Raw genomic sequence first — 57141 nt, 5'->3', positions numbered from 1 at the left:
GCAGGACCTCGCGGAGTCGTTCGACGAGAAACGAATCGAAGAGGCCCGCAACGAGAAGCAGCGCGCGAAAAAGTACATCGAGCAGGCCGAGGAGGCGCTGGCGGAGAAACGCGAACAGCGCGATGAACTGCAAAACGCCATCGGCGGCGTCACGAACGAAATCGAGGAGCTGGAATCGCTGCGGGACCGGCGTGAAGATCTCGAAGCGACCCTCGAAAAGCTCGAAACGCTGTACGACGAGACCGAAGAGCTACAGGAGATGTACGGGACGCTTCGGGCGGAGCTACGACAGCGCAACGTCGAGACGCTCGAACGGATGCTCAATCAGACGTTCGACCTGGTGTACCAGAACGACTCGTACTCCCACATCGAATTAGATGGCCAGTACCAGCTGACGGTGTACCAGAAGGACGGCGAACCGCTGGAGCCCGAACAGCTCTCCGGCGGCGAGCGCGCGCTGTTCAACCTCAGTCTGCGGTGTGCCATCTATCGCCTGCTCGCGGAGGGCATCGAGGGTGCCGCACCGATGCCGCCGCTCATCCTCGACGAACCGACGGTGTTCCTCGACTCAGGTCACGTCACCCAACTGCTGGATCTCGTGGAGTATATGCGCGACGAGGTCGGCGTCGAGCAGATTCTCGTTGTCAGCCACGACGAGGAACTGGTCGGCGCGGCCGACGACCTCGTCCGTGTGGAAAAGGACGCTACGACAAACCGCTCGCGGGTCGAGCAGGTCGAAGCGACGGTCGCGGAACTGGCCTGACCGCAGTAACGACGGTGGACAGACCTCAGCGGTACAGATGCGCCAGCCCATCGCTGGCCGTTTCGGTCGTGTCGTAGCCCCGCTGGCCGTGGACTGTGGCCTCGGTAAGCAGGCCGGCGGCGCGGAACTCGGCCAGCAGGCCGTGCAGGTCGCTCTCACAGAGGTCGTACGCAGAGAGCAGTTCCGCCACGGAGAGCGGCCCGCGCTTGTCGAGTTCCACGAGCAAGCCCAGCGCACGGTCATCGTGGGCCGCAGTAACGACTTGACGGGCGGCGTCGGGAACGGCTCCGGCAGCGGTGGTCAGCGGTGACTCGCCGTCGATTGGTTCGAGGTCGGCCTTCGGGACGTGGCGCTGCTCGCCGGTTTCGGGGTCCCGGACCAGACTCGATTCGGTAGACTCCTTCAGCAGTAAGTACCGCGTGCCGTCGTCATCCCGCACAGTACGCATATGGCCGTTTGTAGCAGACCGGGCCGGTTAGCCGTTGTGGTCGTTCGACTCCGTGGCGTCGGGCTGATTCGCCGCTGTTTCGGCCGCCTCGGTCCCGCCGTCGTCTGATTTTCGCTCCCGTTCGAACTGGATGTACCGAAACGTCCCGTAGCCGAAGGCGATGACGCCGACGAGGAATATCCTGACCCCGAGGTCGACCTGCCCCTCGAAGTAGGCCAGCATCGGCCCGAGCGAGAGCGCGAGCAGTGCGACGTTGAACACGATGACGAGCCTGACGAACAGCCCCGTGGCATCGCCGCTGTAACCGCCGTCCGATGGTGACGGAACGTCCGGGCCGAGGCTCTCCGGGTCGAACTCATCTGGCTCGTACTTGCTCTTTTCCGAGAGGACGCTGCTGCTCTCGTTCGGGTCGTCCTCGCCGGGGATGTCCATCACACTAGCTACGACGCGTGGACACTAAAAGTACTTCCTGTCAGGCGATCTCCTGTAGGGTCAGCGCCGTATCAGTCTGTAGCCACGCGAGCGGGTTCTCTGCATCGTAAAACACTGTTCCCTCCTCGGTCTCGTAGGTCTCGGTCGTCTGGATGGCGTCCGGGAGCGCCGGCTCCGACCGCAGTTCTTCGGACCTATCCGCCTCGCCGTGGGGGGATGCGTGGTGCGACATTGGCCGTCAAACTTGGGTATGTTACTTGATGGCATATACTTTCTGCCTGTGGCAATACCCCGTCGACCGCCGGTGTTTTTATGCGGCATCTCGAAACAAGGCCAAGAATGAGTGACGGGACCCAGGGCACGCTGGGGGACTTTGAGCAAGATGCGGAGGAGGACCGCCCGGTCGCCGACGAAGCGGCAGCCATCGCGGGCAACGGCGGGAGCGATACCGGCGGGACGAGCGTCGTTGACCTCGACAAGCGCCAGTTCCCGCCGGTCGAGGAGACCGTCGAGTTCGTCGTCACGCAGGTCGACTACACCATCGAGGGGCAGGGCGACGACGAGTTCCCGGTCGTCCACGTCTTCGGGCGCACTGACGACAACGAGCCGGTTCACGCGCGGGTCTTCGAGTTCAAACCCTACTTTTATGCGCCGACCGACAGCGTCACCGAGGACGCGCTTCGCCAGTACGACAGTATTACCGGGTGGAAAGAAGCCGACGAGGACGGCGAGCCCTACGAGTCCATTCGGGGCGAGCGCCTGACGAAGATATTCGGCCAGACACCCCGTGACGTGGGCCAGATTCGTGATGACTTCGACCACTACGAGGCCGATATTCTCTTCCCCAACCGCCTGCTCATCGACAAAGACATCACGAGTGGCGTACGCATCCCCGCCCGCGAACTCGACGACGGCAGCCTGAAGGTCCACCACGAGGAGGTTCAGCCGGTCGAGGCTCACGCCGAGCCGCGGGTCAACACTTTCGACATCGAGGTCGATGACAGACAGGGGTTCCCCGAGGACGGCGAGGAGCCGATCATCTGTCTCACCTCCCACGACTCCTACCGCGACGAGTACGTCGTCTGGCTGTACGAGTCCCCCGACGGCATCGACGGCCCCGAAGCGCTGGCCGGCTACGATCCGATTCGGGAGGATTTCGAGGCGGACGTGCGTGTCTTCGACGAGGAGGAGGCCATGCTGGAGGCCTTCGTCGACTACATCGTCGACACCGACCCGGACGTGCTGACGGGCTGGAACTTCGACGACTTCGACGCGCCGTACTTCCTCGACCGGCTGGAGGAACTCCAGAGCTACAACCACGACTTCGACCTCGAGATAGACCGCCTCTCGCGGGTCGACGAGGTCTGGCGCTCGGGCTGGGGCGGCCCGGACATCAAGGGCCGTGTCGTCTTCGACCTCCTCTATGCCTACAAGCGCACCCAGTTCACCGAACTCGAATCCTACCGGCTCGACGCCGTCGGCGAGCAGGAACTCGGCGTCGGCAAGGAGCGCTACACCGGTGACATCGGCGATCTCTGGGAACAGGACCCCGAGCAGCTACTGGAGTACAACCTCCGGGACGTGGAGCTGTGTGTCGAACTCGACCGCGAGCAGGACATCATCGACTTCTGGGACGAAGTCCGCACCTTCGTCGGTTGCAAGCTGGAAGACGCGACGACGCCGGGCGACGCCGTCGACATGTACGTCCTCCACAAGCTCCACGGCGAGTTCGCACTGCCGTCGAAGGGCCAACAGGAGAGCGAGGACTACGAGGGCGGGGCCGTCTTCGACCCCATCACCGGCGTCCGCGAGAACGTCACCGTGCTGGACCTGAAGTCGCTGTATCCGATGTGCATGGTGACGACCAACGCCAGCCCGGAGACCAAAGTCGACCCCGAGCAGTACGACGGCGACACCTACCGCGCGCCCAACGGCACCCACTTCCGGAAAGAACCGGACGGCGTCATCCGGGAGATGGTCGACGAACTGCTGACCGAGCGAGAGGAAAAGAAGGAACAGCGGAATGAATTCGATCCCGAAAACCCAGAGTATGGGCGCTTAGACCGCCAGCAAGCGGCGGTTAAGGTGATAATGAACAGTTTATACGGCGTTTTGGGATGGGACCGCTTCCGCCTCTACGACAAGGAGATGGGAGCCGCCGTTACCGCCACCGGGCGGGAGGTCATCGACTACACTGACGAGGTCGTCGCGAACGAGGGGTACGAGGTCGTCTACGGCGACACCGACTCCGTCATGCTCCAACTCGGTGATGTCGGACCCGACGACGTTGAGGGCGATGTTGAAATCACCGACGAGATGCGCGAGAAGCATCCCGAGATGGGCGACGACGAACTCGAACTTATCGCCACGACCATCCAGAAAGGGTTCGAACTGGAAGAGACCATCAACGCCTCTTACGACGAGTTCGCGATGGAGGAGCTCAACGCGAGCGAGCATCGTTTCCAGATCGAGTTCGAGAAGCTCTACCGTCGATTCTTCCAGGCGGGGAAAAAGAAGCGCTACGCGGGCAACATCGTCTGGAAGGAGGGGAAACACGTCGACGACATCGATATCACGGGCTTCGAGTACCAGCGCTCGGACATCGCCCCCATCACGAAGCGGGTCCAGAAGGAAGTCATCGACCGCATCGTTCGCGGGGAGGACGCCGAGTCCATCAAGCAGTACGTCAGCGATGTCATCGAGGATTATCAGGACGGCAACGTCAACTACGACGACGTGGGTATCCCCGGCGGTATCGGGAAGAAGCTGGACAACTACGATACCGACACCGCACAGGTGCGTGGCGCGAAGTACGCCAACCTCCTGCTGGGAACGAATTTCCAGAGCGGGTCCAAGCCAAAGCGGCTGTACCTCGACCGAGTTCACTCCGACTTCTTCCAGCGCATTGAGGAAGAGGAAGGGCTGGACCCCCAGCGTGACCCGCTGTACGGCGAGTTCCGCCGGGACCCAGACGTAATCTGCTTCGAGTACGCAGACCAGATTCCCGAGGAGTTCGAAATCGACTGGGACAAGATGCTCGATAAGACGCTGAAAGGCCCGATTGCCCGGATTCTGGAGGCGATGGACATCTCCTGGGAGGAGGTCAAGTCCGGGCAGGAACAGACGGGACTCGGGAGCTTCATGTAACTCACCGACGGCGGGCGCTTGCTGCTGTGGGAAATATTGTTTCTATATACTGAAGTTGAGTTCACGGCAATGCGAAAGCTTCATGGGTGAAACGTACCTTCTTTCGGTTGACCTAAGAGATACCTATGGCTAAACTCGAAATCAACAATCTCCACGCAGAAGTCGCAGAAGAGGACGGTGAGACGATTCTTCGCGGTGTCGACCTCGAAGTCGAGTCCGGCGAGATCCACGCGCTGATGGGTCCCAACGGCTCGGGGAAGTCGACGACGGCGAAGATCATCGCCGGCCATCCCGCCTACGAGGTAACCGACGGCGAAGTACTCATCCACCTCGAAGAAGATGAATTCGGCGAGGACGAGGAGATTCCGGAAGACCTCCGCACCTGGAACCTGCTCGACCTCGAACCAAACGAGCGCGCCGCGCTCGGCATCTTCCTCGGCTTCCAGTACCCGGCCGAGATTGAGGGCGTCACGATGGTGAACTTCCTCCGCACGGCCCTCAACGCCAAGCTCGAAGAGCGCGAAGAGCTGTTCGAAGACGACGACGAAGAAGAAGCCGAATCCGAAGGTGGCGACACCAACGAGGACGCCGCCGGCTACGACACCTCCCCGATGGAGGGTGACGTCGAAGAAGGCGAAATCGGCGTCGCCGAGTTCCAGGAAATCCTCCAGGAGAAGATGGAGCAGCTAGATATGGACGAGAAGTTCGCGTCCCGGTATCTCAACGCCGGCTTCTCGGGCGGCGAGAAGAAGCAAAACGAAGTCCTCCAGGCCGCGATCCTCGAGCCCTCGGTCGCCGTGCTCGACGAGATTGACTCCGGGCTGGACATCGACCGACTGCAGGATGTCTCCAACGGTATCAACGCGCTCCGTGACGAGCAGGGCGCGGGCATCCTCCAGATCACTCACTACCAGCGTATCCTCGACTACGTCGAACCCGACCACGTCCACGTGATGCTCGACGGCCAGATCGCCACCTCCGGCGGTGCCGAACTCGCCGAAAAGCTCGAAGACGAGGGGTACGACTGGGTCCGAGAGGAAGCCTACGAGGCCGCGTAACGCCCTTCCGTACACAGCGATAACACTACACACACTATGAGTTCAGATCAAGACCACCTCAAAGAGACCGACACCGAGAAGCGCTTCGAGTTCAAGAAGGAGGAAAAGTCCGCCTTCGAAGCCGAAAAGGGCCTCACGGAGGAGACCATCCGGGTCATCTCCGAAGACAAGGACGAGCCCGAATGGATGCTCGAACGCCGCCTGCGCGCGCTCGAGCAGTACAAGGAAATGCCGATGCCGGACGGCTGGCCAGGCGCGCCCGACCTCTCCGAAGTCGATGTCGACGAGATCGTCCCGTACATCCGTCCCGACATCGAGACACGCGGCGGGGTCGACGACTGGAACGACCTCCCCGAAGAGATTCAGGACACCTTCGACAAACTGGGCATCCCGGAAGCCGAGAAGAACGCCCTCTCGGGCGTCGGCGCGCAGTACGAGTCCGAGATTGTCTACCAGAACATGCAGGAACGCTGGGAGGAGAAGGGTGTCATCTTCTGTGACATGGACAAGGCCGTCCAGGAACACGAAGATATCCTCAAAGAGTACTTCATGACCAAGGCCGTGCCGCCGAGCGACAACAAGTTCGCAGCGCTGCACGGCGCTATCTGGTCCGGCGGGTCGTTCGTCTACGTCCCCGAGGACACCACGGTCGACATGCCGGTCCAGGCGTACTTCCGCATGAACTCCGACGGCATGGGCCAGTTCGAGCACACGCTCATCATCGCCGAGGAGAACTCCGAGGTTCACTACATCGAGGGCTGTTCCGCCCCGAAGTACTCCGAGTTCAATCTCCACTCCGGCGGCGTCGAAGTGTTCGTCAAGGAGAACGCACACGTTCAGTACTCGACCGTCCAGAACTGGTCGAAGAACACGTACAACCTCAACACCAAGCGCGCCATCTGCGAGGCCGACGGCACGATGGAGTGGGTCTCCGGCAGCATGGGCTCGAAGGCCACGATGCTGTACCCCTCCACCGTTCTCAAGGGCCCCGGCGCGACGGACAACCACATCACCATCGCCTTCGCCGGCGAGGGCCAGGACATCGACACGGGCGCGAAGGTCTACCACAACGCCCCCGAGACGAAGTCCACCATCGAGTCCAAGTCCATCAGCAAGGACGGCGGCCGCACGAACTACCGCGGCCTCGTCCACATTGCCGACGGTGCTGAAGACTCCTCGACCTCCGTTGAATGTGACGCGCTGATGTTCGACAACGAGTCCACGTCGGACACGATGCCGTACATGGAGATTCAGGAGTCCAAAGTCGATGTCGCCCACGAGGCGACCGTCGGCAAGATCGGCGACGAGGACGTCTTCTACCTCCAGTCCCGCGGACTGGACGACGACGACGCAAAGCAGATGATCGTCGCCGGCTTCATCGAGCCGATCACGGAAGAACTGCCGATTGAGTACGCCGTTGAGCTGAACCGCCTCATTGAGCTTGAGATGGAGGGGTCGCTCGGATAACCATGAGTACGCAGGTACACGCCAATCTCACAGAGGCCCAGGTAGAACAGATTTCAGACGATCTCGGCGAGCCCGAGTGGCTGCTGGAGACACGCAAGGACGCACTCGCAGCGCTCGAAGAGCTGGACATGCCGGACGTCATCCGGACGCCGGGTCGAACCTGGACCAACCTCGACGCGCTCGAATACGAGTCGCTGGTCGATCCGCTCGACTACGCACAGGACAAGGACCGCGTCGACGCAGCGGGCGTCGAGGTGCTGTCCTGGAGCGAGGCGCTTGCGGACCACGAGGACCTCGTCAAGGAGCACTTCGGCAGTACCGTCGACCCGCAGCGGGACTACCTCACTGCGCTGTCGACGGCCCTGTTCTCGGCCGGAACGGTCGTCTACGTCCCCGAGGGCGTCGACGCCGAGGACGTGAAGATTCGGACGACGATGAACAGCCAGTCGCTGTTCAACTACACGCTCGTCCTCGCCGAGGAGTCCTCCTCGGTCACGATTCTGGAGCGCCAGCAGACGGGCGAGACGACCGACGCCGACCAGTACTACTCCGGTATCGTCGAGGTCGTCGCCGAGGAGAACGCCTACGTCCAGTACGGCGCGCTCCAGAACCTCTCGGAGGAGACCTACAACTTCCAGGTCAAGCGCGGCCACGCCGACACCTACGCCACGGTCAACTGGATCGACGGCAACATCGGCTCCCGCCTGACCAAGTCCAACGTCGAGACCCGACTGCTGGGCGACTCTTCCGAATCCCAGATTCTGGGTGCGTTCTTCGGCCACGAGGACCAGCACTTCGACATCGCCAGCCGCGTCTGGCACGAGGCCGAACACACCATCGCCGATCTCGTCACACGCGGCGTTCTCGACGATGACGCCCGCTCGGTGTACGAGGGCGTGCAGGACGTCGGTCGCGAGGCATGGGACACGTCATCCTACCAGCGTGAGAACACGCTCATGCTCTCCGATGACTCCGAAGCCGACGCGTCGCCGAAGCTCATCATCAACAACCACGACACCGAGGCCTCCCACTCCGCGACGGTTGGGCAGGTCGACGAAGAGGACATGTTCTACATGACCTCCCGCGGTGTCGACCCGGAGCGAGCGAAGAACATGCTCGTCGAAGGGTTCTACGTCCCGGTGCTCGAAGAAGTGCAGGTCGACGAACTCCGCGAGGACCTCGACCAGCTGATCTACGAGCGTCTTCGTGAGTAGCCGGTAGGCTACGAACGAAGGCTCGAGAGAGCTTGCTCTCTCGGTGTCTGCGCGAGTGGCGAGGTCGCTGAGCGACCTCGGTTTAGCGAGCGGGGAACGCAGTGACCCGCGAGCAGCGAGACGGCGTTGCCGTCTCGGAAACGAACAGGCGGACCCCGCGAGCAAGCGTTCTATTTTGCAGTTTCCTTGGGACGCCTACCAGTCGCTCTTATCGCCGCGAAGCCAGACGTAGTCACACGGGTCCAGCAGGAAGGTGACGCCGCCGTCCGCGATGTGATAGCCGCCGTCACCGAGCTCCCGCGAGGTGTCGGCGTCGGGGACTTCCCACTGGAGGACGGATTCGCGGTACTCGTCGGCGAAGTTGTGGGCGAACATGAACGCGGTGTCGTCGGTGTCGACGCGGTGGACGAGCACATCTTTGTGGCCCGATTCGGCCAGATGGAGGTCGCCATCGCTTAGTTCGGTGTTGCGTGTCCGGGCGTCGACGATGTCGCTAACGCGTGATAGCAGCGAGTCGGAGTCGTCGCGCTGGTCGGCGACGTTGATTTTGTCGAAGCTGTACTCGGTTCCAACGATGGGTGGGTTGTAGCAGTCCTCGCGGTCGGCCGTCGAGAAGCCGCCGTTCTCGCTGTCGTCCCACTGCATCGGCGTGCGAACCGATTCCCGCTCGTCGAGCCAGAGGTCCGAGCCCATGCCGATTTCGTCACCGGAGAGGACCACCGGCGTCCCCGGATACGCGAAGAGGAGGCTGTGAGCCATCGCGATGCGGTCGTGGTCATGACCGAAGAGATCCGCGAGTCGGAGTCGGTGACCCCGACCGAAAATCCAGGAGGAGCCGTCGTCGGGCCCGAAGTACTCACGGGCGTGCTCCAGCGCTTCGTGGGGGAGTTTCAGGAGGTTCCACTCGTCGTGGTTCCGGAGGAAGTTCGCCCACTGGCCGACCCCGGAGATGTCCGGCAAGACCTCGTTCGCGCGGTGGAGCGGCCAGGTGTCTCTGACGCCGACGCCGTACACCATGTGGGCGTTCAAGACAAAGTTGAACATGAGATCGAACGCCTCGCCGTCACCGAAGTAGTAGTCGAGATGCTCGGGCTGGTCGTCGGCCTCGGCGATTAGCACGGCGTGGTCTTTCGCCGCCGTGACGACGCGTTTCAGCTCTTTGAACAACTCAATGTCCTCGGTCGTTCCGTTGTGGCCCTTGGGAAGGAGCATCGGGTGGGCAGCGTCGATGCGGAAGCCGTCGGCCCCCTGGTCCAGCCAGAAGCGCATCACGTCGTGGATTTCGTCGCGGACAGTCGGGTTGGCGACGTTGAGGTCCGGCTGATGGTGGTAGAACTGATGGAAGTAGTGCTTCCCGGCGGCCTCGTCGTAGCTCCAGACGCCGTCCTCGCGGTCGGGGAAGATATTGCTGGTCTTGTACGCGTCATCGAGATGGCTGGTCCACAGATAGTAGTCGTGGTACTTCGAGTCGGGGTCCTCTCGGGCACGCTGGAACCACTCGTGGTCGGTCGAGGTATGGTTGAACACGAGGTCGGTGAGGATGCGGATACCGCGGTCGTGGGCGCGGTCGGTGAGTTCCCGGAAGTCCGCCAGCGTCCCCATCCGGTCGTGGACGCTGTAGTAGTCGGCGACGTCGTAACCGTTGTCCCGGAGCGGGCTCGGATAGAACGGGCGGAGCCAAAGACAGGTCGCGCCGAGGTCGTCGATGTAATCGAGCTTCTCGATGAGGCCCTGGAAATCACCCCAGCCGTCGCCGTCGCTGTCGTTGAACGTCTTTACATCCAGTGTGTAGATGACCGCGTCCTCGTGCCAGCCGTGTTCTACCATCGCTTGTGTGTGCTATCGAGTCCCAGCCTCTGGTAGTTTCGGGTCCATCTGAGAACCGAGCCTGAAAGCTGTGGACGCGTCCGGCAGTTTCGGCCCCAGACAGCTATCGACTACGGGGCTCATCAAAAGCAGACCTGACCGGTTGCAGCTTGACGACAGGGAACCGCTTAAGTCCGGCCCTCCCCGAACTACGTGTATGACTGCAGTACAACGCCAAGTGGGGGTGTTGCCGTGAGTCTTACACAGCCGGTGGCGTCCGATCATCAGCTGGCCCGGCTGCTACAGATCGGCATCGTCCTCGAAGAGGTCGTCGAGGCACGGTCGGCCAAGCACGCTGAGGAAACGAGTGGAGCGCACGAGCAGGCGGTTCTTGACCTCCTCGCACACGCCGAGACGGAGTCAGCCGAGCACCGCCGGCAACTGGAGGCACTCATCGACGACCTCGAAGCGGATACCGTCCCGTTCGAGGAAATCGAGATGCTAGTCGAGGCCCAGTACGAGGCCGACAAGGACTTCGACGGCGTGTTGTACGACCAGCTCTGTAACGAGGAGACGGCGTACAAGTTCTACGACGACCTCATCGAAGCAATCGAGGCGTCCGACGTGACGTTCACGATCGACCGCGAGCGGCTGCTTGCTGTGCTGTCGGATATCCGTGAGGACGAGGCAGACGGTGTCGAAGACGTGACCGACCTGATGGAGGATTATCAATGAACACGCAGGCCCAGTATCTGAAAGCAATCTATCTCACCCAACAGCAGGAAGACGGTCCAGCATCTACCGGCGACGTGGCCGATATGCTTGATGTCAGCCCGGCGAGCGCAAACGAGATGATCGGCAAACTGGAGAACCGAGGGCTGCTGAACCACGAGAAGTACAAAGGCGTCGACCTCACCGACGACGGCATCGCACAGGCTCGCGAGGCGCTTCAGAACTACTGTATCATCGAGCGGTTCCTTATCGAGGTCCTAGAGGTCGAGGAGTTCCGGGCCGAAGCAAAGCAACTGGAGGGCGTCATCGACGAAACGGTCGCTGACCGTCTCGATACGATTATCGACCGTAAGCCGCAGTGCCCCGACTGTTTCGACCCCGAGGGCGATGTCTGTGGCCTGCTCGAAGTCGAGGCCGAAATCACCAGCGACTGACCGACTGCTCTCGAAGCGTTCAAGTGCGTTCCGTCGATTATCCTGAATACGGATAACTCATAGTGAGTGGAGTCCCGTGGTGGTGAGCAGAACTGGACGGTTCTGCGAGGTACACGGGACGAGCGAACGTAGTGAGTGAAGTCCCGTGGTGTAGTGGCCAATCATAAGGGCCTTTGGAGCCCTTGACGGCGGTTCGAATCCGCCCGGGACTACTTTTGTCGAACAAACTCGTAAACAGCAGCCAGCCTCGGCGATTCGAGCACAGAGGACAAGAGAATTTGACCGAGGGATTCGATATCCGAGCACAAACGGCGGCCACATTTCTGTGGCGTGGCAACGATAGCAGCGCTAGCAGGCCAACACGTTCGAGTCGTGACCACAAATCGTCGCGTTCGCATGAATAGCCCAACGAGTGTCCCAAATTCTGACATCGAACTGTAGATTTATGATGTTCCGTGCCAACTAGTGGCATATGCAAATCAGGGAGGCAGTGTCGTCGGACCGGCCGGCTATCCGTGACGTGGCGCGCCGCTCGTTAGCGGCGTCGTATTCGCTGGGGCCGAAGGCGATTACAAGCGCTATCGAGGAGTGGTACGACGAAGAGCGTATCAACGAAATACTCACAGAAGAGAGTAACCGGTTGCTTCTCGTCGCCGAGCGAGATGGGCAGGTGGTCGGTCTCTCCGAGAGCACCCTCTCGGGGGATAGCATCGGAACGATACTCTGGCTACACGTCGACCCAGCGTACCGTGGCGAGGGGATTGGGTCAGCATTGTTTGACGAGACCCACGGAGAGCTCCATGAACGCGGAGCCGAGACGCTCCACGGGCGCGTGTTGGCCGACAACGTCGAAGGAAATAGCTTCTACGAGGAGCGTGGCTTCGAACGCGCTGGCACGGGCGAAGTCGACATCGCTGGGCGGACCTACGTCGAGAACCTCTACACCGACGCCGAAGAGCTCGGGCGTGAGCCGATAAGCGACGACGGTCGGACGGTCTACGTCGACCACAACAACCACGAGTCCGGGTCGATAGCGCCGTTCCACGTGGTCCACGTCACCGAGGAGGGAAGCGACCGCTATGGCTACTTCTGTAGTAACTGTGAGACGCTGGCGAACGCGATGGATTCGATGGGCCGTATCGAATGTAACAGCTGTGGGAACGTCCGCAAGCCGATGCGATGGGACGCCGCCTACCTGTAATTAGGGCGGCGACTGGTCTCCCGTGCGCTGTGACGAGTCCTGTCGGTTCGCCGGGAGCAGTACCAGCTTGTAGTACAGGCCGAACAGGCACAGGGCGATACCGACGCCGACGACCACGTCAGTCGCCACGTGTTCGTTCGCTGCGTGGGTCACAATCGACACATCGCCGACGGGCAGATGGAGTGGCTGGAGTGGCATATATGCTGATTTATCTATTAGGTGTAAAAATCCGGACTGATGTTCCCAGCCGCTGAGAACCAGTCGCCGGCTGTCCCAAAGTACTGACCCCACCTGACGCAGAGGCAGAGACAGCGACGAGTAGATTCAAGAGACTGCGCCGATGGCCGCTCTGGGCCGGCGTCCGCGTCGGAAATTGCCGGGTGTGGCAGCCGTTCTCCCTGTCGTAACGCTAAAGAGTCGAACGTACGTCTATATGTGTAAGATGACTATCGAAATCTGTTTGCGGAGGTGGTGCTGTGGGCGTCGAGATTAGGGAGTCACCTGTCTCAGCCGACGCGTTCGAGGAAATGAAGGAGTTCGTCCACGACTACCTCGCGGCGAGCGTCGAAAACGAAGAAGAGGGCGGCCGTATGCGCTGGTATCCGTGGCACTCCGCGGAGTACCGCTTCAACCACATCCTCAACGTCGTCGACATCGCGACAAAAATCGCCCGCAAAGAAGGGGCGAACGTGGACGTGACTCGCGTCGCAGCGTTGTTTCACGACATCGCAAAACTGGAAGCCGAGCAGGACCTCCACGCGGAAGCCGGCGCTCGGATCGCACGCGAGTATCTGCGAGCACACGGTGACTACCCCGAGTCGTTTATCGAACAGGTCTGTGCCGCCGTCGAGGCCCACTCGTATCAGGGGCCACTGGATGACCTGCCGCTAGAAGTCCAGTGTCTCATCGAAGCGGACATCCTCGATAAGGTCGGCGCGAACGGGACCGCCCTGATGCTGTTGCGCATGGGCTATGAGTCCCGGACACACATGGACGCGGCCGAGATGGTCGACCGTGTCATCGAGCGCGGCGAGGACGCACGCGAGCGTGTGCAGAGCGATACCGCCGAGTCTATCGTCCACCAGCGGCTCAAGCGGACCCGTTGGTTCCAGGAGTGGCTAACGATGGAAGTCGCCGACATGGCCGTCGAAGACGACCTCGACGACGTGGCGACTGGGATGGGCGATTCATAGCGCCCGCAGCAGAAACAGAACGCCGGTCCCGGCGAGAACAGCGGCGCTAACCCACGCAATTAGTGGTGCAAGCCGTTCGATGCGCGTTCTCGCGGCGACAATCGCCGCCGGAAACCCGGTAATCCAGAGTCCGATTCCCCCGAAAAACCCACCCAGTAGCACCGGGTGGCCAGTTTGTACGGTCAGCGCGTCAGTCCTGACTGCGGGCACGTACGACGCCACGTCGACAACGCCCGGTTCGAGGAGACCCACGCCAACGGTGAGCCAGAAGGCGACCTGATAGGGGTTTGTCAGTGCCAGCACGAGCGCCTTGCGAAAGCCCCGGCTGTCCCCCGACGTGACTGACGAGTCGCCTTCGGTAACTACTGTATTGGCTTCCTGAACTGCACCGTAGGCGAACCAGAGCATCAACAGCCCGCCGGCACCGACCATCACTCGTCGCAGTCCCGGCGTCTCGGTGATGACTGTCGCGGCGCCGAGCACGGCGAGCACGAGGAAACAGGCGTCAGCAGTCATCGCGCCGAGGCCGGCGAAGAAGCCGGCCCGCCAGCCACGGAGCGCGCTCTCCTCGGCGATAACGGCGTTCATCGGACCCGGCGGCGCGGCGAGCGCAAGGCCGAACAGGACCCCACCGAGAGCTGTCGGGACGAGAGAGAGCGCACCGAGCTGTAGCAGGCCGAGTGAGTGATGCATCTATAGTCTGTGAAAACAGAGAGAAAATCCCGCAGACTTACAGCTTGCCGGCCTTCTGGAGCTTCATTAGGTCCTCGGTGTCGAGGGTCTCGCCTTCCTTGAACTTCTGATAAATCTCCTCGGCTTCCTCGCGAGCGGCTTCCTGCTTCTCCTCGCGCTGGGAGCGCTCCTGCTCTTCTTCCTTCTTGTCGAGTTCGCGGAGGCGCTTCTGGACGCGGACGAAGTCCTCGTGGTGCTGGTCGGCCGCTTCCTGGGCTTCGACGAACTCCTCGTGCTTCTCGTCGGCCTCGTCACGGATCTCGTCGGCCTCGCGGTAGGCCTCGATCATCTCGTTGTGGTGCTTCTGAGCCTCGTCGGCCAGTTCCGTGACCTTCTGGTGGTGCTTTGAGGCTTCCGAGCGGACCTCTTCTGCTTCCTCTTTGAGCTCTTCGAGGTCGCCGCCCTGATCGAGCTTCTCCTGTTTCTCTTGGAGCTTCTCGCGTTTGGTCTCGATTTTCTCGATGAGCTCTTTCTCGTCCTCAGAGGAGAGCACTTCTGTCTGTTGCTTGAATTCGAGGTCCTCGATCTCCTCTTTGAGTTGTTCGACCGACGTGCCCTCGTCGAGTTCGAGGTCGTTTTTCACGTTGTCGACCTTGTCGAACAACTCGTTTGCTTCCGCATTGAGCTCGTTGCGCTGGTCCTTGTGTTCCTGAACCTGCTCGTTGAGCTCGTCGCGCTTCTCGCGGTGTTCCTGAGCTTCGTCGACCTTCTCACGAGTTTTCGCGTTCAGGTCGTCGCGGGCGGAGGCCCGCTCGGACGCCATCTGGTTCAGCTCGTTCCGTCGGTCGCGGAGCTGGCCGGCGAGTTTGATGAGCTCGCCTTTCGATTTGTTTTCGAGATCCTCTTCGGTTACTGTAACGTTCTTTGATTCGTCTATCGAGTCTGCCATTGTTGAATCCTCTATGCCATCACCGCTTCAGCACAGACAGTCGGCCCACTACTGAGGGGCTGACACCAATAACAAGGGTTCCCTCTCATGTTGGGCTGAAAGCGATACTGCCTGAACGCGGAAGCGTTCTGGTGTCTACAAATAGAGGTGGATATTGTTTAAACATTCCGGTGCATCGAATACCGCGTCAACGTCTCACACGCCACATTTCGGGGGCGAGACGGTCAACGTCGCACGGTGGTTCCCTTGTATATCACGGGAATATATTACTGATTAATACAGTACTCGTTCTTGACCACCGTCTGACCGTCAGTGGCGGCGAGCGTCACGTCGTCACCGGCCGACAGAACGAGTGTGTCGACGGTAACGCGGGCAAACGGACCGACAGTGTGTTCGGCCTGTTCGCGATTCCCGTTGCAATCCCATTCCACCGTGAGATCCGCCTTTTCTGGACGGTCGTGGATGACAACGATATCCCGCTCACCGGGTGACGGGTCCGAGAGGACGACCTGTGTGGGCTCGTAGCTGTCGGTGAGGACACCGAATGCCGTTTTTTCGGTCCCATCAGCGGCGAGAACGCCCATACCCGCGTCACCAACATCTCGAAGGCTGTCTACAATCATGAGCGGCGCGGCGCGTTGCCGGAGCGTCTCGGCGACCTCGCGGACGACGCTAGCCTGATACGCCTGTGACGCATCGAGGCCGCCGTCGACGTGGCGGTCGTGGCAGGCGCTATCGAACCCGGAGCTGTCGTCCGGGGTCGGCGTCCCAAGCGAACCAGCGCCGAAGCCGGCGACGACGTCGCCCACATCGAACTGCGAACAGAGCCACGGGAGGTCGGCCGTGTCGCCGTATCGCCACCCCGGGTACAGCGTGGCCGCGTCGGGATCGATGCCGGGCGGGCCGACAACGGGAAACGTCGGAACCTCGTTGACGGTCGCTGCCACCGACTCGGCGTCCGCGTCGTCGTAGCTGGCCCGCCAAGCACGCCATCGGAAGCGGAGGCGGTCGAGGAAGCCGGACCCGAGTCCGTCGGCGTACGACGACACCGGTTCGTCGTGAACGCCCACGGCCGCGAAACTGGGATGTTGTGCGTAGGTCGTATTGAGTCGCGTTGCGAGGGCAATTCCTCGTTCGCTGTCGAATGAACCGGGGCCCGACAGTGGGAGGTCTTGCCAGAGTAAAACGCCGTGGTCGTCACAGGCGCGGGCCACTTCGGGCGGCGCTCCCTGTGCTCGGACACGGACCAGATTTGCATTGGCGTCGACAGCCCGTGCGACATCCTCGACGGTCGGATCGAGCAGCGTCACGCCGCGAACGGGCACGGCCTCGCCGTTGACCCGCAGGCCATCGTCGTAGGAGACGGTACGCAGTCCCGTCGTCACCGAGTGCTCGTCGTCACCGAGCTTCGCCCTGAGAACGTAGCGGGACTGTTCGCCGCGGTCGTGGGGCCACCACAGCGAGGGGTCGCGCACGTCCATCGTATATGTCACTGTCGCCGTCTCCTCGTCGGTCGAGACGCGGGCTCGGTCCATCATTCCCCCGCCGCGAACGTCCCCCTCCGGCCGCAGTGAGAGCGTAATCCGGTCGTCGAGGGAGTCTTCGGTCAGAACGGTCGCGGACACTTCGACGGCGGCGTCTTCCGGGTCGTCGCCCGCCATCTGCGGCTGGACCGAAAGCTCGCTCACACAGGGATCGGGCCGGGTTTCGAGGCTCGCGTCCCACCAGATGCCCGGGACACAGCGCTCCGGCGGGAGCTGGTCGGTCGCATGCAGACCGCCAAAGCGGTCCTCGGGCGTGCGACACTCCACGACGACCCGGTACTCCTCGCTCTCTGGGAGGCGAACGCGGAGCGGTTCGAAGTAGGCGTCGTGGCTGGTGAGCAAATCGCCGTTGCACCACACGCGCGTGTGTGCATACGTTCCATATAGAACCAGCAACGTGTGTGCGTCGCTCTCGTCCCGTGGGTCCGAGAACGTCGTTTCGTAGGCCACGGCCTCGGCCCCGGCGAACTGCTCGGGCCGGCCGGGCACCGACACCGGGTCCCACGCTTCCGGGGACGGCATCTCGTCGTCCGGCGCAACCGCCGCGCCGCGCCACTCCAGCGACATACCATGTGGCCCGTTCCGCTGGGGCATATCCTTTGCCCCACGGCTTCACTTTCACTTTCACTCCGGGGATGGCTCGCTTTGACATAGGTAGCCGCCTACTCTCCAGCTATGCTCACCGAACTGCACGAGGCGGCGACACCGACCTGCGAGGCCCAGCACTGCGAGCGCCCGCTCGGCGAGCCAGCCCTGGTGTTCGAAACCGACGCCGGCCGCCGCGAGGCCCACGAGTGTGCCTGCGGTGCGGTGACGGTTACCGTCGTCCGGTCGGAGTCGTCCCGCTGAAGTACGCCCGGCGGTGACCGGGAGGTATGACACTCGAGGAAGTGGTCCATGCACAGGGCCACGAGAACGTCTCCGGCGAGCACGCGAGCACGCTGGAAGTGACGAGCGACGACTTCCTGACACCGGCCGGTGACTGCATTCTAGCTATCGAAGCCGACCGCGTCCCCGCCGACTTCGACGACGAGTTCGTGACGGCCTGCCAGGACGCCGACGCGACGATTACGGCAACTATCGAGGCTGGCGACCACGCTGTCACTGTGACTGGGACCGGCCACCCCGACCTGTCGTTCGAGAACGACCGGAGCCACGTCCTGCGGACGAGCGACTACGTCGACGACCGGACCGTGATGGTGAACGCTGACGCGGCGGCCGCTGACGTCGACCGAGACCTCGTCGACGCGCTCGCGACCGGACACGATGCGACGCTGACGCTTGCTGTCGAACCGAGTAGCGAGTAAGGCGACCTTCTGCGTTTGCGGGTGCTACGTCTGCGGTCGTTGCATTCGCTTTTGCGCCGCTCTCCGGGGCAGTCGAAAGAAAACAGGTTGTAAACAGCTTACGACGACGAGATGACGTCGTCGATGCGGACGATCATCGTCGCCGCCTCGGTGGCGGAGTCGACCGCCTCGCGCTTGACAGCGGCGGGGTCGAGGATGCCGTAGTCGACGGGGTCACCGACGACGCCGGTCTGGCCTTCGCTGATGACGCCAGCGATGCCCTCGCTCTCGTGTTCGGCGCGGAGGTCGACGAGCGCGTCGATGGCGTCGAGACCCGTGTTCTCCGCGAGCGTGCGGGGCAGCACGTCGACGGCGTCCGCGAACGCTTCGACGGCGAGCTGCTTGCGGCCCTCGATGGACGCCGCTTCGGAGCGGATGTGGTCGGCGATGGCGATCTCCGTCGCACCTGCGCCGGGGACCACACCGCCGGCGTCGAGCGCGGCGATAACGGTGTCGAGCGCGTCGTTGAGCGCGCGTTCGAGCTCGTCGACGACGTGTTCGGTGGAGCCGCGAGCGATGACCGTGACGGACTCGGCGGTCGCGCCGCCGGTGATGAACGTCACGTCGTCGTCGCCCTGCTTCTCGACGTTGACGCTGTCGGCGTGACCGAGCGCGTCCTCGTCGAGGGCTTCGAGGGAGCCGACGCGCTTTGCGCCGGTGGCCTCGACGATGTCCTTGGCAGTCGAGGAGCTGATGCCGTCGGCGACGAAGACGCCTTCCTTGGCGAGCTGGGAGGCGACGCGGTCGGCGACGTCCTCGGTGACGAAGGCGACGTCAGCGCCGCTTTCGACGACTTCCTCAGCGTAGCCCTGCAGTTCGCTCTCTTCGGCGTCGAGCGCGGCGTTGAGCTGGTCGACGCTGGAGACGTTGTACTCGGCGTCGATGTTGCTCTCACGAACGTCGAGCTCGGTGTCGATGACCGCGATGGACGCGTCCTCGACCGAGGTCGGCATGTTGTCGTGGACGGCCGTCTCGTCGACGATGACGCCCTCGACGAGCTTGGTCGCGGAGGAAGCCGCACCCGACTGTGAGTGGACTTCGATGTTGTCCCGACGGACGCCGTTGTCGCTCTTGGCGTGGCGGACGGCGTCGACGACGACCTCTGCGAGTTTGCCGGCCTCGACGTCACCGGTGCCCTTGCCGGTCATCGAGGATTCAGCGACTTCGACGAGCGTCTCGTCGTCGAGGTCGGCGTCGAGGACAATCTCGTTGATAGCGTCCTGTGCGAGTTCGGCGGCGGCGGAGTACCCCTCGACGATTGTCGTCGGGTGGACGTCGTCGTCGAGCAGGTCCTCGCCTTTCGTCAGCAGTTCCCCGGCCAGCACGGACGCGGTCGTCGTGCCGTCGCCCACTTCGTCCTCCTGGGTCTGGGCAACTTCGACGATCATCTGGGCCGCGGGGTGTTCGATATCCATCTCGGAGAGGATGGTCGCCCCGTCGTTGGTGATAACCACATCACCGTCGTCGGAGACGAGCATCTTGTCCATGCCGCGGGGACCGAGCGTGGTCCGTACGGACTCGCTTACGGCCTTTCCGGCGGAGATGTTCGATGACTGTGCGTCCTTCCCGTGTGTGCGCTGGGCGTCCTCATCAAGGATGAAAAGAGGCTGGCCGCCCATGCGTCGCTGGCCAGATGACATATGTGTTGAACCTCACTTAAGACAAGGCAAGCGGTTCTATATAAAACTTTCTAACACCGCGGACCGCTCGTTGGGTGACAGCGCGGTGCTGTCCCCGTAATCCCCGCGGGACCTGCACATCTTTTAATATGGGTGTATACACACCGTATAGTAGATGCTGGAGCTGGAGCACGGGTTTCGGGTCGTCGACGTACACGCACGGCTGGAACCCGACGAGCAGCGCCGACCCCGTGACGGCATGGGTGACCCTGAGCAACTGGAACGGGAGATGCACCAGGCCGGCGTCGTCCGTTCCGTCGTCTTTCCCGACGAACGGGACGGGTCGTATCTGAAAGCGAACAACGCCGTCGCCCGGATGACCGTCGAGCGACCGATGGTCGCCTTCGCCAGAGTCAACGGCGCTCGGGACCCGGGGTCTGGCCCCGGGTCGACGCTTCGTAACCTCGCAAGTAGTCGCACAGACGACCACACCTCGCCGGCGGACATCGAACAGTACGCCTACGACGACCGGTTCTACGGCTTCAAGCTCCATCCGCCGACCGACGGACTACCCGATGAAGAAGTTCTCGCAGAACTGGAGTCCGTATCGCTGCCCGTTATCGTCCACGGCGGCGACGGGTTCCCGCCCGAAACTGTCGCCGAATCGCTGTTAGCGTACGACTTCCCGGTCATTCTCTCGCACTTCGGCGCGCACCCGCTTCGGCAGGACCTGATGGAACAAGCCATCGACCTGCTGGAGGTCCACGACAATCTGTATCTCGACACCAGCGCGGTCCGCTACCGGGGGCCGATGGAACGGGCGGTTCTAGAACACCCCGACCGCGTTCTCTTCGGGAGCGGCGTTCCGGGCGTCCACCCGAACGTGGCCGTGATGGAGATACTGACACTGGATGTCCCAGAAGACGCGATGCGAAAGGTGTTCTCGAACAATCCAAGCCGCGTCATCGAGGCGCTGGCACCCTGATCGCAGACGCCACCACCCCAACCGGACGGTCGCGGCCCGGCCTGTGACTACCGCCAGTCGTACACAGTTACGGCGCGGTCCGCACGCACGGAACGACCGTTCGGATTCCGGCGGGGTGTCCGGTCGGTCACGCGTGCCCTGATCCCGTCGACGATTCCGGACCCGACGCCGCCGAACACGTCCTGCCCGTTGCCGAGCCACTGGGACGGCGTCGTCTCTCCGCGCACGACATCGACCAGCGCGTCCGTCGCGTCACCGACCGCGTGACTGAGCAGTCGCCGCAGGACGGTCGGTCGGACGTTGTAGTTCTTCACCAGCCGGTACGCGAGCGAGCGGTACTTCCAGTTCCAGTCGGTTTCGGCGATGCCGCCGTCGGCTTCGAACTCACGGCTGACACACATTTCCGTACTCCAGTCGACGCCGTACTCACTGGCGGCCATCCGGTGTGCGAAGTCTCGGGCGCTGCCGACGTTCAGGTACTCGTCGAACCCGTCGAGTGCCTCTAGTACCTCGGCATCGAACGCGACGTTGCCGGGGTTGAAATACGTCACGTCGCGGCCAGCTATCGTCCGTGTTTCCTCCGTTTCGGTCGTCATTCCGGCCCACAGCTGCTGGTGTGTCGGTCCGGTGATGGCCCGGGCCGCCCCCGAGAGACCGTCTCTCACGGCGTCAGCCCAGCCGGACTCGACCGAGAGCGATTGATGGACGAGCGCGATAACGTCCCCCGTCGCTCGGTCGATCCCAGCGTTGCGGGCGACCGTAACCGAGCGGTCGGCGATTTCGACGAGAAGAGAGACGTCGTCCCGGTCGCGGATCATGCCGGTCGTGCCGTCGGCCGACGGGCCGTTGACGACGATTACTTCCGCATCCGGAATCTGCTCGGTGAGTGCGTCCAGACAGCCGGCCAGCTCTTCCCGGCCGTTCAGCGTCGGGACCACTACCGAGATATCCATACCTCTGGGTAGGACGGCGAAGGCGCTTAAAAGTCGCGGGAGGCGGACGCGGACTTCCCGGTAGAAAAAACGAGGCGTTTGAGCGGCGATGCGCTATACGTGGGTGTTCCAGTACGACACCGAGGCCAGCTTTTCGCCGAGTGGCGTGCCGCCAAGCGCCGTATCGAGCGAGCGGAACGAGGCGGCCAGCTCGTTCGGAATCTTCCGGTAGAACCCGTACGGAAGGAGCCAGTCGTGGTTCGCGTCGGTCAGTTCCAGTCCGGCCCCGTCTAATAGCCGGTCAATCTCCCAGCGGGAGTAGAGCCGCGAGCCCATCGGGAGCGCCCAGTTGTATATCGACCGGGTGGAAAACCGATTGAACGTGTCGAAAAAGACCTGTTCTTTCGAGACGCGGCGCATCTCTGCGAGAAACGCGGCGGGCGTGTCCGCCAGATGGAAAAAGCGCATCGCAAACACGGTGTCGAAATGGTCGTCCGGGAACGGGAGTCGGGCGGCGTCGCCCCGCATGAACTCCACGTGGTCGTCGACACCGGTCGCCTGTGCTTTCTCACGGCCCTGCTGGAGCATCGGTCCCGAGATGTCCAGCCCGGTGATGTTCGCGCCGCGCTCGGCCAGCATCACAGTGAACCGGCCGGTCCCGCAAGCGACCTCTAATACGTCCTTATCAGCCACGGGGCCGATTGCGTCGAGGACGGCCTGCTTCTCGCGTCGGTCGATCAGCCGACCACCGCGGGAGAACCGCTTGGCCTCGTACTCTTCGGCCACGGTGTCGGCCTGATACCACTCCTGCCCTTTCACGGTGTATTGCTCACCCCGCGGGGGATAAAACGATACTGGAATCCCCTTTCACCGACCGGGCTGTTTTCCAGTCAGGCAAGGTCCAGTCATACTCTTGTCCCTGATAGCTCTGGGCATGGTTTGCGGGTAGCGACCGGAACCGCAGGATGACGGCTCTGTATAAGGACACATTAAACACTTCATAGAATCTGTATTGTTTGGTCATGCATATAGCCAAGTTTTACCAGTAAGTCTGGAATATCAGCCACTATGAGCGCATTAACTGAAAACGCTGCACCGGCACCGTTCACCGACGAGGAGTTCCGCGACACGCTGCGTGAACTCCCGCCGAGCGCGAAGCTCGTCGCGAAGGTGCTGGAAGACGATGCTCCGCTGTCACAGGGTGACCTGGCCGAGAACTCGCTACTCCCGGACCGCACTGTCAGGTATGCCCTGAACCGGCTGGAGGAGTCCGAGCTGGTAGACTCGCGGTACAGTTTCACCGACGCACGCAAACAGGTTTATTTCCTCACGGTCTGACCGGACGGCATGGACTGGCAGCGGGCCGACGTGTCCGTCCCGACGCGGGCACCGACCGGCACCACGGCAGCGTACGTTTGCGGCGACGAAGCGGCTCTTCTCGTAGACCCCGCGGATACCGACGATGCGCTCGATTCGCTTCTCAGTGACCGCACTCTCGCCCACATTGCGCTCACACACTACCACCCTGACCACGCCGGTGCGGTCGCACACTACGCCAGAGAGACGAACGCGACAGTCTGGGCCCGTCACGGTCGGGCTGACGCGTTCGAGGCCGCGACCGGCGTTAGCCCCGACAGACTGTTCAGCGAGGGGACGACGATTCCGACCGATGCCGGCCCGGTGACTGTCCTCGATACGCCGGGTCACGCGCCGGAGCACGTCGCCTTCGCAACCGACGAGGGTGTCGTCTCCGGCGACCTCGCCGTCGCCGAGGGCAGCGTCGTCGTCGGCGCACCCGAGGGCGACGTTCGGGCCTATCTCGCGTCGCTGCGGCGACTCCACGCTATGAACCCCGACGTGCTATTACCGGGTCACGGTCCGCGTATCGAGACGCCGCGGGAAACGTGTGCACGCCTCATCAGCCACCGACTGGAGCGCGAACGGTGCGTTCGAACGGCTATTAACCACGGCGCGACCACTCTGGCGGACATCCTCGATGCCGCCTACGAGAAGGACCTCACCGGCGTGCGCGACCTGGCCCGTGCGACAGTGTTGGCCCACGTTGAGAAGCTCGCTGCCGAGGGCACTATTATCTGGGATGGCGAGCGAGCCACACCGAATCCGGCGGACTGACGCCTTTTTGCCCGTCGGCCCGCTATCAATGCTGTGGACTCCCTGGAAACCGAACTTGAGCGGGCCCGCGCCCTCGACGAGTCGGAACTGGCCGACGCAATCGAGACTATCGGGTTCGAATGTACCCGCTGTGGGGCCTGCTGCAAGGCTGAGTCAGCGTGTGGCGAGGGTGGAGAGAGCGGCGACGAGACGGACGGAGTCGCCGGTAGTGCCAGTGAGAGTGAGAACGACGGCTCCACAGAAACCGACGCCGAACCCCACACGGCGACGGTGTTTCCGGACGAGATCCGGCAGCTACAGGCGGCCGGGGAGTACGACTTCCGCGACGTGGCCCGACCGATGCCGTACGGACTGGCCGACGGCCCGGACGGCCCCGAGGGCGAGACCTTCGAGTGGGCGCTCCAGACTGACGACTGCGGCGACTGTACGTTCTACGCCGAGGACGACGACGGCACGGGGGCTTGTACGGTCCACGGCGACCGCCCGCTCATCTGCCGGACCTACCCGTTCAGCGTCGCGCTCGGCGGGACGAGCCAGCCGATGGGCGAAGCCGTCGACGGGGAAGGGATGGTCCGGGCCCACGAGTGTGAGGGCCTCGGTCGAGATATCTCCAGAGCCGACGCCGAAGAATTGGCTGCAGCGCTCAAGGAACGCGCTATTCGAGAACTGACGGAAGCCATCGGCGTCCGCGACAACTACCGACCCGTCGACCGGTCAGCCGGACAGGTCGTCGTCCACGACTCCGAAGGGGCAAAGCGCCCCGACGGCAGCCCCTACGAGTAGCGTCACACGTCGTCGATGATTTCGCCGACCGCGAAGTTCGATTTGACCTCGGTAACTTCGATCTTGACGCGTTCGTCGATTTCGGCCCCCGGAACAATGATGACGTAACCGCGCTCGACGCGGGCGATGCCGTCGCCTTGCTTGCCGATGTCTTCGATTTCGACGTAACGCGTCTCACCCGGCTCGACCGGCGGCTGTGGCTGATCCGGTGGCGTGTCTGAGACTGTCTCCTCGTTCGCTTCTGTCGCCTCGTCTGCGGAGATGAGCGCAACGCGGTAGGTACTGCCCGAGTCGACTGCGCCCGTCTCTATCTCTCGGCGCGGGACCTCCACGACGTACCGGTCCCCCTCGTCGCGGATATCGGCACTGAACAGACACAGCAGTTGATCCGAAATTTCCAATGTGATAGACCTCCGTTCGGCCACAAAACGGCCCATTACTAAAGAACTGCCGGAGCGAACGACTGTGACCGGAGGATGACGAGCACACGGTGTTTCCCGCCTGTACCAACCGGCTGTCGCGTGGCCCAACTCGCGGCAGTATCCCCGCTTCGGCCGACCGAAAACCGCAAGACAGCGAGCCGTTAACCGTCTGTACCAAATCCCATAAGGGTGTCTCGGTACTGTATGTAACTGTACTAATGAGCGCCACCGCACAACCCACCGACAGTCCGCTTTCGGACAAGCAGCGACGTATTCTTGAGTATCTCCGTTCCAACGCCGACGACCAGACGTACTTCAAATCGCGACTCATCGGCGACGAACTCGATCTCTCGGCCAAGGAAGTCGGGACGAACATGACGGCCATCGCCAACGGCGACCACGACGTGGCCGTCGAGAAGTGGGGATACTCCTCCTCGACCACATGGATGGTCGAAGCCTGACCCGGGACATGGCGGGGTCTAACCCGCACTGCCGACCGGGGCGCTCCTGTCGCTTCGCGTAGCTCGGATTCGGTGTCGTCGCTCACTTCCTGCAGCAGCTCCGCTCCCCCTGATATACACGGTCGTATTCTCTATCAATAATGTTCACATTGATAACAGTTGGGGCCATAGTCAGACTCAGTAATGGGAGAGGCTGGTTCCCCGATTCAGGTCCTCCACGTCGACGACGACCTGCAGTACGCGGAGACGACGGCGGCGTTTCTCGAACGAGAGCGGGCCGCGTTCGACATCGAGACCGCGACGAGCGCATCGGAAGGGCTGGCCCGGCTCGAATCGGGGGTGTTCGACTGCGTCGTCTCGGACTACGAAATGCCCGGGGAGAACGGCATCGAGTTCCTCGAATCCGTCCGCGAGCAGCACTCAGACCTCCCTTTCATCCTGTACACTGGCCGGGGCAGCGAAGCCGTCGCCGGCGACGCCATCTCCGCTGGCGTCACTGACTATCTGCAGAAGACAGCCGATACCAGCCACTACGCACTGCTGGCGAACCGCATCGCCAACGCCGTCCAGCAGTATCGGTCACAGCGCGCTCTCGAAGAGAGTACGGACCGGCTCTCGCTGTTTATCGACCAGTCGCCGCTGGGCTTTGTCGAGTACGACCCGAACTTCGAAATCGTCCGGGTCAACGACACGCTCACAGAGATATTCGGCTACACCGAGGCGGAACTGCTCGGGGAGACGTGGGAGGTGTTTGTGAGTTCGGAGAGCTACGGCGATGTCGACGCGGTCACCTCCGCCCTCAGCGAGGCCAGCGGCGGCTACCACAGCGTCGACGAAAACGTCCGGAAGGACGGCGAGCGCATCATGGTCGAGTGGCACAACCGCCTCGTCACCGACGAGTCGGGCGACGTCGTCACCATCTTCTCACACTGTCAGGACGTCACAGAGCGCATTGAACACGAACAAAACCTCGCGCAGATGCGAGACTTCTTCGCCGAGGCAGAGGAACTGGGTGATCTCGGTGCCTGGGAGTTCGACGAAACTGGGATGTTGACCTGGACAGCGGGCACCCGCCGCATCCACGGGGTCGACGACGACTTCGAACCGACGGTCGAGGAGGGGCTGTCCTTCTACCATCCCGACGACAGAGAGACCGTTGCGGATGCCGTCGACGCGGCCCTCGAAGACGGGGAGCCGTACGATATCGAGGCCAGACTCATCACCGCGACGGGCGACTGTCGGTGGGTCCGGACTCACGGCAAGCGGGTCGAAGGCACCGAAAAGCGAACCGTTCGGGGCTTCTTTCAGGACATCACCGAACAGAAGGAGCGCGAACGCAGGCTCCGCATGCAGAACGAGCGACTGGAGGAGTTTGCCAGCGTCGTCAGCCACGACCTTCGGGGACCATTGACGGTCGCACAGGGCCAGCTAAAGCTAGCACAGCAGGACGAAGGCAACGACCGCCTCGACAGTATCGACAGCGCCCTCCAGCGAATGCAGACCCTCATCGATGACATCCTGACGCTCGCACGCGACGGCCGTGAGGCGACGACCACCGAGCCAGTTGACTTACACACCGCCGCGACCGCCTGCTGGCAGACCATCGAGACGAAGAACGCGACCCTGGTACCCGACACCGACAGCGTCGTTGTCGCCGACCCCCGGCGGCTGCGTCGCCTGCTGGAGAACCTATTTCGAAACAGCGTCACACACGGGTCGCTCTCCACGCAGGGACAGGACAGTGGGGTCGAACAGGGCTCCACGCCGTCCCACTCAGACGCTGTCGTCGAGCACGGCGACGGCGTGACGGTCACGGTCGGCGACATCGAAGACGCCAGCGGGTTCTACGTCGCCGACGACGGCCCGGGCGTCCCCAAAGACGAGCGGGACGCGGTGTTCGAGGCAGGGTACTCGACCGCGTCCAACGGCACTGGCTTCGGCCTCGCAATCGTCGCCGAAATCGCCGCTGTCCACGGGTGGGACGTGAGCGTGACCGACAGCGAGTTGGGCGGGGCCAGATTCGAGATTACCGGTGTTGGCCGGGAGACGTGACTCGGCAGAAGAACGCAGTTCAGGGGTCGTACCGCAGCAGCGAATCGGCCTCACCCGCCAGTGCGGCGACATCGTCACCGAACGAGTCAGCGTATCGGATAAGAAGCGTCAGTACGGTTTCGGGCTCGGTCACTGCGTACCCGTCTTCTCTGGACAGGAGCCCGGCGGACTCCAGATCCGCGGCGTAGTTGCTCACTGTCGGTCGCGAGACGTCCAGTTCGCTGGCAAGTTCCGAGGCTGTCACGTCCGGGCGGCGAAGCAGGGTGACTAGCATCCCGCGGGCTGTCGACCGGCGCAGGTAGCCAAGCGCCACCTGTTCGAACTCGGAGAACTGACCGGCCGGGAAGTACCGTCGGTAGTCGCCGTCCTTCTGTGACGTGACGACGGCCTCGTTTTCCAGCCGGTGGAGGTGGTGCTGGGCCTCACCAGTCCCGAGTTTGAGGTCGTCACGGAGCTTCGAGAAGTGCGTTCCGGGATGTGCCGAGACGTACCCCGCGATGGCGTCGGGCGCGTCACTCTCGCTCCCGCTGTCGCCAAAACGAGCAAACGGGCTGGCTGCACCGAGGGCGGCAAAGCGGCGGAGCGTCGCCCGCTTGTCCTCGTCCACGTCGCCCTCACGTGTCATTGCTACTGAAAAGGTGGGTCGGTAATAAAACGTCTTCGCCTGACTATCAGTTAGTTGTCCTTGTCGACTTCCGACGTTCGCGTCGTGTCGTCGGGGCCACCGGCCACGTCCGTCGTACCCGAGTCGTCGTCGATTTCGGCGTCCATCTCCTGAATCATCTCGTCGGCGCTGTCGAGACCGGAGTCCTGACCCTGCTTGATCTTCTGTGCTTCTTCTTCCATCGCCTCGACATCGACTTCAGCTTCCTCGTCGATCTGGCCGAGGATTTCCTCGATATCGTCGAGGCCGAGCATCTCGCGGGTCTCGTCGTCGAAGTCGAGCGCCTCAAGCGAGTGACCGTTCTCTTTCACGTCCGAGCCCTGGAGATGCTTGCCGTAGCGGCCCACCAGTGAGGTAAGCTCCTGCGGGAGGACGAACTTCGTCGACTCGCCCTGGCCGATTTCCGCGAGCGTCTCCATCCCCTTGTCGATGACGGCGCGTTCGCCCATCGATTCGGCGGATTTCGCACGGAGGACAGTCGAGATAGCGTCACCCTGGGCTTCCAGAATCTGGCTCTGTTTCTCACCCTGTGCGCGGATGATGTTGGACTGCTTGTCACCTTCCGCCGTCTCGATGGCGGAGCGCCGTTCACCCTGGGCTTCCAGAATCATCGCACGGCGTTTCCGCTCGGCGGAGGTCTGTTGCTCCATTGCCTGCTGGACGTCCTTGGACGGGTTGACCTCGCGGACCTCCACGCTCTCGACGCGGACACCCCACTCGTCGGTGGGTTCGTCCAGTTCCTTCCGGATGCGGGCGTTGATTTCGCCGCGTTTGTTCAGCGTGTCGTCCAGTTCCATGTCACCCAGCACGGCACGGAGGGTCGTCTGAGCGAGGTTGGAGACGGCACGCTCGTAGTTGTCGACTTCAAGGAAGGCCTTCTTCGGGTCCATCACCTTGATGTAGACGACGGCGTCAGCCGTCACTGGCGAGTTGTCGCGGGTGATAGCCTCCTGCCGTGGCACGTCGAGCGTCTGGGTACGCATATCGAACCGCGTCACGTCAGAGACGAAGGGATAGATGAAGTGAATCCCCTGGTCGAGGACGCCGCGATAGGTACCCAGAACCGTGTAGGCACCTTTCTGGTACGGGCGGATGATCACGACGCTGGAGTACACCAGCGCGATAGCCAACAGGAGGAAAATGACGGTAACGAAACCGACGAGTCCTCCCAGACCTTGCAGCGGTGCTGTCGCGGGGAACATGACAGTCAAACCTCCGGAGCGCGCAAAGAAAAGGCTTCGGTGTCACTGTCACAAACTACCGAATCACACACCTACGCCCGCTCGGACTCTCGCTCCGGTTCGGCGCCGTCGCTCTCGTCTCCCCGGTTTCGGTCGCGTTCGAGCGCACGGTCGATCTCGTCAGCCCCCGACTCCACCGCTTCGACTTCTATGACGTTCCCGCCGCCGGGGTCGATGACGATGACCTCCGTCCCCTCCTCTATCGGGTCGCCGGTACTCCGGGCCTGGTAGTAGGGATTGAAACCGCCGTCTTCCAGCTTGACCTCGCCGTCGCTCCGGGTCACGCGCTCGGTCACAGTGCCGAACTGGCCTGTAAGCGAGTCAGAGCTGAGTGTCTGGCCGCGGCCCGGCGCAGCGAAATCGAGCTTTCGATACCCCCAGAGCGTGACCGCTGTCGTTGCAAGTACGACGACGGTAAGGATGAGTGGTGCGAGGATACCCAGGCTCGCTGGGATGAACAGCCCGACCAGTCCCGCCGTCAGCAGGGCCACGCCGAGAACGAAAAAGTGGGTCCCGGGAGCGAGCGCTTCGCCCACGATGAGGCCCGCGCCGGCCAGAAACAGCAGGATGGAGAGCGACATACCTAACAGTGGTTCGGCCTGCAGTAGGGCAACCGCCGCCAGCGGGTTCACCATGCCCTCACTTAGTGTCGGAGCAGGATTAAGTGTCGGGGTCGGGCGTGACACGCCACCGCCACTACCGTGGCTTCACGCGTCGCTTGTCCGGACGAAGAACCCGTACAGCACTGCGGCTCCGAGTGCGACGGACAGGACCACGCCGCCGAGCACGGACGGCGTGTACATCTCCGCCCCGAGGAACATCCGCCCGAGCGCGAGAATCGCGATACAGACCCCCAGTGCGACGAAGACGACATTCTCAGGCTTTGGTGCGTCGGGCGTCACATTCAGGTCCGGAGCGAACGAGCCGGCGACCGCACCCTCCTCGTCATCAGCCGCGTCACCGTCGGAGCCGCCCTCTCCCTGAATCACGTCGGCGTCCGTCGCCAGTTCGTACTCCTCGGCGAACGTATCGTTGGAAGCGGCCGCATCGTCTCGTGCGGCCCCGTCGTCATCCATGGTCCGCGATACGTGCCGTGACTACAAAAGCGCTGGCGACTGCGGTTACTTGATGCGGGTTCCCAGTGGGGCGTCCTCGTGGGTCGTCAGCAGGTCCGCCTCGTCGCCGGCGGCCAGCACCATCCCGTTGGATTCGATGCCGAACAGCTCGGCTTTCTCCATGTTCGCCAGCAAGATGACACGCGTACCGGGCAGCTCTTCGGCGTCGTGCAGTTGCCGGAGGCCGGCGACGACCTGGCGGACCTCGTGGCCGATGTCGACCTCCAGACGCAGGAGCTTGTCAGCGCCCTCGACAGGTTCGGCGCTACGAATCTCGCCAACGCGCATGTCGACGCCCTCAAACTCCTCGAAGCTGATGCGGTCCTCGACGAGGGGCTGGAGGTCGGCGGCGTCCGTGTCATCGTCGCCGTCGTCGCTCGCGTCTCCGGCGGCTTCGTCGCCTCCGTTCGAGGCTTCTGTCGAAGCCTCGCTCTCGACACGTTCCTGCAGCTCCTCGTTCAGCGCCTCGATGTGGTCGTCCTCGACCTGTTCGAACAGCTCCGCGGGCTCACCGAACTCGGCCGGCGGCGCTTCGAGCGCGCTGTCGAGGGTCACGTCCGCGACGGACCCCTGTTCGCCCAGCTGGCCCCAGAGGCGCTCGGCCTTGCCCGGGAGAACGGGCTGCATGAGCACCGCGACGGCCTTAGTCAACTGAACACAGTCACGGATGACCTGTTCGGCGCGGTCGGGGTCGTCGTCGACGAGGTTCCATGGCTCGTTGCGCTGGATGTACTCGTTGCCGTAGTTCGAGAGTTCGATAGCGATTTCGGCCAGTTCGCGGATGTCGTACTCCCGGACAGCGCCTTCGAAGTCCTCGATAGCCGACTCGATTCGCTCCGTCACGTCGTCGCTGACGGCGGCGTCGGGCGTCCCGTCGTAGTTGCGCTCGGCGAACAACAGCGAGCGGTAGATGAAGTTGCCGACGTTGCCGACGAGTTCGCCGTTGACCCGCTCCTGGAAGCGGTCCCAGGAGAAGTCCACGTCGGTGTCGATCTGTGCGCCGGTGGCGATGTAGTACCGGAACAGGTCGGGGTGGAAGCCAGCGTCGAGGTACTCGTCGGCCCAGACAGCGCGATTACGTGAGGTCGAGAGCGCCTTGCCGTCGATGCCGACGAAGCCGGTCGCCAGAATTGACCGGGGCTCGTTGTAGCCCGCGCCGCGGAGCATCGCGGGCCAGAACACCGCGTGGTGCTGGATGATGTCCCGGCCGATGACGTGGATGATTTCGCCGCTGCCGTCGGTCCACTCCTCGTTCCACTCGGTGCCGTGGCGCTCCTCGCCGTCGACCTTCCAGACCGCCTCCCAGTCGTACTCGTCGTCGCCGACGCGCTCGGAGTACTGCTTCGTCGAGGCGACGTACTCGATAGGTGCGTCGACCCAGACGTACAGGACGAGGTCGTCGGCGGTTTCACCGCCTCCCTCTCGTTGCTCCTCCGGAGCAACGCTACCGCCGTCAACGTCCTCCGGATAATCGACGCCCCAGTCCATGTCTCGCGTGATACAGAGGTCCTGCAGTTCGCCCTCGACCCATTCGCGGGGCTGGTTCTGGGCGTTGTCGGTCCCTTCCAGCCGGTCGAGGAAGCCCTGGAGGTACTCCTGGAAGTCAGCGAGACGGAGGAACTTGTGCTCGCGGGTGCGGTACTCGGCGGGGTTCCCCGTCAGCGTTGACACCGGGTCCTCGATTTCGCCGGGTTCGAGGTGGCGCTGGCATCCCTCGTCGCACTCGTCGCCGCGGGCCTGCTCGCCGCAGTAGGGACAGGTCCCCTCGACGTAGCGGTCCGGGAGCGGTTGGTCCTCCTCGGTGTCCCAGGCGACTTCGATCTCCTTCTCGTGGACGTGGTCGTTTTCGACCCACGAGCGGACGAATTCTTGCGTGAGTTCGACGTTGGTCTCGTCGTCGGTGTGCCCGTAGTTGTCGAACTCGATGTTGAACTGTGGGAACGTCTCGGCGTAGGTCTCGTGAAAGTCAAGCGCGAACTCCCGTGGCTCAACGCCTTCTTCGGCGGCGTTGACTGCCACCGGGGTACCGTGCATGTCCGACCCCGAAACAAACGCCGTCTGCTGGCCGATTCGCCGGAGGGAGCGCGACAGCGCGTCCCCGTCGACGTACGTCCGGAGGTGGCCGACGTGCAAGTCACCGTTCGCGTAGGGCAACCCACAGGTCACGACCGCCGGCTGGTCCGTCGGAAACTCGTCGTTGCTCATACCTGTTCGTGTGCCACCGACGGGTCAAAAGGGGGTTGGTTTCGGCGTGGTGGCCGGACTCGGTGTCCATCCGGTCACAAGAGCACGAGCGTCCCGCTGGCGAGCCCGAGTGTCACGACGAGCCGTCCGGCACTGCCGAAGAACGTCGCTGCGCCGAACCGATAGTAGTCGCGTTCGAGGACGGTGAACGCGTAAATAGAGATGGTGTCGGGGAAGAAGGGCACACAGAGCGCAAGCGCCAGACCGACGTACCCGTACTTCTGTGCTAGCTGTACCGTCTTCTTTTCCGACCACTCGATGATGTTGAACCGGGAGCGCTTGATTCGGCGAACGAGCGGACCGTACTCCTTTGCCTCCTGACCGATATGGAAGGCGACGAGACTACCGAACGCCTTCCCGAGGCCGCTGATGATGATAATCGCCACCAGATTCCCGTTCGTGGAAAGTCCGAGCCGAAGTGTTTCGGCCGGAACCAGCACGACTTCGCTTGGGAGCGGGAGAATGAACGCGATCAGGAACGAGTACACCGCGATGATACCTAGTCCGGTCGGACCGGTGGCCGTACAGACGGCCTCTTCGAGCGGCGACAGTGGAGTGCCGGCGGTCGTACAGTCACCGATGAAGGCAATGAACGCTGCGGTCGGTACTACCAGTTCCACGCCTCTCTGTAACAAACAGGCACTTCTAAACCTTCGTATGTCCCCTCGGGAGCGCTCAATACCGGTATGTTCGCCAGTCTGTCACACCCTCAGACAGCAGCTCAGTACCAATCGAGGTCCGCGACAAATGACCGCAGCATCGACCGCGTGACCTGCGACACCACCTTTTTCATCGTCGGGTCGCCTTCGGCGACCACTCCTCGAAAAACGTGGTCTTGCTGAGCGGAGTCGTTCGAGGGGCGCAGCCCCTCGTGATGACGAGAGAGCGAAGCTCTCTCGAACCACGAAGCAAGGCTCGAAAGACGAGCGAAGCGAGTCTTTCGGTGGTGAAAAAGGCCGACTGCTCGGACACAGTCCTCGCAGTCGGTGAACGCCGCTCGCTCCGCTCGCGGCGACAGAATTGTCCCTCGATTTAATACCAATCGAGGTCCGCGACAAATGACCGCAGCATCGACCGCGTCACATGCGGCATACACACGACGCGCATCTCACCGGCACCGGTCTTCGAGACTCGCCAGCCGCGGTCCCGTAGTTCGTCTGTCATCGGCATCGAGAGGTCGGCCGCGACAAGTGGGAGTTCGGGGCCGACCACGTCGTGGCCCCGCGCCGATAGCTGGTCAGCCAGCCAGTCAGCGTTGGCCATCGATGTTTCGTACTGCTCCCTGTACCCCGCCGGCCACAGCGACTCCATCGCCGCAACGGCAGAGGCCACGCCAGCGCCAGACCGCGTGCCCGTCAGGGTTAGCTGGTCCGTGGACTCCAGATACGGCGTTTCGACGGCGAGTTCGTCAAGCAGCGAGCGGTCACGAGCGAGCAGCCCGCCGGCGGGAACCGCTGCTTGCCCGACCTTGTGCGGGTCAATGGTCATCGTGTCGATGTCCGCGTGGCCGAAGTGCCACTCGTGGTCGGTAAACGGGAGGTAGAAGCCGCCCCACGCGGCGTCGACGTGACAGAGGGCGTCGACTGTTTCGGCGAGGTCGGCGATGGCCGGAATTGGGTCGACATAGCCGTACTCGGTCGAGCCGGCGACGCCGACGACACACACGGTGTCCTCGTCGACGAGTTCGGTCATCGCCGCCATGTTGACACGGTAGTCCGTCGCCGGCGCAGTCCGCAGTTCCACACCGAGCACGTCAGCGGCCTTGGTAAACGAGAAGTGGGCGTGGACGGGCGCAACGATGTTCGGGTCGTCCGTATCGGCGCGGTTCCGGGCGATGCGTATCGCCTGAAGATTGGCCTCTGTCCCGCCCGAGGCGACGTATCCTGCGGGGTCCGAGAGCCCGGTGATCTCGCCGAGATAGTCGACAGCCTCGCGTTCCAGATCGGCGATGGTCTCGTACGTACCCGGGTCTCCGGGGTTCGTCGCGAGGAAGCGTTCTGCTGCTTCGCGTGCCGACGGGTGTGGCACGGTACACATCGACGAGAGGACGCGCTCGAAGTCCTGTGGCGCTGCCCGCTGGAGCATCTATCGCGAGTATAGAGGGGGAGCGGTTTAGCCGTTGTGCTCGCGTGTGTCGTTGTCCGGCGTTTATCTTGTCGGTGGGGGACGAGTCGGGCCAGTCCGGCTGCCGGAAATGGCTGCTGGCGAACGCATGAGACCGACTTACCAGTTCGAGGGGCCGATCTTCTTCGTCGCCTTCGCGCGAAAGCCCGTGGGACCGATGAGCGACTCGAAGACTGTCTGGCGCTCGGAATCGAGTGCGCCGCCGAAGGAGCCGACCCGCATCGTCCGGTACGTCTCGAACCCCTTGTCGTTGGAGTAGAAGTAGACGCTGCCGTGCAGGAGGCCGTGAATGAGCTCGTCGGATCGTACGTCGCCCGCGGGTCGGTCGAGTTTGACGAAGGCTACGGTCCCCCAGTTGACAACTGCCTCACGGAGCCCCATCAGGAACGCGACCTCGTGGTTCTGGGGCAGGCCGAACGCCGTTGCTCGTTCGAGGTCGGTCAGGGAATCGACGACGATGAGCGTCCCCGCGGCCTCGGCTATCCGCTCGCTGATGTCGGACAGTAGTTTCTCGAAGGTCTCGTCCGACGGCTCGGCCGCTGAGGGGTCCGGTTCAGCGTCGGGCGATTCGATGTCGTCGTCGCTCCGTCGGGCGTCGAACAGCGCCTCGGGGACCGGCAACAGCTCCATGAACCGCTGTGAGAAGTCGGCGACGGTCATGTTGTCCGTCAGCGTGTCGAACTGGTAGCCATCGAGCACGGCGTCGAGTTCGCTGTAGACGTGCTCGCGGTCGTGCGAGAGCGTGATGTAGGTCACCGAGTCGGGAATCGCCTCGCTGCGCCGGGCGATGCCGTTCGGGACCATCTCGGGGCGGTGTTTCGCGAGCATCAGCGTCGCGAGGCTGGTGTAGGTGAACGCGTCGCCGCCCGCATCCGACGCCCCCGCCAGCAGGACCGTGCTCCCGGTCGGAATCCCACGGACCTGTCCGTCCAGCCCGGGGATGCCGAAGGGGATGTAGGACACACCGGAGCTGATACTCTTGGCTTCCGGTGTCGATTCGGGTGCCATACTGCAACGAAGCGAACGGTGCAAAAAAATCTGCTGGCTACGTCAGGCGGCCGCGGCCTCAGCGGACCGATTCCAGCAGCAGGCGCTGTTCGACGCGCTTGACCTCGTGTTGCACGTCACGCACGGCGTCGATGTTCGGTGAGATGGACGTGACTCCCTCCTCGACGAGGAAGTCGACCATCCGTGGCTTCGAGGCGGCCTGGCCGCAGATGCTCGTGGCGACATCGTGCTCGCGGCAGGTCCCGATGACCTGGCGCATGAGTTCGAGGACGGCCGGGTGGAGTTCGTCGAAGCGGTCGGCGACGTTGCCGTTGTTGCGGTCGAGGGCGAGCGTGTACTGCGTGAGGTCGTTCGTCCCGAAGGAGACGAAGTCGATGCCGGCCGCACAGATATCCTCGATGGACAGCGCGCTCGCCGGCGTTTCGACCATGACGCCCCAGTCGCGCTTCTCGGGGTCGATGCCGACCTCCTGCATCAGCGCCTTCGCCCGCAGGATGTCCTCGGCGTCAGTCACCAGTGGGAGCATCAGTTCGACGTTGTCGTAGCCGAGGTCGTACAGGCGCTCGAACGCCCGGAGCTCGAGCTTGAACTCGCCGGGACGGTCCAGCGAGCGCCGGATACCCCGGTAGCCAAGCATCGGGTTGTGCTCGCTGGGCTCGTCCTCGCCGCCCTGAAGCTGGCGGAACTCGTCGGAGGGGGCATCGAGGGTCCGGACCCGTACCGGGCGCGGGTAGAACGCCTCGGCCACCGAGCGGACGCCTTCGACGATTTCGTCGACGTAGGCGCGCTCGCCGTGGTCCTCGACGTAGCGCGAGGGGGTCTTGTCCGTCGAGAGGATCATGTGCTCGATGCGCAGCAGACCGACGCCGTCGGCCCCCGTTGCAGCAGCACGTTCGGCGGCCTCCGGGATGGAGACGTTGACCTTGACCTCTGTTCCGGTCATCGGCTTGACGGCCGAGTGTGCCTCGACCGGCCCGTCGTCGTCTCCCTCGTCGCTTGTCTCTGGGACCTTGGCCCCTTTCTCGACTGTGCCTTTGTCGCCGTCGAGTGTGACCGTTTCGCCGTCCCTGAGCTTCTGTGTCGCGTCCTCGGCACCGACGACGGCCGGCACGCCGAGTTCGCGGGAGACGATGGCGGCGTGACTGGTCATCCCGCCCTCGTCGGTGATGATGCCGTTTGCGCGTTTCATCGCCGGCACCATGTCCGGCGTGGTCATCTCGGCAACGATTATGTCGCCATCCTCGACCTTGTCGAGGTTGTCGAGCTTGTCGACGATGCGGACGACGCCGGTGACCCGGCCCGGCGCGGAGCCGATGCCGGAAAGCCGGACCGACTCCGATTGGCTCTCCATCGCCCCACCGTCGGCGACACCGGATTGGGCACCCGGCGGCTGACTCTCGGCCTCGTTGGCCGACCCGGCGCTCCCTTCGGGGTCGTCGATGGTGGTAATCGGACGGGACTGCAACAGATACACTTCGCCCTCGTAGACCGCCCACTCCACGTCCTGTGGGGTGTCGTAGTGGTCTTCGACGCGTTCGCCGATTTCGATGAGCTTGCGGATCTCTTCTTCACCGAGAACGCGCTCGTTGCGCTTCTCTTCGGGGACGGAGCGTTCGATGGTCTCCCCGTCTTCGCCCCGGACACACATCACCTTCTTGTCGGCGACGGTCACCTCGTCGATAGAGCCGGTCTCCCGGTCGATGGTGTAGTTGTCGGGTGAAACCGCACCGGAAACAACCGCTTCCCCCAGTCCCCACGCGGCCTCGATGATGGCCGTCGGGCCACCGGTCGACGGGTGGCTGGTGAACATGACGCCGGATTTCTCCGCGTCGACCATCTGCTGGACGACGACGGCGATGTCCACGGCGTCGTGCGCGAAATCGTTCTCGTTGCGGTAGTAGATGGCCCGCTGAGTGAACAACGACGCCCAGCATTCCTTGACTCGCTGCAGCAGGTCCGCACGCGAGACGTTCAGGTACGTATCCTGCTGGCCGGCGAAGGAGGCGTCCGGGAGGTCCTCCGCGGTCGCCGAGGACCGCACCGCAACGTCCTCGTCGCCCATCTCGTCGTAGGCGGCCAGCAGGTCCTCGCGGACCGACGGTGGGGTGTCCGTTTCCAGAATCAGTTCCTGGGCGCGCTCGGCCGCCTCGGCCAGCGCCTGCGAATCATCGCTGTCGACATCGACGGCCTCGAACAGCGGCTCGTCGATTCCAGTTGCTTCGATGAACGACCGATACGTGTCGGCGGTAACGACGAACGCCGACGGAACGGGCAGGCCCGCTCCGGTCAGTTCTCCGAGAGACGCCGCCTTGCCGCCGACCCGCGCCAGGTCGTCGGCACCGATTTCATCGAGCCACAGTGTTGGCATGGACTCACCTGTATCATCTTCAACGACAATTAAGGAAGTTCCGGTTACAGTCAGTGACGGGGCCGCTCTTCACTCGATTTCGAGTGAATTAGGCTGTCACGCCGCCGGTACAGTTGCGCGGTCACGCCTCGATGATGTCGTCATCGTCGACAGCAGGGACGGTCACTGTCCCGTCCAGTGCAGCGACGGCACGCCCGCCGACCCACACCTCGGTCCCGTCGGTATCGACCGACACTGTCCCGGGTCTGTCACGGAAGTGCCCGCCCTCGGCGATGATCTGCTCGATAGTGTCATCGAGCGCTCCGTAGCGGCGGACGAAGGCCGCACAGGCCCCCGACGCCGCCGCGGTTACCGGTTCCTCTGTCCGGCTCCCGGCTCGGAAGGCCCGTCCGTGGAACGTCGACCGGCGCGTCGCGTCGGCACCAACCGTGTCGAAGGTGAACGGGAACACACCGGCCGCGTCCGCGCGGTCACAGAGCGAGTCGACGGCGGCCACGTCAACGCTGAGAGTACTCAGATGCTCGAAGTAGTTGACTGGGACCATGAGCCACGGCTCGCCAGCGCCGGCCGTCACGAGCGGGAGATCCGCGCCCACGTCTTTGAGTGTGGCCGCGTCGAGTCCGAGCGCGTCCGCGACATCGGCGTAGGGGATATCGACTTCTGTGATGTCGGCTCGCCCCTGTTCGACCCAGACCATGCCGTTCTGTTTCGTCTCGACAGCGACTTCGCCGGCGGCGGTGGCGACCGTCCACTCGCCCTCATCGATCTGTCCACGCTCGAAGAGCGCCGCGTGTGCGGCGACCACTGCTGTCTCCGCCTGCTCCAGTTCCGCGGTCGGCGAGAAACAGCGGAGTCGGCGGTCGGCGTCGTCCGCCGGCAGGACGAACGCCGTCTCGGGCGCTCCTAGTTCGCTGGCGACGGCGCGCATCTGGTCGTCAGTCAATCCGTCGGCATCGGGGACAACGCCGGTCGGTGTGCCAGCCGTCGGCTCCGCAGCGAACGCGTCGACAAGCAGCGCCTGTCGGGTATCCATGGCACGGAGTTGTGCTGACCCGCAGATAACCTTTTCCGGAGCGAACCGGGGGCAACCGACGGCAGGACGTGATTTCGACGGACGACTTTAGTACAGGGGGCTATCACTGGAACGTATGAGCGACGACGTCGATCTCCCTGAGAGCCACCCCCGCTATGAGTCGCTGCTGACCCGTCACCGGATCGAGGCGGGCGTCGACCGCGGTATCACGTCCCGGCAGGGCCTCATCGCCCAAGGCCGTGGCGAGGCCTTCGACTACCTGCTGGGCGAGCGCACCATCGACAGCGCCGACGCCGCCGAACGCGCCGCCGCGGCGCACCTCCTTGCTGCCGACCACGCCGTGATTTCGGTCAACGGCAACGCCGCCGCCCTCGTGCCCGGTGAGCTCGTCGAACTCTCCGAGGTGACCGGCGCGGATCTCGAAGTGAACCTGTTCAACCGGACCGAGGAACGCATCGAGGCCATCGCCGAGTATCTCCGCGAACACGGCGCGACAGACGTGAAGGGACTGACTGCCGACGGGCGCATCCCTGGCCTCGACCACGAGCGCGCGAAGGTCGACGCCGACGGCATCGGCGCGGCGGACGTGGTGCTCGTTCCGCTGGAAGACGGTGACCGCGCCGAGGCGCTGGGCGAGATGGGCAAGACAGAACTGGTCATCGACCTCAATCCACAGAGCCGCTCGGCCGAGGTAGCGTCAGTACCGATTATCGACAACATCATCCGTGCGATACCGAACGTCACCGAGCACGCCCGGGACCTCCGCGGTGACCCCGACGCCCAGCGGGACGCCATCGACGCGTTCGACGCCGACAGCGCCCTGACCGCCGCCGAGCGGACGATTCGGGAGGGGGACCTCGAATGAGTCTGCCGCCGTACATCTACGCCGACCGTCGAGTTCCCGACGAGGAAACCGTCAGGGAGACCCTCGACCAGCGGACGATGACCGCTTTCGGCGATGTCGAGGAACTCGAACGCCTCCACCGCGTGTTCTATCCGGTGTTCAAAGTCGACTACGAGTACGAGACCGGCGAGGGGAAGCTGTTCGGCACGACGAGGAAATCCGAGACGGCGTTTCTCGACGGCCTCTGGGCGGACAACGACCGGGCGGTGTCCCAGTACGTCGATGACACCGACGCGGTGGTCCGCCGAGCGACGGGCGACTATGACTTCGGCCGCAGCGACCCGGCGCTTGGCCGGTCCGTCCTGTTGCAGTTTCAGGTCACCGACGACGACGCCCGGTCGCTGCTGCCCCAGCGCGTCGCAGAGTACCGCGAACAGCAACAGGACGCCGCTTCCGGCGCGGCGAACGTCTTCCTCAGGAAGCTCAGGGAGTCCTACGGGCTCCCCGGGGACTTCGACCCCGACGGGTTCGACGGTGTGACCGCCGTCGAGCGCCTGTATCTCCCCTTCTGGCTCGCCGAGTACCACTCGCCCGACAGCTCGGACGTCAAGCTCGTCACGTTCCGTGACCCAGACGCCCCGACCGAGGAGCTAAAACGTCACGGCTGGCTCGCCGAGTTCCTCAGCGCCGAACCCCGCCGGCTAGCCGAGTATGGCTACGAGGTCAACCCCGACCGGCTCGAACGGAACATCCGGGAGCGGATCGACGAGTCCGACGACACCGACCCGGCCGATACCGGCCCCGACACCTCCGACGGCGCGCCCTCGATTAACCGCGAGCGCCCGTCGGACGACGGGTCGGTGGTCCAGCCGGACGGTGTCGACATGCAAGCCGACCAGTTGGTCGACCCGGACCCCTCCCGGAGCTTCGCCGACGTGGGCGGGATGAGCGACCTGCTGGAAACGCTCAACCACAAGGTCGTCCGGCCGCTACAGGACCCCAGCGCCTTCGAGGAGTACGGTATCGGCGTCGTCAACGGCGTCCTCCTGCACGGCCCGCCCGGCTGCGGGAAGACCCACGTCGCCGGCGCGCTCGCGGGCGAGGTCGACCACGCTTTCATCGAGGTCACGCCGGCCGACGTGACCAGCAAGTACATGGGCGAACCCGCACAGAAAGTCGAGGAGCTGTTCCAGATCGCCCGCGCGAACGCCCCCTGTATCCTCTTTATCGACGAGATCGACGGCATCGCCGGCGCGCGCGACGGCGACAGCAACATGAACAGTAGCGAACAGCAACTGGTCAACCAACTGCTCACCGAACTCGAAGGCATCGCCGACGAGGACGTGGTCGTGCTGGGCGCGACGAACCTCGTCGAGGACGTAGACGACGCCATCCGCCGCTCGGGCCGGTTCGACGAGCGGGTGGAGGTGCCGCCGCCGGACCCCGAAGCCCGCAAGCAGATTCTGGAGATTCACCTCGCCGGTCGGCCGACCGCGGCTGACATCGACTTGGACTCCGTCGTCGAGGAGACGGCCGGCTTCGCGGCCAGCGACATCGAACTCATCGCCGAGGACGCCGCCCGAAAGGCACTGCGAGCGGACGCTCCAATCGAGACGGACCACCTGATGCAGGCCGCCACGGAGACTGACACGAGCATCGCGGACTGGGTTGACCCCGAGATGGTTGCCGAGAACGGCGTCGTCCAGCCCGACGGCGTCGACCTGCAGGCCAGTTCACTGGTCGAGACCGACCCCGGACGCGACTTCGCCGATGTGGGCGGGATGGGCGACCTGAAAGCCCGGCTCGAAGACACGGTCCTCGATCCGCTTCAGAACGCCGACGCATACGCCGAGTACGGCATCGACGTACTATCGGGCCTGCTGTTGTACGGCCCGCCCGGCTGTGGGAAGACCCACCTCGCCGGCGCGCTCGCGGGTGAACTCGGGCATAGCTTCGTCGAAATCAGCCCCGCAGACGTGACGAGCAAGTGGATGGGCGAGCCGGCCCGCAACGTCGCCGAGGTGTTCGAGGTGGCCCGCGCGAACGCCCCCTGCGTGCTGTTTATCGACGAAATCGACGGCATCGCGGGGTCGCGGCGGGGCTCGATGAACACGAGCGAACAGCAGTTGGTCAACCAACTCCTCACCGAACTCGAAGGCGCAGCGGCTGACGACATCGTTGTGGTCGCCGCGACGAACTTCGTCGAGGACATCGACGCGGCGCTCCGGCGGTCCGGTCGGTTCGACGAGCGTGTCGAGGTCCCGCCGCCGGACGCCGAGGCTCGCAGGCAGATTCTGGAGATCCACCTGCAGGAGCGGCCCGTCGCCGGTGACATCGACTGGGACGCCATCGTCGAGCCGACGGCCGGCTACGCTGCCAGTGACCTCGAACTCCTCGCCGAGGACGCCGCGCGGCACGCCTTGCGTGACGGCTCGGACATAACGCAGGCGCATCTGGAGACTGCCGTCTGGGAGACGCATTCGAGCATCGCCGACTGGGACGACCGGGACCGCTATCAGGGAGCGGAGGGGACTGCTGACCTCGGACTCGGGCCGTAGTCCGCCACACTGCGCTCTCTCCGCCAAATCACTCTAGTTCAGCGTCGAGCGCTCCGGCGACCCGTTCCAGAAACGCCGGTGACTCGACGAGTGCGCTCGCGGCTTCGATGTCCGCGTGTATCGGGCGGTCCTCGGTAAGCGCCGGCACCACCGAGCGGACGGCATCGTAGGCTTCTGCGGACCCGACACCCAGTTCGAGGTCGTCGTCGACGAAGTCGGCGGCCTGCGCTCCACAGCACAGTTCGACGCCGAGAATCGCGGCGGCGTTTCGGGCTGCGTTTCGGGCCAGATACGCCGACTGCGCGCTCATGCTGACGTGGTCCTCCTGATTGCCACTGACTGGGGTGTTGTCCATCGAGGGCCGGCCGAAGGACCGACATTCGTTTACCAGCGCCGCAGCGGTGTACTGTGCGATCATATAGCCAGAGCGGACGCCGCTTCGCTCTGTGAGAAACGGCGGGAGGTGTGGCTCCTGCAGGCTCGGATTGAGCATCCTGTCGGTCCGGCGCTCCGAGATGGCCGCGAGTTCGGTGAGCGCGTTCGTCAGATAGTCGAGGCGCATGGCGAGCACCGCGCCGTGGAAGTTTCCACCGGAGAGCACGGCCGCACTATCGGTTCCCGAGGCTCGGTCGCCGGTGATTGTGTGAGTCGGTTGCCGCGGGCGTCGCTCACTCCCGTCGTCCCGTTCTGCGTCTGTGCCGCGAGGGAACACCAGCGGATTATCAGTCGCGCTGTTGAGCTCGACCTCGACAGCCTCCCGGAGGTGGGCGACGGCGTCACGGACCGCGCCGTGGACCTGCGGCAGACAGCGCATCGCATAGGCGTCCTGCACGCGGTCACAGTTCCGGTGGGATTCGACCACGTCGGAGTCGGCCGTCAGCCGCCGGATGTTTCGCGCACTCGCGGCCTGCCCGGTGTGGGGTCGGACGGCGGTGATAGCTTCGTGGGATGGCACCGTCGAGGAGAGGGTCACCTCCGTCGTGAGCGCGCCAGCGATGTCGGCGGCGGCGACCAGTCGTTCGGCGTCGGCGAGGAGGAGGGCGGCAACGCCGACGGTCAGTTGCGTCCCGTTGATGAGCGCCAATCCTTCCTTGGCCCGGAGCGTCACCGGTTCGAGGCCGGCCGCGTCGAGTGCCTCGTCGCCGGGAAGTCGGTCGCCATCGACCTCGGCTTCCCCCTCACCGATGAGGACCAGCGACATATGGGCGAGTGGCGCGAGGTCGCCGCTCGCGCCGAGGCTGCCCCGCGATGGGACAACCGGGTGAACACCTGCGTCGAGCATCGCCACCAGCAAATCGACGACCGACTCGCGGATGCCTGAATACCCCTTCGCCAGCGTGTTCGCCCGCGTGACCATCATCGCCCGGACTTCCGCAGTCGTCAATTCCCGGCCGACGGCGGCGGCGTGGCTCCGAAGGAGGTTCCGCTGGAGGGCATCGAGGTCCTCGTGTGGGATGCGCTCGTCGACAAGGTCGCCGAAGCCGGTGGTGACGCCGTACACCGCTTCGCCGCTGTCAAGCACGCTCTCGACACGCTCGCGGGACTCGCGAATTCGCTTGCGGGCGGCCTCGGCAACCGTGACGGTCGCATCGTTCCGAGCGGCGGCGACCACCTCAGCGGGCGTGAGCGACTCGCCGTCGAGAACAACGTCGGCGTTCATGGTTGCACGTCCCGGTGGGATGACTCATCTGTTGAGGTGCTGACGACCGAGCCGTCTTTCAGGACAGTGTCGACGACGTTTGTCCCGTACTGGTATGGAATGTGGACGTGACTCGGCGCGGCAAGGACGACGGCGTCACCGGGCGAACCCGGGCGGAGCGTCCCCAGACCATCGGTCCTGTCCAGTGCGAGCGCGGCGTGTTTCGTCCCCGCGATCAGTGCTTCTGCCGGCGTCAGTCCCATCTCGACGCAGGCAAGCGACAGCGCAAAGCCCATGCTGTGACTGTGGCAGTTCGGATTGAAATCCGTCGCGACGGCGACCGACGCGCCCGCGTCGAGGAATGCCTCGGCGTCGGCGTATTCGGCCCCGAGACCGAACGCCGTCCCGGGCAGGAGGACCGGTGTCACGCCTGACTCGACAAGCGCGTCGATGTCGTCGTTTGTGGCATGTAAGAGGTGGTCGGCACTGGCCGCCCCCACGTCAGCTGCCAACTGGGTTCCGCCGATGTGGCCCAGTTCCTCGGCGTGAACCTTCGGCGTCAGCCCGGCGGCTGCGCCTGCTTCGAGGATGCGCCGGGACTGCGCGACCGAGAAGGCGCCCTCCTCGCAGAACACGTCACAGAACTCGGCAATGCCTTGTGATTTGACGGCCGGGAGCTGTTCGTCGACGACAGCCGCGGTGTAGTCGTCGGCGTCCCACCCCTCGGGAACAGCGTGTGCGCCCATGAACGTCGGGACCACGTCGACAGGATGGACGTCGTCGGCGCTGTCGATAACTCGGAGCATCCGTAGCTCCGTCTCCGTGTCGAGCCCGTAGCCGGACTTCACCTCGACCGTCGTCGTCCCGTGAGCGAGCATGGTGTCGAGGTGGGCCAGCAGGTTCGACAGCAGCGTTTCCGCATCTGCGTCCCTGACCGCTCGGACCGTTCGGAGGATGCCGCCGCCGTCGGCGAGGATATCCTGATAGGACTTCCCGCGCAGTCTGGCGGCGAACTCGTCCGAGCGGTCGCCAGCGAACAGCGCGTGGGTGTGGGGATCGACGAAGCCCGGAACGACGGCCTGACCGCTCGCATCAACGGCGACACTGGCGCTCTCCGGCGGGTATTCGGCGGTTACCTCCGTAGTCGGGCCGACGGCGGCGACAGTGCCGTCCACGATGGCGACTGCGCCGTCCTCGTAAATCTCCAGACTGTGACCGTCTGCCGCTGGGCCTGTGACGAGTTCGGCCGCGCCGTAGACCACGGCATCGAGGGCCGTCATCGGCCACCTCCCAGACCGCTGAGGAAGTGTGCGACCGCACGGGCCCCGGCGCGAGCGGTCCGGTCCCCGGCGTCAAGCGGCGGTGCGCACTCGACCACCTCGAACCCGGCGATACGGTCGTCGGATGCGATGCGGCCCAGCATCCGGAACAGTTCCCGTGTCGAGAGGCCGCCCGGTGTCGGCGCGCTCACGCCCGGTGCAGCCGCGGCGTCGAGCACGTCGAGGTCCAGACTCACGTAGACGGCGTCTACGTCGCCCAGCGCGGCGAGCGCGTCGTCCACCGCGCCAGCGGGGTCACCGGCCACCGACTCAGGCGGCAGCACTGTCCCACCCTGCTCGGTCAGGTAGTCGTGGTACGCTGTCGAAGTTTCGAAGTGTCGTGCGCCGACAACGGCCAGCGTGTCGAGGCCCGCATCGTGGAGTTGCCGGTACGGGGTCCCACTGGTCGGTTCGTCCCGAACGGCGCGGCAATCAAGATGGGCATCGAAGCTGACTGCGCCGAGCGTTTCGTGAGCCAACAGCGGCGCGGCATTCGGGAACGTCAGTGAGTTATCGCCGCCGAGAAACACCGGCACTGCGCCCGTTGCGTGTATCTCGGCCGTTACCGAACGGACGGCGCGCTGGACCCGTTCGACGCCGCCAGCCGGAACCTCGATGGTACCGAGGTCGGCGACTGAGCGGACCGGTCCGCGTTCGATGTGCTGTGTCTTCGTGCCGCGGAGTTCGCGCCGGAGAGCCGCCGGGCCGGCACGCGCGCCCGGCCGCCCGATGACTGCGCCGTCGTACGGCTCGCCCACCAGCACAGCGTCGTACTCGTCAGCGGTCGCGAGCGTGGCCATCTCGACGATGTCACCGAACTGCTCGTCGTCTGGGTCGCCTGACGGGCTGGTCCACGGCGACGGGGCTGTCAGGTCAGTCATCGGTCACGGTTGCGGTCGCGCATCGGGACCGCAACGTCGTTCTCGTCGGCGGCGTCCTGTGCGACTTCGTAGCCGGCGTCGGCGTGGCGAATGACGCCCATCCCGGGATCAGTCGTGAACACGCGGCGGGCCTTCTCGGCGGCGAGATCGGAGCCATCGAGGACGACGTGGTTGTTCGTGTGCAGCGAGTTCCCGATACCGACGCCGCCGCCGTCGTGGACGCTGACGATGTCCGCGCCAGCGGCACAGTTCAGCAGGGCGTTCAGAATTGGCCAGTCGGCGACAGCGTCGGTCCCGTCTTTCATCGCCTCAGTTTCGCGGTGTGGCGAGGCGACGCTCCCGGCGTCTAAGTGGTCCCGCGTGACGACGACGGGTGCCGAAATCGCCCCGTCAGCGACGAGTTCGTTGATACGGAGCGCGAGGCGGGCGCGTTCGGTCAGCCCGTCTTCGGTCGCATAGCCCAGCCAGCAGACTCGCGAGGGGAGCCCTTGGAACGACACCCGCTCCTGTGCCAGGTCGATCCAGCGGTGCAGGTCGTCCTTCCCGGGGAACAGTTCCTTGACGGCCTCGTCAGTCCGCTGGATATCTGCAGGGTCGCCCGAAAGCGCGGCCCAGCGGAACGGCCCCTTGCCTTCACAGAACAGCGGGCGGATATACGCCGGAACGAACCCCGGGAAGTCGAACGCGCTGTCGAGGTCGCGGTGGTCCTCGACCTGCCCACGGATGTTGTTGCCGTACTCGAAGGCGATAGCACCCCTGTCCTGCAGTTCCAGTATGCCCTCGACGTGGCGCTCCATCGTATCGAGACTCTCCGCGACGTACGTTTCGGGGTCGCGCTCGCGGAGTCGGTCGGCTTCCTCGACAGTGTAGCCAGCAGGGTAGTACCCCTCGAGTTCGTCGTGTGCGCTCGTCTGGTCAGTCACTACATCGGGGACGAACTCCATCTCACGCATCTCCGCGAGCATATCCGCGGCGTTCATGTGGACACCGACGCTGTAGGGCTCGCCGTTTTCAGCTGCCATCTGCGCTCGCTCGATGGCCTCGGCCAGGTCGTCGGTCCGCTCCTGACAGTACCCCGTTTCGATGCGCCGGTCGATACGGTCCGCGTCGACTTCGGCCGCGATGCAGACGCCGTGGTTCATCGTCACCGCGAGGGGTTGCGCGCCGCCCATGCCGCCGAGGCCGCCGGTGGCGACAATCTTCCCGCGCAGGCCGTCGTTCTCCGGATAGTGTTGCCGGGCGAGTGCGGCCAGCGTCTCGTAGGTCCCCTGGATGATGCCCTGCGTGCCGATGTAGGCCCACGAACCGGCGGTCATCTGGCCGTACATGATCTGTCCCGTCGCTTCGAGTTCGTGGAAGTGCTCCCAGGTGTCCCACTTGCCGACGAGGTTCGAGTTCGCGATGAGGACGCGCGGAGCCTTCTCGTGGGTCTCGAACCGCCCGACCGGTTTGCCGCTCTGGACGAGGAGAGTTTCAGTGTCGCCGAGTTCGCGGAGTTCGTCGACGAGTGCGTCGTATGCGTCCCACGACCGGGCTGCACGCCCGGTTCCGCCGTACACGACCAGCTCTTCCGGCTTCTCGGCGACTTCGGGGTCGAGATTGTTGTTCAGCATCCGCAGCGCGGCCTCCTGTCGCCACCCTTCACACTCGATGTCGGTACCGGTGGACGCACCCTGGTACTCGCGCCACTGTTCCGAGGGAGTCCCGACGTTGTGGTCGGTGTCTGGGGCAGACTGCTGTGCCATACCCTCCTGTTCGCGCCCTCCCGTGATAGCCGAGACTCTCCGTTCGGAACTGTTTTTATATGTATATGTGTATTGGTTGCTATGTACGAGGTGGTGTTCCGGGTGGCCGGTGACGGGGCCTACGAGGTGGCGACCGACGGGACCGGCACGCGCATCGAACTGTGGTGTACCGACCACAGCGACCTCCTCCATGTCCGCGGTGGGGATGTTGGGCCGGTCGTCGAACAGGTCCGTGAGACTGTCGGCGTCGCCGAGCACCTCGAAACAGATGACGGGCAGGTTTTGATCACAGAGGCGTGTCTGAAGGCCCGCATAGCGGACACCGTCGAACGCTATCTGGCCGACGAGGGGTGTCTGCTTGTGCCGCCACTTCGGTACGCGGAGGGGCACAAATTTGTCCGAGCGCTGGGACTCAGTTCCGAGGCGCTGTCGGCAGTGTATCGGTCGTTGGCGTCGGCTTTCGAGGTCACTGTCGAGTCAAAACGCGAGATCGGGTCAGTGACGCCTGACGCGCCGCTGGTAACTGTTGGCGACGTGGTCCCGTCCCTCTCGCCACGCCAGCGCGAGGTGTTCCTGACGGCGTACGAACACGGGTACTACGAACTCCCCCGCGAGACGACAACGGCGGCTATTGCGGACCGTGTTGGAGTTCAGCGCAGAACCGCAGAGGACCACCTGCGGCGCGCCGAAAAGAAACTGGCCGACGCGCTAGTAGCGTACCTGTAGCTACGGTGGTTGCGACCGGTACGTTGCCCTAACAACACCCAGTTCGGGGGTGGTATCGATGCCCGCAGTCCGGACACGTCGCGCTGAACGCTGCCGTGTCGTACTCGAAGCCGGTATCACACTGCTGACAGACGAGTAGCTGTGCCATAGCAATGGTACGGGTCTGCGTCCATATCAGTGTCCTGCTGCCGCTGGCGGGGTGTACTTCCGTGTCCGGGCTAAGGGCCGGGTATGGACCTCGACCGCTTTACCGACGACACGCCGGCCGACGACGCACCCGGTGAGGCCCGGGTCTGTGCTGTCGCCGCGCAGACAGAGACGTTCGAACGCTGTCGACAGGGCTTCTATCCGTCGCCAAAGTCGTATGACCGAACGACAGAATCGTTCGATTACATGGCGTTTTACCGGACTGCGCCGGTCTCAGCGGTCACGCACTACGCCCCGGTGACCGCCAGAACGGAGCAGACTCGCGGCGGCCCGGGACCGATGGACGAGGACGACTGGGCCACCCTCATCGACCCGTTCTCGGAGACAGACACCGTCCTGGTGTTCGAACTGGGCGACCTCGTCCCGCTTGATAGTCCTGTCGAGAACGACCAGCACGGCCTCCGAGGCGCGTGGTACTGCACTATCGATGACCTTCGGACCGCCGATACGCTCTCGACGCTGGCTGCTACCGCGACTACCTGAGCAGGGTCCGACAGCCCACGCAACGCCCCGCTATCTGTGGCGAGGGTTCAAGCGGGAAGCGCCCGTACAAATGGCGAATGCTCATCTACCCATCGGTCCGAGACCACGGCGTCTCGCTGTGCGAGGGGGCCGGCTACGATGTGGCGGTGCGTGACGACAGCGGCGGACCGCCCGCGCTCGCGACTCCGAACGACGACGCGGTCGGCCTCGTGGACGCGACCGACCCGCGGCCGGTTGCTATCGAACCACTAACCGAAGCTAACGTCGGCCCCGATGGACTCATTCCCCGGTTCGCCGATGCGGTCCGGGAGGGCCGAGACTGCCTGTTCGTGGTCCCGTCGACGGAGGCGATGGGAACGACACTGACCCAGATGGTCGCCACCATCCTCGGCGAGCCCGCCTGTCTCGCCGCCGACGACCCTGACGGCCGGCAGTTCTACAACGGTCCCGACCGCGTCCCGCTCTCTGACGGGAGCTACGCCTGCGCGCGGGCACCGGCCGGTGACCTCCAGTGGCGCGAGGTCAGAGTCGATCAGGGTCGACCCAGACTCGAACTTGGCGTCGGGACGGAGGTGATCGCCGTTCTCGAACACGTCGACTCGCTCGCCGATGCCGGTCGCCACGCCTTCCAGCACGCCTACCGCCGGGCGGATAACGGGCAGTTCGAGGTGACAGCTGGCGGCGACGTAATCGAGCGGTTCCCCGGTCCGACAGCGATGCGGCGCGGCGGCTACCCGCCCGTGCCGATGCCACTGGTCCCTGAGCACTTGTTCCCCGAAGACGCTGACCACTCACGGTGGGCTGTCTGCCAGCCTGACGGCGGCTCGGACATACTGACCGCCAATGGACTGACTGCTTGGGGCTGAGGGTTCCTCTCCCCCGATACTGTGTGCGCAGCGACCGGTCTCTGCATCAGAACGACTATGTACCACCGCAAAATATCACTAGGTGGTATGAGCGATTCCGACTCATTCGAACAGTTCAGCGACGTCGGCGAGGCGGAAGTCACACGCGCCATCGGGCAGGAGTGGACCGAGGAGTTCATGGACTTCTCGGACTCCGATGTCATCATCGTCGGCGGCGGCCCGTCGGGGCTGATGGCCGCGAAGGAACTCGCCGAGCGCGGCGTCCAGGTGATGGTCGTCGAGAAGAACAACTACCTCGGCGGCGGCTTCTGGCTCGGCGGCTTCCTGATGAACAAGGTCACAGTGCGTGACCCGGCTCAGCAGGTGCTCGACGAACTCGCGGTCGACCACAAGCAGTCCAAGGACAGCGAGGGGCTCTACGTCGCCAACGGGCCCGAAGCCTGCTCCGGGCTGATCAAGGCCGCCTGCGACGCCGGCGCGAAGATGCAGAACATGACGGAGTTCACCGACATCGTCATCCGCGAAGACCACCGCGTTGGCGGCATCGTGATGAATTGGACGCCGGTCCATGCGCTCCCGCGCGAAATCACCTGTGTCGACCCCATCGCCGTCGAGGCGGACCTCGTCATCGACGCGACTGGCCACGACGCGATGGCCGTCAAGAAACTCGACGAGCGCGGCGTCCTCAACGCGCCGGGGCTCGAAGACGAAGCCAGCGGCATGGACCAGACCGACGACGACACCTACGGCGCGCCCGGCCACGACTCGCCCGGCCACGACTCGATGTGGGTCGGCGAGAGCGAGGACGCCGTTGTCGAACACACCGGTCTCGCCCACGACGGCCTCGTCGTCACCGGCATGGCGACGGCGACGACCTACGGCCTCCCGCGCATGGGCCCGACGTTCGGTGCCATGCTCGTCTCCGGCAAGCGCGCCGCGCAGGTCGCGCTCGATGAGCTCGAAGTCGACGCCGAACCGGTCGATGTCACGAGTCGCGACGCGGCCTCCCCTGCTGACGACTGAAATCCTCTCGCGGCCCTCTAGTTTTTAAACGCCTAGTTTCTCCCGACTTTACTACTCATTCTATCCATAATATCGCACTAATACAAACAATTATGCAAGTGTGCGATGGTTATGTTAGTGATTGCCAATCAATGTCTGAAGAGATGCAGCGGACCACCGAACATGGCTCCGAAGAGCCAGTCGCCCGTGAGCTCGCGGTCCAGCTCTGGAGCCGGCGGCCGGTCTGTGGCCCCCGAACGACAGCCATCGACCGGTTCACAGAACTCGCCGCAACGGGAGTTATCGACGACTTCGATATCCAGACGTGGCCCGAGGAAATTCCCGTGTCCCAGCGGAACGAGCACGGCGAGGTGCTTGCGACCGTCGACAGATACGAACAATGGGCGACTGAACGGGGACTGAGTCTCCGACCACCCTTCGAGACGCGGACCTCGTCGCTACTGGTCGGCGGCAGTACGGAGGTGCTCCGACTCCCGATGATAGCTGTCGCCGTCTACGCGGACGACGACCTGGTTGGAGTGTACCCGTGTACCGATGGAGAGACTACATGGTCCGTCACCGATTGCATCGACGCACTCACTGCGGACCCGCCGGCGCTCCCGCATAAATCTGGGACATAGCACGCCCACTAGAATTTCTACAGGCAGTGCTGGCCGAGGACTTCCGAGCCTGTTCCTGCGTCAGTTCACGACCTCTATCCTTCCTGATGGCGCGCACTTTAGGTATACCTAAATAATAACGTTTATATACTTTTAGACTGGCCTAAAAACTAGTCTATGACAGATGAGCAACGACTGACACGACGGACGTATCTCGAAGGCGGAGGGGCAGCAGTTCTCGCTGGTGTACTGGCTGGCTGTTCTGCCAGCTCGGAGGATACGACGACTGACACTCAAGCGACGGAGTCCGGAGCGGCCGCTGAACCGAGCACAGAGTCAACTCCTGGAACGGTGACGGGTGACACGTACACCGTTTCTATGGAACCCATGGGGGAGGTCCAGTTCGATGGGCCGCCAGAGACCTGGGTTGCGCTCCTGGGAAGTTACGCCGATATGGGATTTGCGCTTGGCGCGGGCCAGACACTCGGGACGCAACTCCCCTACCGATACGCGACGCACTTCTACGAGGAACTCCCCGGTATCACCTACGACCCTGACGCGGTCACGACGCTGTATCAAAGTGACAGCGTCGACAAGGAGCGGTTCTACGCGCTAGACGCGGACCTCCATCTCATGGAGCCGAACCAACTCATTCACTGGTACGGGTGGGACGAGGCAGATGTCGAGGAAATCGCCGAAAACGTTGCCCCCTTTTTCGGGAATTTCATCCGTCGGCGTAGTGACGACTGGCACCAAAACTACCGGTATTACACGCTGTACGAGGCCTTCGAGAAGATCGCACAGGTGTTCCAAGCGACCGACCGGTTTGCGGCGTTCGACAGCCTCCATGAGGAGTTCATCGGCAACATCACCGAGCGGCTCCCATCGGAGTCGGAGCGTCCGCGGTCGCTCCTTGTGTACCCCGCTGACGAATCCGTCACTGCGTTCTACCCGTATCGACTTTACGAGGGCGGCGTCAGTAAGAAGCAGTTCCGTGACCTCGGTCTGCGGGACGCCTTCGCGGGCTCAGACGTAGCTAACTACTCGGGTGACGGGTCGACAATGGACCTCGAAACGCTGCTTGAAGTCGACCCTGACGCCCTCATCGTGCGGGGGCAGGAACAGAAAACAGACGAGGAGTTCCAGGAATCCGTCGTCGAAACGCTGCGAAACGACTCGGTCGCGAGTGAGATCACAGCGGTTCAGGAAAACGCGATACACCGCGGTGGCTACCTCGATCAGGGACCGATTATCAACCTGTTCCAGACTGAACTGGCCGCCCAGCGTATCTACCCGGACATATTCACCGAAGACGAACTGTTCGACCGGCAGCGAGTCGCTGACATCATCACCGGCGATATCTGAGCAGACCAAGCCAGTTCATCGACTCGATACCCTCATCGGCTGTGAACCGCCGAGACATAACTGGTATTACCCGCCAATACCACTGGCAAATACAATGGAGTCCGTCACGCTGTACCGCGCCCCGACGGCGGTCGTCGACGCGGACGCTATCGCCGATTGGCTTGACGCGCGGGTCGAGGCTACCGTCTCGGTGCAAGACCGGTTTCTCTCGCTGCACGGCGATTCGGAGCTGGCGGAGTCGTTCGCCAAGGCGCGGGTACTCTCGCCGTACGACCGGGAGACCGGAAACACGATGCTAGGTATCGTTCGCTACGAAGAGCGAGCACTGGAGTCGCCCGAACGGGCCGGCGGTGTCATCTACGACGGGCTAGCGGTCCAGCGGGCGCTCCACGAGCGACTCCCCGAGTCCGACCGGTCGCTGGACCACCTCCACGTGCCGCTGCTGGACCGCGTCGTCGGGACGTGGGGCGACCACGACGGTCGCTGGCACAAGCGCGTGAACGTCCTCGGCCAGCCCGCAGTCGTCTCGGTGCCGGGTCTCTACGAGGCCCCCGCAAAGCCCGAACAGTACTACAAGGAACAGCAGAAACACGCCCTGCTCGGCGGCGGGGCACCGCCTCGAGAAGTGCTCGAAAACGAAGTCGAAGGCGAGTTTCTCGTTGAACGCGACCCGCGGACGACCGAGGCTATCAAGGGGTACGTGCTGCAGGCCTACCACTACCTCGACACCGGAGACGCGTTCTGCGACGAGGAAACATGCCGGCTCCACAACCCCCACCGCCAGCCTGGCGTCGTCGCGGCTCAGCTACGGGGGCCCGAGTTCTGTCCGGCACACGCCGAACGGTATCGGCCATAACGGTTCGCCCCAGTAGTTCCGTTACTGGACGGTCCCGCTCAGCAGACCGAGGTACCCCCCGGCGAAGGTCTCGTATCGTCGGTCCACCGTCCGCGCTGTCAGGCGCTCGCGGGCTGCCCGTACTCGCCGCTCGAACGCGCTGGCGTGTGACTGCGTCGAGAGCCGCGTTCCCGGCGCGGACAGCCTGACAAACGCTTCGAAGGCAAGATTCAGCGGCGCGGCGAGGGCGCTGGGGCTCCGCTGGAAGTTCAGCAGCGCGACGCGGCCACCGGGGACGACACTGTCACACCATGCATCGACGGCCGCTGCGGGGTCCTCAAAGATGCCGGCGACGAACGTCGCCAGCACGGCGTCCGCCTCTCGAACAGGCGGTCGGGCGGCGTCGGCCTGTACGTAGTGGACGGTTTTGCCTGTCCGCACGGAGCGGTCGCGTGCGCGGTCGAGCATCGCTCTGGTTACGTCGATGCCGACGACCCGACCCGGCGAGCCAACTCGCTCCCGGAGGTGGGCCACGTTTGCACCCGTGCCACAGCCCATCTCGACGACGCTGTCGCCGGGCGCGAGCGCCAGCGAGTCCGCCGCCTGTTCTCGCCAGGACGACACACCGGGGGCATTCGCTACCCAGTCGTACACCCGCGCCCACCGGCCGTAGAAGGATTGCGCGTCTGTCACAGGATCTCGCGGGCCGTTTCGGCGACCGACACAGCGTCGTCCCCGAGCAGGTACACGACCGGCTCGATTCCCATCGCGCCGGTGTGATACAGCACGTCGGCCGCTGGGTCGTCAGCCATTGCGGCCGCGACAGCCGGCTCGACGCTCTCTTCCGCGTCGAACTCGACGACGGTCCGACCCGCATCTTGCAACGCCCTCACGACACCGTCGTCGTACCGGACGTTCAACACGGCGCGGGCGTCGCTCCCAGCGGCCCGCGCCGCAAGCAGCAGCGTCGCGACGTGCTCGCTGACGCCGAACTCCGGGTCTGCCGGAATCGTTGCCCGTCCTTTCACGTCGAGAATTCGCCCCGGAACGGCGGCCACGTCCTCGATGCTGTCGGCGTCGGGGAGACACTGGACGAGGTTCGACCCGACCGCCGGAATGAGCGTCGCGAACCCGCTGGTGTTTTCGAGCACGCTGAGTCCGCGCCGCACCGAGGCGAGCGTCCGCTCGGCCGACCGGAGCTGTGAGTCCGGGTCGTGGACGGCGAACTCGTCGTCGTAGTCGCCGAGTTCCGGGACCGCGTCCTCGTGTAACTGCGCGAGCACGCCGCCATGTTCGAGTTCGCGGATGAACACCTCCGTTTCGACCAGCGCCTGGACGGGACTCATATCGCCGTCTGCCAGCCCGTCAGCCAGCCGCTCGACCAGCTCCTCTAGTCCGCGATGGGCCAGCAGGTCGTCGTGGCGCGCCACGTCGCCGTGGACGTACTTCGAGACCGCGCTCTGGCTGATGCCGAGCAGGTCCGCGACTTCGGACTGCGTCAGCCCGCGCTCCCTGAGGGCGTCGGCCAGCAGCGAGCGAAACGTCGGCAGGAAGTCGTCGACGACGATCTCCTCGATGAACCGCATCTACTGGTCGCCTCCGAATTCTCTGTCTCCCTGTATCTTGCTCGCTTGCGGCCCGGACTGACCTTGGTACTTCGAGCCGCGCTCGGCCCCATACGGCCGGTCAGCAGGCGTCTTGAGTTCTGTGAACGTTAGCTGCGAAATTCGCATGCCGGGCGTCAGTGCGACCGGCGCGGTGCCGAGGTTCGATAGTTCAAGCGTGATCTGGCCCTCGTAGCCGGGGTCACACAGGCCGGCCGTTGCGTGGACCACAATCGCAAGCCGTCCCAGCGACGAGCGGCCCTCGACGTGGGCGATGAGGTCGTCGGGGATGGCGACGCGCTCGTGGGTCGTCCCCAGCACGAAGTCGCCGGGGTGGAGGATGAACTCCCCACCCTCCTCGATGACGGTTTCCTCGACGTAGTCGGCGACTTCGTCTTCGGAATTCGGGTGAATACAGGGGATGTTGGCGTGCTGGAACTCCAGGAACTCCCGGCCGAGTCGGAGGTCCACGCTGGCCGGCTGGATCTGGATGTCCGGGTCGTCGAGCGGTTCGACGACGAGGTCACCCTGTTCCAGTCGCCGGAGAATATCCGCATCTGAGAGTATCATGAGAGTGGCGTGTGCGGCCGGAAGCCTAAACTCCCCGATTCTCAGGAGAGGACCACGGGCAGCGTCGCGGCGATGACGGCGACGGCGACCGCCGCGTATCTGCTGATCTCGTGGATGACTCGGAGGCCGCCAGCCCAGACGTACGCTTGCCAGGCTGCGGTCCCGACCTGTATCGCGAGGAACACGAGCCCGGAGAGGCCGTTCTGCAGGCTCCGCACCTGTTCGAGCAGCATCTCCGGTGAAGACGCGGAAAGGTCGGTGTTGGCAGCGAACAAGACGAGTGCGGC

At 64.0% G+C, this 57141-nt stretch carries 56 protein-coding genes and 1 tRNA gene (2 of these 57 cut by a window edge); 27 read left to right on the top strand and 30 right to left on the bottom strand.

The window, feature by feature from the left end:
* On the top strand, window positions 1–763 hold the end of the coding sequence (gene rad50, locus C437_RS11715) for a DNA double-strand break repair ATPase Rad50 (RefSeq protein ID WP_004517172.1). Its footprint begins 1913 nt before the window's first position; only the last 763 of its 2676 coding nucleotides appear in the window; the start codon falls outside the window, past its left edge; it ends in the stop codon at window positions 761–763.
* 25 nt (window positions 764–788) lie between these two features.
* Here rad50 and C437_RS11710 read toward each other — a convergent pair whose 3' ends face one another.
* The 3 genes from C437_RS11710 to C437_RS11700 are packed head-to-tail and all read right to left on the bottom strand — an operon-like array spanning window position 789 to window position 1875.
* Window positions 789–1211, bottom strand: a complete 423-nt coding sequence (locus C437_RS11710) for a DUF7346 family protein (RefSeq protein WP_004517171.1) — start codon at window positions 1209–1211, stop codon at window positions 789–791.
* A 27-nt stretch (window positions 1212–1238) separates the two neighbouring features.
* Entirely contained in the window at window positions 1239–1643 is a 405-nt protein-coding gene (locus C437_RS11705; protein WP_004517170.1) for a DUF7322 domain-containing protein, read from the bottom strand.
* Between the two features lie 40 nt (window positions 1644–1683).
* Entirely contained in the window at window positions 1684–1875 is a 192-nt protein-coding gene (locus C437_RS11700) for a DUF7331 family protein (RefSeq protein WP_004517169.1), read from the bottom strand.
* A gap of 107 nt (window positions 1876–1982) precedes the next feature.
* Here C437_RS11700 and C437_RS11695 point away from each other — a divergent pair, with 107 nt between their 5' ends.
* From C437_RS11695 to sufD, 4 genes are all read left to right on the top strand, one after another.
* Window positions 1983–4790 carry a DNA-directed DNA polymerase gene (locus C437_RS11695; protein WP_004517168.1) on the top strand — a complete coding sequence of 936 codons (2808 nt, stop codon included), beginning with the start codon at window positions 1983–1985 and terminating at the stop codon, window positions 4788–4790.
* Between the two features lie 125 nt (window positions 4791–4915).
* Complete coding sequence (locus C437_RS11690; RefSeq protein WP_004517167.1) at window positions 4916–5848, top strand: ABC transporter ATP-binding protein; 933 nt, start codon at window positions 4916–4918, stop codon at window positions 5846–5848.
* A gap of 36 nt (window positions 5849–5884) precedes the next feature.
* Window positions 5885–7315 (top strand): Fe-S cluster assembly protein SufB, encoded by a 1431-nt coding sequence (gene sufB, locus C437_RS11685; protein WP_004517166.1) that lies wholly within the window; start codon window positions 5885–5887, stop codon window positions 7313–7315.
* Between the two features lie 2 nt (window positions 7316–7317).
* Window positions 7318–8529, top strand: a complete 1212-nt coding sequence (gene sufD / locus C437_RS11680) for a Fe-S cluster assembly protein SufD (RefSeq protein ID WP_004517165.1) — start codon at window positions 7318–7320, stop codon at window positions 8527–8529.
* A 195-nt stretch (window positions 8530–8724) separates the two neighbouring features.
* Here the strand turns inward: sufD and C437_RS11675 are convergent, their stop codons facing one another.
* Window positions 8725–10356, bottom strand: coding sequence for an alpha-amylase family protein (locus tag C437_RS11675; RefSeq protein ID WP_004517164.1), 1632 nt, complete (start codon window positions 10354–10356; stop codon window positions 8725–8727).
* Window positions 10357–10587: 231 nt separating this feature from the next.
* Here C437_RS11675 and C437_RS11670 point away from each other — a divergent pair, with 231 nt between their 5' ends.
* The 4 genes from C437_RS11670 to C437_RS11655 all read left to right on the top strand — a co-directional run bounded on the left by C437_RS11670 (window position 10588) and on the right by C437_RS11655 (window position 12702).
* Complete coding sequence (locus C437_RS11670) at window positions 10588–11070, top strand: hypothetical protein (RefSeq protein WP_004517163.1); 483 nt, start codon at window positions 10588–10590, stop codon at window positions 11068–11070.
* Complete coding sequence (locus C437_RS11665; RefSeq protein WP_004517162.1) at window positions 11067–11501, top strand: metal-dependent transcriptional regulator; 435 nt, start codon at window positions 11067–11069, stop codon at window positions 11499–11501. Before C437_RS11670 ends, C437_RS11665 begins: the two co-directional genes overlap by 4 nt.
* 139 nt (window positions 11502–11640) lie before the next feature.
* Window positions 11641–11713 (top strand) — tRNA-Gln (locus C437_RS11660).
* Between the two features lie 260 nt (window positions 11714–11973).
* Complete coding sequence (locus C437_RS11655; RefSeq protein WP_004517161.1) at window positions 11974–12702, top strand: GNAT family N-acetyltransferase; 729 nt, start codon at window positions 11974–11976, stop codon at window positions 12700–12702.
* Here the strand turns inward: C437_RS11655 and C437_RS11650 are convergent, their stop codons facing one another.
* Complete coding sequence (locus C437_RS11650) at window positions 12703–12900, bottom strand: hypothetical protein (RefSeq protein ID WP_004517160.1); 198 nt, start codon at window positions 12898–12900, stop codon at window positions 12703–12705. It lies immediately after the preceding gene.
* A gap of 278 nt (window positions 12901–13178) precedes the next feature.
* Between C437_RS11650 and C437_RS11645 the strand changes: the two genes are divergently transcribed.
* Window positions 13179–13895, top strand: coding sequence for an HD domain-containing protein (locus C437_RS11645; protein WP_004517159.1), 717 nt, complete (start codon window positions 13179–13181; stop codon window positions 13893–13895).
* Here C437_RS11645 and C437_RS11640 read toward each other — a convergent pair.
* The 3 genes from C437_RS11640 to C437_RS11630 all read right to left on the bottom strand — a co-directional run bounded on the left by C437_RS11640 (window position 13890) and on the right by C437_RS11630 (window position 17627).
* Entirely contained in the window at window positions 13890–14588 is a 699-nt protein-coding gene (locus C437_RS11640; RefSeq protein ID WP_004517158.1) for a LysE family translocator, read from the bottom strand. The genes C437_RS11645 and C437_RS11640 overlap by 6 nt on opposite strands.
* A 37-nt stretch (window positions 14589–14625) precedes the next feature.
* Entirely contained in the window at window positions 14626–15516 is an 891-nt protein-coding gene (locus tag C437_RS11635) for a coiled-coil protein (protein ID WP_004517157.1), read from the bottom strand.
* Between the two features lie 266 nt (window positions 15517–15782).
* Window positions 15783–17627 (bottom strand): glycoside hydrolase family 2 protein, encoded by a 1845-nt coding sequence (locus C437_RS11630; RefSeq protein ID WP_004517156.1) that lies wholly within the window; start codon window positions 17625–17627, stop codon window positions 15783–15785.
* A 108-nt stretch (window positions 17628–17735) separates the two neighbouring features.
* Here C437_RS11630 and C437_RS20635 point away from each other — a divergent pair, with 108 nt between their 5' ends.
* Both C437_RS20635 and C437_RS11625 read left to right on the top strand, forming a co-directional pair.
* Window positions 17736–17909, top strand: a complete 174-nt coding sequence (locus C437_RS20635) for a hypothetical protein (RefSeq protein WP_004517155.1) — start codon at window positions 17736–17738, stop codon at window positions 17907–17909.
* A gap of 26 nt (window positions 17910–17935) precedes the next feature.
* Window positions 17936–18367 (top strand): DUF371 domain-containing protein, encoded by a 432-nt coding sequence (locus tag C437_RS11625; protein ID WP_004517154.1) that lies wholly within the window; start codon window positions 17936–17938, stop codon window positions 18365–18367.
* 98 nt (window positions 18368–18465) lie between these two features.
* Here the strand turns inward: C437_RS11625 and thsA are convergent, their stop codons facing one another.
* Window positions 18466–20025, bottom strand: coding sequence for a thermosome subunit alpha (gene thsA / locus C437_RS11620; RefSeq protein WP_004517153.1), 1560 nt, complete (start codon window positions 20023–20025; stop codon window positions 18466–18468).
* 175 nt (window positions 20026–20200) lie between these two features.
* Here thsA and C437_RS11615 point away from each other — a divergent pair, with 175 nt between their 5' ends.
* Entirely contained in the window at window positions 20201–21010 is an 810-nt protein-coding gene (locus tag C437_RS11615; RefSeq protein WP_004517152.1) for an amidohydrolase family protein, read from the top strand.
* Between the two features lie 47 nt (window positions 21011–21057).
* Here C437_RS11615 and C437_RS11610 read toward each other — a convergent pair whose 3' ends face one another.
* Together C437_RS11610 and C437_RS11605 are read right to left on the bottom strand one after the other, a co-directional pair.
* On the bottom strand, window positions 21058–21963 hold the full coding sequence (locus tag C437_RS11610; RefSeq protein ID WP_004517151.1) for a glycosyltransferase family 2 protein: 906 nt from the start codon (window positions 21961–21963) through the stop codon (window positions 21058–21060).
* 93 nt (window positions 21964–22056) lie between these two features.
* Window positions 22057–22761: a class I SAM-dependent methyltransferase gene (locus C437_RS11605; protein ID WP_004517150.1), complete on the bottom strand. Its 705-nt coding sequence runs from the start codon at window positions 22759–22761 to the stop codon at window positions 22057–22059.
* A gap of 249 nt (window positions 22762–23010) precedes the next feature.
* On the opposite strand from C437_RS11605, the gene C437_RS11600 reads away from it, so the two are divergent.
* From C437_RS11600 to C437_RS11590, 3 genes are read left to right on the top strand one after another with little or no spacing between them, the layout of a single operon-like run.
* On the top strand, window positions 23011–23280 hold the full coding sequence (locus tag C437_RS11600) for a MarR family transcriptional regulator (RefSeq protein WP_004517149.1): 270 nt from the start codon (window positions 23011–23013) through the stop codon (window positions 23278–23280).
* A gap of 9 nt (window positions 23281–23289) precedes the next feature.
* Window positions 23290–24075, top strand: a complete 786-nt coding sequence (locus C437_RS11595; RefSeq protein ID WP_004517148.1) for an MBL fold metallo-hydrolase — start codon at window positions 23290–23292, stop codon at window positions 24073–24075.
* Window positions 24076–24108: 33 nt separating this feature from the next.
* Complete coding sequence (locus C437_RS11590; protein ID WP_004517147.1) at window positions 24109–24858, top strand: YkgJ family cysteine cluster protein; 750 nt, start codon at window positions 24109–24111, stop codon at window positions 24856–24858.
* 2 nt (window positions 24859–24860) lie between these two features.
* Here the strand turns inward: C437_RS11590 and C437_RS11585 are convergent, their stop codons facing one another.
* Complete coding sequence (locus tag C437_RS11585) at window positions 24861–25259, bottom strand: TRAM domain-containing protein (protein WP_004517146.1); 399 nt, start codon at window positions 25257–25259, stop codon at window positions 24861–24863.
* 239 nt (window positions 25260–25498) lie between these two features.
* On the opposite strand from C437_RS11585, the gene C437_RS11580 reads away from it, so the two are divergent.
* Window positions 25499–25741, top strand: coding sequence for a DUF7123 family protein (locus C437_RS11580; RefSeq protein ID WP_004517145.1), 243 nt, complete (start codon window positions 25499–25501; stop codon window positions 25739–25741).
* Window positions 25742–25924: 183 nt separating this feature from the next.
* Window positions 25925–27793, top strand: coding sequence for a PAS domain S-box protein (locus C437_RS11575; protein WP_004517144.1), 1869 nt, complete (start codon window positions 25925–25927; stop codon window positions 27791–27793).
* Window positions 27794–27812: 19 nt separating this feature from the next.
* Here the strand turns inward: C437_RS11575 and C437_RS11570 are convergent, their stop codons facing one another.
* The 10 genes from C437_RS11570 to C437_RS11525 all read right to left on the bottom strand — a co-directional run bounded on the left by C437_RS11570 (window position 27813) and on the right by C437_RS11525 (window position 39590).
* Window positions 27813–28418, bottom strand: coding sequence for a winged helix-turn-helix transcriptional regulator (locus C437_RS11570; RefSeq protein WP_004517143.1), 606 nt, complete (start codon window positions 28416–28418; stop codon window positions 27813–27815).
* A 50-nt stretch (window positions 28419–28468) separates the two neighbouring features.
* Window positions 28469–29659 (bottom strand): SPFH domain-containing protein, encoded by a 1191-nt coding sequence (locus tag C437_RS11565; RefSeq protein WP_004517142.1) that lies wholly within the window; start codon window positions 29657–29659, stop codon window positions 28469–28471.
* A gap of 71 nt (window positions 29660–29730) precedes the next feature.
* On the bottom strand, window positions 29731–30333 hold the full coding sequence (locus tag C437_RS11560) for an NfeD family protein (protein WP_004517141.1): 603 nt from the start codon (window positions 30331–30333) through the stop codon (window positions 29731–29733).
* A 72-nt stretch (window positions 30334–30405) separates the two neighbouring features.
* Window positions 30406–30774: a DUF7312 domain-containing protein gene (locus C437_RS11555; RefSeq protein ID WP_004517140.1), complete on the bottom strand. Its 369-nt coding sequence runs from the start codon at window positions 30772–30774 to the stop codon at window positions 30406–30408.
* Window positions 30775–30819: 45 nt separating this feature from the next.
* Window positions 30820–33018, bottom strand: coding sequence for a methionine--tRNA ligase (gene metG, locus C437_RS11550; protein WP_004517139.1), 2199 nt, complete (start codon window positions 33016–33018; stop codon window positions 30820–30822).
* Between the two features lie 74 nt (window positions 33019–33092).
* The gene (locus C437_RS11545) at window positions 33093–33677 is read right to left on the bottom strand and encodes a YqaA family protein (protein ID WP_004517138.1); all 585 of its coding nucleotides are present in this window, start codon (window positions 33675–33677) and stop codon (window positions 33093–33095) included.
* A 412-nt stretch (window positions 33678–34089) separates the two neighbouring features.
* On the bottom strand, window positions 34090–35142 hold the full coding sequence (mfnA, locus tag C437_RS11540; protein ID WP_004517137.1) for a tyrosine decarboxylase MfnA: 1053 nt from the start codon (window positions 35140–35142) through the stop codon (window positions 34090–34092).
* A 138-nt stretch (window positions 35143–35280) separates the two neighbouring features.
* A complete protein-coding gene (locus C437_RS11535; protein WP_004517136.1) occupies window positions 35281–36189 on the bottom strand; it encodes an RAD55 family ATPase in 909 nt (302 codons plus the stop codon).
* A gap of 58 nt (window positions 36190–36247) precedes the next feature.
* Entirely contained in the window at window positions 36248–38557 is a 2310-nt protein-coding gene (gene ppsA / locus C437_RS11530; RefSeq protein ID WP_004517135.1) for a phosphoenolpyruvate synthase, read from the bottom strand.
* A 121-nt stretch (window positions 38558–38678) separates the two neighbouring features.
* Window positions 38679–39590, bottom strand: coding sequence for a PhzF family phenazine biosynthesis protein (locus tag C437_RS11525; RefSeq protein ID WP_004517134.1), 912 nt, complete (start codon window positions 39588–39590; stop codon window positions 38679–38681).
* Between the two features lie 115 nt (window positions 39591–39705).
* Here C437_RS11525 and C437_RS11520 point away from each other — a divergent pair, with 115 nt between their 5' ends.
* Window positions 39706–40455 (top strand): 4-phosphopantoate--beta-alanine ligase, encoded by a 750-nt coding sequence (locus C437_RS11520; protein WP_004517133.1) that lies wholly within the window; start codon window positions 39706–39708, stop codon window positions 40453–40455.
* Entirely contained in the window at window positions 40452–42992 is a 2541-nt protein-coding gene (locus C437_RS11515; protein ID WP_004517132.1) for an AAA family ATPase, read from the top strand. The genes C437_RS11520 and C437_RS11515 overlap by 4 nt, the downstream gene beginning before the upstream one ends.
* Before the next feature lie 28 nt (window positions 42993–43020).
* On the opposite strand, the gene hutH is transcribed toward C437_RS11515, so the two are convergent.
* The 4 genes from hutH to hutU are packed head-to-tail and all read right to left on the bottom strand — an operon-like array spanning window position 43021 to window position 48576.
* Window positions 43021–44652, bottom strand: a complete 1632-nt coding sequence (hutH, locus tag C437_RS11510) for a histidine ammonia-lyase (RefSeq protein WP_004517131.1) — start codon at window positions 44650–44652, stop codon at window positions 43021–43023.
* Entirely contained in the window at window positions 44649–45911 is a 1263-nt protein-coding gene (gene hutI / locus C437_RS11505; protein ID WP_004517130.1) for an imidazolonepropionase, read from the bottom strand. Before hutI ends, hutH begins: the two co-directional genes overlap by 4 nt.
* Window positions 45908–46831 carry a formimidoylglutamase gene (gene hutG, locus C437_RS11500; protein ID WP_004517129.1) on the bottom strand — a complete coding sequence of 308 codons (924 nt, stop codon included), beginning with the start codon at window positions 46829–46831 and terminating at the stop codon, window positions 45908–45910. The genes hutI and hutG overlap by 4 nt, the downstream gene beginning before the upstream one ends.
* The gene (gene hutU / locus C437_RS11495) at window positions 46828–48576 is read right to left on the bottom strand and encodes a urocanate hydratase (RefSeq protein ID WP_004517128.1); all 1749 of its coding nucleotides are present in this window, start codon (window positions 48574–48576) and stop codon (window positions 46828–46830) included. Before hutU ends, hutG begins: the two co-directional genes overlap by 4 nt.
* A gap of 81 nt (window positions 48577–48657) precedes the next feature.
* Between hutU and C437_RS11490 the strand changes: the two genes are divergently transcribed.
* From C437_RS11490 to C437_RS11460, 7 genes are all read left to right on the top strand, one after another.
* A complete protein-coding gene (locus tag C437_RS11490; protein ID WP_004517127.1) occupies window positions 48658–49302 on the top strand; it encodes a helix-turn-helix domain-containing protein in 645 nt (214 codons plus the stop codon).
* Window positions 49303–49533: 231 nt separating this feature from the next.
* Complete coding sequence (locus C437_RS11485; protein ID WP_004517126.1) at window positions 49534–49992, top strand: hypothetical protein; 459 nt, start codon at window positions 49534–49536, stop codon at window positions 49990–49992.
* A gap of 77 nt (window positions 49993–50069) precedes the next feature.
* On the top strand, window positions 50070–50858 hold the full coding sequence (locus tag C437_RS11480; RefSeq protein WP_004517125.1) for a hypothetical protein: 789 nt from the start codon (window positions 50070–50072) through the stop codon (window positions 50856–50858).
* Between the two features lie 87 nt (window positions 50859–50945).
* Window positions 50946–51881, top strand: coding sequence for a sulfide-dependent adenosine diphosphate thiazole synthase (locus C437_RS11475; RefSeq protein ID WP_004517124.1), 936 nt, complete (start codon window positions 50946–50948; stop codon window positions 51879–51881).
* 131 nt (window positions 51882–52012) lie between these two features.
* Entirely contained in the window at window positions 52013–52501 is a 489-nt protein-coding gene (locus tag C437_RS11470) for an HTH domain-containing protein (RefSeq protein WP_004517123.1), read from the top strand.
* A 156-nt stretch (window positions 52502–52657) separates the two neighbouring features.
* Entirely contained in the window at window positions 52658–53845 is a 1188-nt protein-coding gene (locus C437_RS11465; protein ID WP_004517122.1) for an ABC transporter substrate-binding protein, read from the top strand.
* Window positions 53846–53939: 94 nt separating this feature from the next.
* Window positions 53940–54701, top strand: coding sequence for a DUF7001 family protein (locus tag C437_RS11460; RefSeq protein WP_004517121.1), 762 nt, complete (start codon window positions 53940–53942; stop codon window positions 54699–54701).
* A 21-nt stretch (window positions 54702–54722) separates the two neighbouring features.
* Here C437_RS11460 and C437_RS11455 read toward each other — a convergent pair whose 3' ends face one another.
* The 4 genes in view from C437_RS11455 to C437_RS11440 are tightly spaced (at most 41 nt apart) and all read right to left on the bottom strand, a layout consistent with a single transcriptional unit that may run on beyond the window.
* Complete coding sequence (locus C437_RS11455; protein ID WP_004517120.1) at window positions 54723–55373, bottom strand: class I SAM-dependent methyltransferase; 651 nt, start codon at window positions 55371–55373, stop codon at window positions 54723–54725.
* Entirely contained in the window at window positions 55370–56266 is an 897-nt protein-coding gene (locus C437_RS11450; protein WP_004517119.1) for a thiamine-phosphate synthase family protein, read from the bottom strand. Before C437_RS11450 ends, C437_RS11455 begins: the two co-directional genes overlap by 4 nt.
* The gene (dcd, locus tag C437_RS11445; RefSeq protein ID WP_004517118.1) at window positions 56267–56854 is read right to left on the bottom strand and encodes a dCTP deaminase; all 588 of its coding nucleotides are present in this window, start codon (window positions 56852–56854) and stop codon (window positions 56267–56269) included. It abuts the gene before it with no gap.
* A 41-nt stretch (window positions 56855–56895) separates the two neighbouring features.
* On the bottom strand, window positions 56896–57141 hold the 3' end of the coding sequence (locus tag C437_RS11440; RefSeq protein WP_004517117.1) for a Yip1 family protein. 498 nt of this gene lie beyond the right edge of the window; 246 of the gene's 744 nt are visible here — the last part of the coding sequence; its start codon lies beyond the right edge, outside the window; it ends in the stop codon at window positions 56896–56898.

Origin of the sequence: Haloarcula vallismortis ATCC 29715, assembly GCF_000337775.1 — an archaeon.
Classification (GTDB): Archaea; Halobacteriota; Halobacteria; order Halobacteriales; family Haloarculaceae; genus Haloarcula; species Haloarcula vallismortis.
The sequence above is the reverse complement of the archived record's forward strand: the minus strand, read 5'-3'. Positions and strand labels throughout refer to the sequence as shown.

Coding starts and splice junctions, on each gene's coding strand:
- C437_RS11470 (WP_004517123.1), top strand. CDS start 52,013: ATGTCTGAAGAGATGCAGCGGACCACCGAACATGGCTCCGAAGAGCCA.
- hutH (WP_004517131.1), bottom strand. CDS start 44,652: ATGAACGCCGACGTTGTTCTCGACGGCGAGTCGCTCACGCCCGCTGAG.
- hutI (WP_004517130.1), bottom strand. CDS start 45,911: ATGACGGCCCTCGATGCCGTGGTCTACGGCGCGGCCGAACTCGTCACA.
- C437_RS11515 (WP_004517132.1), top strand. CDS start 40,452: ATGAGTCTGCCGCCGTACATCTACGCCGACCGTCGAGTTCCCGACGAG.
- C437_RS11520 (WP_004517133.1), top strand. CDS start 39,706: ATGAGCGACGACGTCGATCTCCCTGAGAGCCACCCCCGCTATGAGTCG.
- C437_RS11650 (WP_004517160.1), bottom strand. CDS start 12,900: ATGCCACTCCAGCCACTCCATCTGCCCGTCGGCGATGTGTCGATTGTG.
- C437_RS11665 (WP_004517162.1), top strand. CDS start 11,067: ATGAACACGCAGGCCCAGTATCTGAAAGCAATCTATCTCACCCAACAG.
- dcd (WP_004517118.1), bottom strand. CDS start 56,854: ATGATACTCTCAGATGCGGATATTCTCCGGCGACTGGAACAGGGTGAC.
- hutG (WP_004517129.1), bottom strand. CDS start 46,831: ATGACTGACCTGACAGCCCCGTCGCCGTGGACCAGCCCGTCAGGCGAC.
- sufD (WP_004517165.1), top strand. CDS start 7,318: ATGAGTACGCAGGTACACGCCAATCTCACAGAGGCCCAGGTAGAACAG.
- C437_RS11625 (WP_004517154.1), top strand. CDS start 17,936: ATGACACTCGAGGAAGTGGTCCATGCACAGGGCCACGAGAACGTCTCC.
- C437_RS11490 (WP_004517127.1), top strand. CDS start 48,658: ATGTACGAGGTGGTGTTCCGGGTGGCCGGTGACGGGGCCTACGAGGTG.
- C437_RS11525 (WP_004517134.1), bottom strand. CDS start 39,590: ATGGATACCCGACAGGCGCTGCTTGTCGACGCGTTCGCTGCGGAGCCG.
- C437_RS11700 (WP_004517169.1), bottom strand. CDS start 1,875: ATGTCGCACCACGCATCCCCCCACGGCGAGGCGGATAGGTCCGAAGAA.
- C437_RS11690 (WP_004517167.1), top strand. CDS start 4,916: ATGGCTAAACTCGAAATCAACAATCTCCACGCAGAAGTCGCAGAAGAG.
- C437_RS11695 (WP_004517168.1), top strand. CDS start 1,983: ATGAGTGACGGGACCCAGGGCACGCTGGGGGACTTTGAGCAAGATGCG.
- C437_RS11565 (WP_004517142.1), bottom strand. CDS start 29,659: ATGTTCCCCGCGACAGCACCGCTGCAAGGTCTGGGAGGACTCGTCGGT.
- C437_RS11710 (WP_004517171.1), bottom strand. CDS start 1,211: ATGCGTACTGTGCGGGATGACGACGGCACGCGGTACTTACTGCTGAAG.
- C437_RS11595 (WP_004517148.1), top strand. CDS start 23,290: ATGGACTGGCAGCGGGCCGACGTGTCCGTCCCGACGCGGGCACCGACC.
- C437_RS11480 (WP_004517125.1), top strand. CDS start 50,070: ATGCTCATCTACCCATCGGTCCGAGACCACGGCGTCTCGCTGTGCGAG.
- sufB (WP_004517166.1), top strand. CDS start 5,885: ATGAGTTCAGATCAAGACCACCTCAAAGAGACCGACACCGAGAAGCGC.
- C437_RS11485 (WP_004517126.1), top strand. CDS start 49,534: ATGGACCTCGACCGCTTTACCGACGACACGCCGGCCGACGACGCACCC.
- C437_RS11640 (WP_004517158.1), bottom strand. CDS start 14,588: ATGCATCACTCACTCGGCCTGCTACAGCTCGGTGCGCTCTCTCTCGTC.
- C437_RS11655 (WP_004517161.1), top strand. CDS start 11,974: ATGCAAATCAGGGAGGCAGTGTCGTCGGACCGGCCGGCTATCCGTGAC.
- C437_RS11555 (WP_004517140.1), bottom strand. CDS start 30,774: ATGGATGACGACGGGGCCGCACGAGACGATGCGGCCGCTTCCAACGAT.
- C437_RS11610 (WP_004517151.1), bottom strand. CDS start 21,963: ATGGATATCTCGGTAGTGGTCCCGACGCTGAACGGCCGGGAAGAGCTG.
- thsA (WP_004517153.1), bottom strand. CDS start 20,025: ATGGGCGGCCAGCCTCTTTTCATCCTTGATGAGGACGCCCAGCGCACA.
- C437_RS20635 (WP_004517155.1), top strand. CDS start 17,736: ATGCTCACCGAACTGCACGAGGCGGCGACACCGACCTGCGAGGCCCAG.
- C437_RS11575 (WP_004517144.1), top strand. CDS start 25,925: ATGGGAGAGGCTGGTTCCCCGATTCAGGTCCTCCACGTCGACGACGAC.
- metG (WP_004517139.1), bottom strand. CDS start 33,018: ATGAGCAACGACGAGTTTCCGACGGACCAGCCGGCGGTCGTGACCTGT.
- C437_RS11570 (WP_004517143.1), bottom strand. CDS start 28,418: ATGACACGTGAGGGCGACGTGGACGAGGACAAGCGGGCGACGCTCCGC.
- C437_RS11560 (WP_004517141.1), bottom strand. CDS start 30,333: ATGGTGAACCCGCTGGCGGCGGTTGCCCTACTGCAGGCCGAACCACTG.
- C437_RS11630 (WP_004517156.1), bottom strand. CDS start 17,627: ATGTCGCTGGAGTGGCGCGGCGCGGCGGTTGCGCCGGACGACGAGATG.
- hutU (WP_004517128.1), bottom strand. CDS start 48,576: ATGGCACAGCAGTCTGCCCCAGACACCGACCACAACGTCGGGACTCCC.
- C437_RS11705 (WP_004517170.1), bottom strand. CDS start 1,643: ATGGACATCCCCGGCGAGGACGACCCGAACGAGAGCAGCAGCGTCCTC.
- C437_RS11600 (WP_004517149.1), top strand. CDS start 23,011: ATGAGCGCATTAACTGAAAACGCTGCACCGGCACCGTTCACCGACGAG.
- ppsA (WP_004517135.1), bottom strand. CDS start 38,557: ATGCCAACACTGTGGCTCGATGAAATCGGTGCCGACGACCTGGCGCGG.
- mfnA (WP_004517137.1), bottom strand. CDS start 35,142: ATGCTCCAGCGGGCAGCGCCACAGGACTTCGAGCGCGTCCTCTCGTCG.
- C437_RS11675 (WP_004517164.1), bottom strand. CDS start 10,356: ATGGTAGAACACGGCTGGCACGAGGACGCGGTCATCTACACACTGGAT.
- C437_RS11635 (WP_004517157.1), bottom strand. CDS start 15,516: ATGGCAGACTCGATAGACGAATCAAAGAACGTTACAGTAACCGAAGAG.
- C437_RS11465 (WP_004517122.1), top strand. CDS start 52,658: ATGACAGATGAGCAACGACTGACACGACGGACGTATCTCGAAGGCGGA.
- C437_RS11460 (WP_004517121.1), top strand. CDS start 53,940: ATGGAGTCCGTCACGCTGTACCGCGCCCCGACGGCGGTCGTCGACGCG.
- C437_RS11615 (WP_004517152.1), top strand. CDS start 20,201: ATGCTGGAGCTGGAGCACGGGTTTCGGGTCGTCGACGTACACGCACGG.
- C437_RS11580 (WP_004517145.1), top strand. CDS start 25,499: ATGAGCGCCACCGCACAACCCACCGACAGTCCGCTTTCGGACAAGCAG.
- C437_RS11450 (WP_004517119.1), bottom strand. CDS start 56,266: ATGCGGTTCATCGAGGAGATCGTCGTCGACGACTTCCTGCCGACGTTT.
- C437_RS11475 (WP_004517124.1), top strand. CDS start 50,946: ATGAGCGATTCCGACTCATTCGAACAGTTCAGCGACGTCGGCGAGGCG.
- C437_RS11535 (WP_004517136.1), bottom strand. CDS start 36,189: ATGGCACCCGAATCGACACCGGAAGCCAAGAGTATCAGCTCCGGTGTG.